Below are 57,671 nucleotides of genomic sequence, written 5' to 3'. Positions count from 1 at the left end.
TCATAGAGTTTGGGACAGTCAAATGATTGAGTCCTACAATATGAGTTATAGTGAATTGGCCGCAAATGCTGAATTTATATCAAAAAAGCAAATCAAGTTTCTTCAACAAGGATCTATTGTTGATTGGGTGAATTCCACACAACACTTAACGAAAACCATCTACAACTCCGTCGAGGAAGGAGAAAATTTACGTTACGCCTATTCCTATGAATATTTGGACATAGCAAGAACCCAATTGCAGATTGCGGGGATTAGATTAGCGAAGGTTTTAAACGATTTATTCTAAAAGTTGTAGACATTCTCCAGACTAAAATCCTATTAATCTATAGAACATTCGAGTAAAATTTTTGCGGTAGAATACTATTAAATTTAATATAAGTTGGGATTTTGACACAACCATTTCAATTTTTTACATCTAATAGAAAACGGACTATATATTATGAAAAAAAATATTCTAATTATTTCTCTATATATCCTAATTTTCAGTTGCAACACCGATGATGATAATTCTTCTGTTGATCAGAACTGCAGTCTCATCTCTGAAATTGTTTCCGAAGGTGAATTTAATTCCATCATTACTTCAAATTATGTGATAACTGAAATTGAATTAATTAGTGATTGTTTGGAAATAACATATAGTTCCAGTGGCTGCGGAACAGAATTGTGGGAAGAGAATTTATATAGTGTAGATGCCTTTTACGCTGTTTTTCCATTACAACGATCTGTCAAAATGGAATTAATAAATGAAGAGCTATGTGATGCTATATTTCAAAAATCAATTTCTTTTGACCTTACTCCATTCCAAATAAAAACTCAAAGTGAGGTACCATTAAATATTGATGGTTGGAACCAACAAATCATTTATAGATATTAGGACAATTGGTATTCTCTCGCCCTAACTTTTTGACTTGAACCTTAATTGGCCACATTTAAAAAATCAGTGTACAAAAAAAGCCTCCAAATTGCTTTGAAGGCTTAAATTTTGGGTGGAAGACCGGGCTCGAACCGGCGACCCTCGGTACCACAAACCGATGCTCTAACCAACTGAGCTACAACCACCGTATTGCACTTTTTATAGGAACATCTTAACGATGCTCCCCGCCCGAACGTGCCGTTCGGTACGGGCGGGTAACCAACTAAGCTACGACCACCATGTAACCGCATTCTTAAATGCGACTGCAAATGTAATTTATTTACTAATGTTTACAAAGTCTTTTGATGAAAATATTATATTAAATCGAATAAACTTTTAACTGCAGCATACCGCTCTACCGTAAAACCTTCGGCGTGCTCTGTTCCTATCAGTCGCCCTAAATCTCTCGCTCTATAATCAATACTATCTGTAAAGTTTTTACTGCTGATGGGTGTTTGGGGTGCTTTGCTTTCAGGATCAAAGAATTGCGTTTTATAAGCTGCAACTGCTTGCATTTTTTTATCCATAAATCCCGACACATCAACCACAATATCCGGCTCAATATTTTTCCATTGAATATAATGGTACACATATTTTGGTCGCCAATGTTGTTGTACTTTTCCATTCAATTCGGTTTCAATTTTCATCAATCCGCTTAAAAAGCAGGCATCTCTCGCCAATTGGCTGCCCTTGGCATGGTCAATATGCCGATCATTGATGGCATTGCATAAGACCATTTCTGGTTGATATTTTCTGATCATTCGGATCAGTTCCAATTGATGCGCTTTATCATTAATAAAAAAACCATCCGCAAAACCCATATTCTCTCTCACCACAACACCTAATATTTTTGCGCCTTCTGCGGCTTCCGATTTTCTAGTTTCAGCGGTGCCCCGAGTGCCAAGTTCGCCGCGCGTAAGATCTATAATCCCCACTTTTTTACCGTTGTGGACTTCTTTTGCAATGGTGGCACCACAGCCTAACTCTACGTCATCTGGGTGAGAACCGATCGCCAAAATGTCTAATTTCATCTGTTTATAGTTTTATTTTCTAATTAAAGGTTACAACTAACTGCTATTTGGCTTCCAATTGCTGTCTAATTTTAACCACGAATGTCACGAATTAACCCCATTTCATACATGAATCATAACTTGACAATTCTTATGTTTTAAATTTCTGAAATGAAACAGAGGTCCAGTCTGTTTTCAAACACTACTGACTTCAATTCCATCATTAAAGTTTAATTTTTAATCCAATCGTTTTGTTCCTTTTCGGTCAAAAATGACCAAGCCACTACCCTACTTACTTTATTACCTTGAATCATATCCAAAACCTGGAACTCAGTTGCTCCCAATTTTTTCAATGAGGCCTCCATTGATCGGACATGGCTGACATTTGATACCAAACTTGTAAACCAGTAGCACTGTTTAGGGAATTGGGAACTTTCATACAAATAATTGTGCAAAAACGCTTTCTCTCCACCGGCGTAACACAACTCTTTTGGTGTCCCACTAAAGTTTCTAACTACTTTATCGACGTTCTTACCCAATCCTTTCAATTTTGTTTTGGTGGCATCAAGAGCCTCCGCCTGACTTTTAAAAAATGGCGGATTGCAAATAGAAGCAGTAAACTTATCCGATGGTTTAAGGATCCCCTTTAAAATGTGCTGATAATCTTTTTGATGACGCAATGTAATGGCATCTCCAAAATTGTTTTTGTCGATAATTTTTTGGGCAAATTGCAGGGACTTTTCATCAATATCTGTACCTACAAATTGCCAACTAAAGAGTGCATTGCCCAATAAAGGGTAGATACAACTGGCGCCCACACCAATATCCAAAACTTTGACATCCGTTTTTAAATGGCTTCGTCTCAATAAATCGGACAGATGGTGCATATAATCCGCGCGACTTGGTATGGGTGGACATAGATTTTGGTCAGGAAAACCCCAAAACTGAATGTTGTAATATGTAAACAACAAGGCCGTATTTAAAGATTTTACCGCATCCGGGTTCGAGAAATCGATGGTTTTGGTTTGATAATCATTGACATAAACATAAGGTTTTAATGGCTCATGATTTTTTACAAGCAGGTCAAAATCGTAATTTTCAAGATGAAATGAGTTTTTATGCAAATTATTAAGGTTTTATTGCGACAGATCTTTTAATTTATTTTCTATTCTTTTATCTGGAATCAACCACAACAAGGCTACCAAAACAAAAATAGCTTCCCCAATTCTTACATCAACTAAAGTGCCAACAATGCCACAGACATATAAAATTGGAGACACCTTTCCTTTGATGTCTCTTCCTAATGCAGCTTTCAATATAGAGTCTTTTCCTTGATTTTTGATAATAGCATTTTGCAAAATAAAATAAGCAATAGCAGCACATAACAACACTATACCGTACAAAAATACCGAGGCCGTTGTAAAATCATTTTCACCCATCCAACCGGTTACAAAAGGAATCAGTGACAGCCAAAAAAGCAGATGGATGTTGGCCCACAGAATTGTTCCTGAAACCTCCTTTACCGTTTGCATCATGTGATGATGGTTATTCCAATAAATTGCGACATAAATAAAACTCAAAACATAGCTACCAAAAACGGGAAATACACCTTGTAAGTCCTTAAAATCACCGCCGTGTGGCACTTTAAGCTCCAGAACCATTATGGTAATGATAATTGCCAAAACGCCATCTGTGAATGCTTCTAATCTGCCTTTATTTATCATAAATTACGGTTTGTTTGCGGCATTAGTTCTCAAAACCTTAGTCTTACGCCTGTAGTTTTGCTTTTTTTACCGTCTCAATGGCTTGCTCAATATCTGCAATCAGATCTTTTTTAGATTCTATCCCCACCGAGAAGCGAATCAAATTATCACTCACACCTATTTTATCTCGCTCTTCCTGGGTCAGTAAAGCATGAGAGGTTTTATGAGGCGATAGCATTGTACTTTCAACACCTGCCAAACTCATTGACGGTTTGATCAATTTCAATTCCTTTTGGAATGCCATGGCATCCAATCCATCAACCAGCTCAAAAGAAAGCATGCCTCCAAATCCTTTCATTTGCGATTTTGCCAAAGCGTACTGAGGATGGGTTTTGAGCCCAGGATAATACACCTGTTTGACGTCCTCATGAGCTGATAAAAATTGAGCCAATTTTTGGGCATTTTTATTTTGGGCCTTGACGCGTAAAGCCAAAGTCTTCATACTGCGCTCCAGCATCCAAACGGTCATATCACTCAAACTACCACCTAAATTCTTGGCTACATTAAAAATGGCCTCCATATGAGTTCTACTGCACGCAACCGCACCTGCCAATATATCAGAATGGCCTCCCAAATATTTTGTAGCGGAATGCATGATAATGTCAATTCCAAAATCGATTGGTGTTTGATTGACAGGACTTGCAAAGGTATTATCAATTGTGGTGATAATGTTTTTCGATTTTGCCAAATCAGCAACCCCCTTAATATCCGTGATGGTCAACAAGGGATTGGATGGGGTTTCTATATGAATTAGCTTTGTATTCGGTTGGATGGCCGCATCAAAATCGGCAACCTCGTATCCATCCGTAAACGTAAATTCGATACCGTATTTAGGAAACTCTTCCCTAATAAAATTGCTGGTGCCACCATATAAGGTATTTTGGACCACAATATGATCGCCTTGTTTTAAAAATGCCAAAAACACTGTGCTAATGGCTGCCATTCCGCTTCCAAAAATCATTCCTGCTTCGGCATGCTCCAAGGCTGCTATCTTTTTGGACAAATGTTCTTGGTTTGGTGTGTTAAAATACCGTGGATAACGTTTCACATCAACATCGTCAAATTGATATGATGTAGACATATAAATAGGCGATACCGCTCCTTTAAACTGTTCATCCTTGATTTCGCCAACGTGCGTGCAAATGGTGTTTAATCCGTATTTTGATTTTGACATGGGTTCTAAAATTTAATAAGCTTTAAAATTACGAATATTTGATTATACATCGATGAAATATCAAAGTGCTTTTTATAACGGTAAAATCAAGAAACATGGTGCCGAAATGAACAGGACAGATAAAAAGATGAAGAAAAAAGGAATAAAAATTATATTTTCCATAGTGGAAAGCTTCGCGCCATAAGCCCGGTGCTGAGCATAGAGGTTTTAAAAATTTGAATAAGAAAAACCATTACAAGATACATGTATAAATCTAATCTTCTAAAAAAATATCTAAACTTAAAAACTGTATTTTAGGCATTGTAACTCATTTAACTTATATTCGTAACGCTATTAATAAATTACTCTCCAAATGCTTAAAGCCGTATTATTTGATATGGACGGTGTTATTGTGAACACTGAGCCATTGCATCAAAAATCTTATGCCCTCATGTTTGACGATGTCAATATAGAGGTCCCAGATGATCTTTATTCTACTTTTACAGGACAGTCCACACGTGCGATTTGTGACATGTTGATCAAACATTTTAATTTGCCATTGGGTACTGAAACCTTACAGGAAATTAAACGTTATCACTTCAAGAATTTATTTGAAAACGACGACGAATTAGATCTTCTACCTGGAGTTTTAGACCTGATTAAAGATTATTACAACAATGGATTGACCTTGGTACTTGCGTCTTCTGCAACCATGGAAAACATCAATAATATTTTCAAGCGTTTCAATTTAAACCAATATTTCGTGGCCAAATTGAGTGGCGCCGATTTAAAAGCGTCCAAGCCACATCCTGAAATCTTTGAAAATGCTGCTAAGGCGGCCGGATTTGACCGCGATCAATGTATGGTAATTGAAGATTCGACAAACGGAATCAAAGCAGCAAAAGATGCTGGTATTTTTTGCGTTGGCTATGATGGCTTAGAATCAAATGATCAAGATTTCTCACTTGCCGACATGGTCGTGAACGATTTTAAGGATATTGCGTATGAAACCATTTCCAAACATTTCAATTCTGTTCTTGCTGATAAGTAGCAATCCTGTTAGCTGATTTAAAACTATTACAAAGCGTTAAAATTTCAGACTGACATTGTCTTTTTTTCAATTAAGAAAACAATTAGGACATTACTTCTGCTTTTTTAGCAAGTCATTCTGCTCTTGGATCAACTCTGTCAACTGTGAAAGCAACTCAATGTCCTTTGGTGTTTTGATGGTTTTATCTTTGACATCATGAGCCTTGTTTTTAAGGCTATTCATGAATTTGACCACAAGAAAAACGGTCATCCCAATGATCATGAAATCCATAAACGCTTCAAAAAGGGCACCATAACCTATTGCCACTTCGTCCGAGACGAGCTCTCCAGCCGGATCCATCACTTTGTCCCTTAAAATAAAACGCTTGTCCTGAAAGTTTAAACCATCGGTCATTAAGGACAAAGGCGGCATTAATACTTTTTTCACCAAGACATCAATCACTTTATTGAACGACGCTCCAATAATGATACCGATGGCCATGTCCATCATATTACCTTTTACGGCAAATTCTTTAAATTGTTTAAAAAAGCCCATCTATTTATAGTTTTTGGTTTAAGATTAATGACAACAGCCACAAACAATGGTTTATGGCTGATATCTTAATAGAACAAATTAAGTTTTATTTTTTATAGTAAATAGCATATTTTCGATAAGCAAATATGGCCAATATGGTTACAATTGCAACGGTAATAGCAATAAACTTTAAGCTGACAATTTGATCACCACTGGCGTAGGCATGGAGTCCTGATAGGTAGAAATTCACTCCAAAATAGGTCATCATAATACTTGCAAAAGCAATTATCGACGCCAAGTTAAATCCAAAACGCCCACGTAGGCCCGGAACCAATCTCATGTGGATAACAAAAGCATAGACCATAATACTGATTAATGCCCATGTTTCTTTTGGATCCCATCCCCAGTAACGGCCCCAGCTTTCGTTGGCCCACATCCCACCTAAAAAGTTTCCGATGGTCAATAATACTAAACCAGTAGTCAGGGCCAATTCATTAATGATTGTAAGCTCTTTGATATTGAGCAACATCTTCTTTTTATTTTTTTCGTTGGTAAAGATCATCAAAATCAGAGAGACTGCTCCCAATATCATTCCTAAAGTAAAGGGTCCGTAGCTCATTACAATAACGGCCACGTGAATCATTAACCAATAGCTATCCAATACCGGTTCCAAGGTTGAAATGGCAGGATCCATCCAATTCCAATGAGCCACCATCAAAATAATAGCAGTCACAAAAGCCGTTGCGGCAATTGTAAGATCACTTTTTCGACCAAAAGCCAACCCGAAGAACATGGTTGCCCAAGCTACATAAATCATCGATTCGTAGGCATCACTCCAAGGCGCATGGCCCGACAGGTACCAGCGTACACCCAACCCTGCGGTATGAAGTACAAATAACCCTAAAAGAATAAATCCGAAGACTTTAATACTGACATTAACAAACTTATTCTTGCCGTTAAAAATTTGTACAATTAGCAAAATGAACATCAGTGTTCCTACGTACATATACCAACTAAACAGATTCTTAAAAATATCATATTTGTTATAGGCAATTTCGGTTTCTATCTTTTTATCAGATAGCATGACCTCACTGCCATATTTCTCCTGAGTTTTTTTAATCCCATTCAACACTGCATCTGCTCGTGAGAAATCGCCATCCTGTTTGGCTTGATTGAGCGTCAGTAAATAAGCGCTGAAACCATTGTTTATAAAATTCCCCAAAAGCGAATCGCTTATTTTTTCACGATAACCGCCATCTCTAAATTCCTTTGAAGATATCCACTTATTGTTATCATCTTCTGGAACCGGGAAAATTTTCATGGCACGTCCCTCTAATGCATTATGCAATAAGTTAACGCGTTGATCGGCCTCTTTAAACTCCTTTTGAGATCCATTAGGTATTGCCGCTCTGTAAGCACTTTCAAGGTAAGGCTCTAATTTGTAGATGCCCTCTTCCGTAAAGAAATCGATAAATGCCACATATTTCTGATCCATAGGCGCCCCTATAATCTTTCTGATAGTATCCGCTTTATTTGCAGCCAAATAAATAACGGGTACATTATACCAGAGCAACGGACTTTCCTGAATGGACAACATGACCTGATTGGCAGTAAACCCTTCATAAGTATCATGTTTGCTCAACTTACGTAGCATTTCGGAAGCATACGTATCCATTGGCATCATACGGCCACTATAATCCTGAACCACCATGTGTCCAAATTTATCGGCTTGTTCTTTTGGGGTAATATTAGCTCTAAGGACTGAATCTATTTGGGCTTTGGTTGGTCTGTCATTATGACGATGCCCATCATCAGGCGAATGAGATTGAGAAAACCCTAAGGCTGAACACCCAATTAATAAAATTGTGGCAAGTTTTCGTTTTTGACTTTTAACTTTTTCGAGCATGCGATTCAAATCAGCAAATCGTGTGTTTTTGTCAAACCAAATCGCCATAAGTCCAATATACAATAAGATATATCCAATATAAGTTACCCAAGTTCCCCAAAAATCATGGTTAACAGAAAGAATTGTTCCTTTTTCGTCGGGGTCAAAACTTGCTTGAAAAAAACGATAACCTCTGTGATCCAAAATATTATTCATATAGATATGATAATCAAAATCGCCCTGTTCTTCATCCAATACCGTCACCTTACTTTCATAAGACGAATAGCTCTTTTCGGTTCCTGGATATTTTTGAGCGATAAATTCGTTGAGTTTTACTTCAAATGGCAATTCCATCAATTTGGAACCATATTTAAGTGCAATGTCTAAATTTCCAAATTTAACCTGTTCAAAAGGATTGTTTTTAAACGGACCGCCCAATAAGTTGACTCGTTTGGTTTCGCCATCAACTGTAACTTTAAGCACAACGCCATCCTCATCCCCCGCCAGCATTTCAGATTTTTTGACCACATCAAAAACACCTTTTTCTATAGGTTTCGGAAACACCATAGACATATTTCCAATAAGGTATCGCGATCGTAAAACTAAGGGTTGCACACTGTCTTTTACAACAGTGCCCGTTTCCATGGTTGCCATGGTCATATAACTTCCTTCATAAGGCGACTCAATGGTCAAGCCATCAGGGGTGGAGGTGATATTAATAGCACCCGGGGTTGGTTTATCTAAAGCCACTAAAACGTTATGAAGATTAGAAACCTCGCCAACTTTCAGGAAATGATTGTGAGGTTGACCATCTCCAGCTTCAACTAATTTAAGGTACGACTCCCCCGATGGGTCTGGTAGAATATCTATTTCTGCACTTTTGATGTATTTTTCCAATTCAATAGTGATCGGCGTATTGTCATAATCAGTTTCTATGTGGAGTTTATTGTCTAATCGGTATGAAAAGTCGACTTCGCGTTCAATAATTTTACGTTGAGCCACGCCATTGACCATATAATCGCCATCAATATAAGCAGTAACATAGGTTTTTTGTGACAAAAATTGTTTTTCAGATGCACCTTCACGTATATGCATCATGCCTTCATAGCCAATATATCTGGTGATAAATGCACCAAAAATGATCAAAACGAAAGATAAATGTAAGGTCAGGGTCGCCCATTTCTCCTTACGCCAGAGTCTGTAGCGAGAGATATTACCAAAAAAATTGATCATAAAAATTCCCATAATGGCTTCAAACCACCAAGCGTTGTAAATTAAATGTCGCGTGTAAGGTGTTGGTGAAGTTTCCTGATTGGCATCTAAAAATGTCCCTATGGCCATAGCTAAGCCAAATACAACAAATAAAATGGCAGTTAAACGGGTGGAGAAAAGAATATTAGCGAGTCTTTTTTGCATGATAGAAGAACTAATTTTTGGGTGTTCAATTAAGCAGTGCAAATTTAGCCTTTTTTGTTGATGATTGAAGGCATATTGAATGTTAAATTTCAGATAACTATATTGTCCCAAATTTTTAAAAAAACTATTTGAAATTAGAACCTATAGCCTTTTAAACTATTACCTTAAATGCCAAGTGTTCGTCTTGGATAACCCAACAATCATTACCCCTTGCTGTTCTTCCAATGATTCATCGGAAAACAAAAAATGACCTAACATGGTCATTATAAAATGATTGTGTTTAGAAGATTTGAATCGTTATATAAAGCATTGAATACTTGCCCATTATAGATTAATGTGCACTCGAATTGAAAATCGCAGAAGATTGGATAAATCAAAATTGTAGAGGCTGCATTTTACGACTTCAACATCAGACAGCCGGTCTATTAATCTATTTAAAACCTATGCAATGTGAGCCATTCGTTACGGATTGAAAACTTTATATCCTATTCCTGGCGTGCCTGAAAAATGTTCAAATACATAAAAGTTCCCATTTTACGCGCCCTATTTTTAGCGTTTTGAGCATATTCACCATCAAAAAGCTCGTCCAGCGTTGCAAACCATAAATTCAACCATAGACCAAAATGCAGTTCTGTAATGGTATTGTCATTTTCTTTATCAACGTCAATATGCACTTGTAGAGGGTTTCCAAAATATCGGTTATCCAATTTTCTGGTCATAAACAAGCTGGTTTCCCAAAATGTGGTTAAACGCTCAATATGAGCATCCCAATCGGTGATGACCCGATTAAAAAACGGGCCTAAAATCTCATCTTTTCTAACCTTCTTATAAAATTCTGAAACGAGTAGAAATACATCGTCCCTATCTTGAATGTCCTTTTTTTCCATTATACATTATGCTAAACGTATCAAATTAATGATGAGGAACGTTGAATGCACTAAAATTGTTGCGATCAATAAATTATAGATAATTTTCGGCTTCAATTGTGCATATAAAGATCCATTATACGCCATGGCAAAGCTAACAACTAAAATTAAGTCCAAGAAACGAAAATTATAAGTACTGTTCATTAAAATAAACATGGCTGCAATAGAACCTAAGCAACTTTGAAAAATGATGGACAACGGAACATATAAGGTCAAATGTTCTTTAAAATCTTCGAGCCCTTTGTTATAGAGTGTCATAGTTCTTATTTTTTGAGTTCTTACAAAGTTCCTAAACGTTTATTCGTACTTTTATGATTCAAATCATAAGATCATGATTCCCGAAGATACAATACATGCTTTTGGAGGTAGTTTAAAGACCTATTCTAAAGATCGAATCATTTTCAATGAAGGTGAACGAGCAGATTTCTATTTTCAGATCCAAACAGGACAAGTCAAAATGTACAATATGACGGAAGAAGGAAAAGAATTTGTACAGGGCTATTTTGAGAGTGGCAACTCCTTTGGAGAACCGCCATTGTTTGGTGCCTTTAAATATCCAGCAACGGCGTTGGCGCTCGAGACCTCTAAAATCTACATGCTTTCTAAGTTGGCCTTTTTTAAGCTTTTAAAAACTCACCCCGACATTCATTTAAAATTCACAAAATTGATTTGCAAACGTATGGTCTATAAGGCTAAGATAGCAAGAGAGGTCTCAATTTATCCACCAGAACATCGTATTTTAACCTTACTGCACCATCTTAAAGGTAGCACTCAGAGGGATAACAGTTTTGAAGTGCCTCTAACAAGGCAGCAAATTTCAGATTTAACCGGTCTACGGGTAGAAACAGTTATCAGAGCCATTAAAAAACTCGAAAAATCAGAGGCTTTAGCTATAATTGACAGAAAGGTTTATATCTAAAAATCGAAAAACCATGGAAGAACATAAAAACAAATCGGAAAGTGAATACTGTAAGAAACCCAAAAATTCCGATTTCTTAATTCTTAATTCCTATTTCTTCATTAATTTAGCGGCATGATTTCAGTGGTTATTCTTGGGGCAGGCAATGTCGCAACGCATTTATTCAACGCTTTTTACAACGCAAATGATATTACTGTAAGCCAGTGGTTTAACAGAAATATTAGCCATCTAAGTTCTTACAAGAACAAGGTGGCCATCACAGACAATTTATCAGAATTAAAAGAAGCCGATTTATATATTATTGCTGTCAGTGATGATGCAATTGCCAATTTATCATCGCAATTGACGTTTGAAAACCGATTGGTGGTCCATACGTCTGGCACAGTCAATATTCATGACCTCGACAAAAAAAACCGTCGTGGGGTATTTTATCCTTTACAGACCTTTAGTAAAACTGCAGAATTAAATTTTGCAGATGTGCCCATTTGTATTGAGGCTATTGACAAATCAGATCGCAGAATTCTGAAAGGCCTAGCAAAAGCAGTTGGCAGCAATAGCCATAAAGTTAATACCAACCAGCGCAAAGCTTTACATCTGGCCGCTGTATTTGTTAATAATTTCACCAACCAATTGTATCGTGTGGCACATGAAATTACTGAAGCGGAGGGCGTGGAATTTGATATTCTGAAACCTTTAATCTTAGAAACTGCAAAAAAAGTTCAGATTTTATCGCCATATATGGCACAAACTGGTCCGGCAAAACGCAATGATAAGAAAACCCTCAAAAAACATATCGATTTATTAAAAGATGAACAGCATCAGGCAATCTATGAGCTCTTGACTGCCAGCATCCAAAAAACACATCGTGTGGCAACGGGCGCCACTGTTCGATCAAAAAAAACAAAGTAAATGGAAGAAAAAAGTTATAAAGAATACCTCGCTCAAATCACCACTTTTATATTTGACGTTGACGGCGTATTAACCGATGGCACAATTTCACTCACCACTACTGGCGAAATGCTTAGAACCATGCATACAAAGGACGGTTTTGCCATGAAAACCGCCATAGAAGCAGGTTTCCATTTGTGCATTATCTCAGGCGGCAATAATGAAGGTGTCCGCCATAGACTGCAGGCACTTGGTGTTACTGACATCTATCTTGGTGCCAACAATAAAATTGAGCAACTAGATGCTTATATGGAAAAACATGACATTAAACATGAAGAGGTGCTGTATATGGGCGACGATATTCCGGATTTTCCTGTAATGAAACTTGTGGGCCTACCTACCTGTCCGCAAGATGCCGTTCCAGAAATTAAGGCTATTTCGAAATATATTTCTCATAAAAATGGCGGCAAAGGTTGCGTAAGAGATGTTATTGAACAGGTTTTGAAAGTCCAAGGAAAATGGAATGGCAATTTTAATGCTAAGTATGATTGATGAAGCTTGAAGCACGGAGCGTGAAGTTGAAAGGCCAAGTGATTAGGGATTTAACTTTAAGATGAATACGCTATATATTAAGTAATTAAAAAAAACTGAAGTCTGCGAAAATCTGCTCGAAAAAACATAAAATATGAGATGAAAAGCTTGAAACTTTAAACTTGAAACTCTTGAGTTTTGAACTCATTACTTCTGAACCTATAACTCCGAACAAACACCACCCACCCATTGAATATTCTGAATTTAATCCGCTGGAAAAACCTATTGATGATTGCCTTTGTGCAATTACTCATTAAATACGCCTTATTTCAACCTTTTATTGACCAAACAGAATTGACAATTACACTCAATGGTTTTGGGTTTGGACTTTTAGTTATTGCTACACTTTGTATTGCAGCAGCCGGAAATATCATCAACGATATCTACGATGTTGAAACGGACTTGGTCAACAGACCATCTGATGTAATCATCGGTGTAAAGATTCCTGAAAAAACCGCCTATGCCCTATTCATTGTTCTCAATGTGATTGGAGTGCTTATTGGGTTCTACCTATCTCATCTGGTAGGAAGGAGCGGCTTTTTTGCTATTTTTGTCATCATCTCCGCATTGCTCTATATCTATGCATCCTATCTTAAACAAATGCTTCTAGTAGGAAACATTTTGATCTCAGTATTAGTAGGTATGAGCATTCTCATTGTTGGAGTTTTTGAATTAATGCCAGTAATTACCGATCAAAATCAAGCCACACAATTAACCTTCTTTAAGATTCTTTTTGATTACGCCTTATTTGCATTCCTGATCAATCTTGTGCGCGAAATTATCAAGGACCTTGAGGATGTTGATGGCGATTACAAATCGGGAATGAGTACGCTCCCAATAGTCATTGGACGTGACAGAGCATCAAAAGTAGCTTTTGTGGTTTCTCTATTGCCAATATTTGGTTCCTTATATTATGTGGCCTCTTACCTCTTGAAATACGAATTGTTTATCGGTTATTTTTTCGTGCTTATTGTTGTACCATTAATTTATATCGCCCTAAAAACTTTCCACGCAAAAACTAAAAAACACTACCATCATATTAGCAATATGCTTAAATTGGTCATGCTATTTGGGATGCTGTCCTTACTGCTTTATCCGATTGTTTTGAAGTAGGTAACTTTCGTTGAATTAATCTCTCACAGACGCGTGAAGGCTCGGAGAGGTGTGAAGATCGAAACTGGAAGTTAGAAGAAACTGCAGACAAAACACTGTCTGCCCGTCTGCTTGCCCGAAACTTTTGTAGAGGCGGTTAGCAATTGCGAATGCCGAAACACTGCCTACTGCTTACTGAACACTAAACACTGAAGACTAAAAAAATGCTCAACGAAAAACTAAAACATCACAACATCATCTTAGCATCAGCCTCACCAAGGCGACATCAGTTTTTCAAAGATTTGGGTCTGACATTTGAAATTAGATTAAAACCGGTCCATGAAGAATATCCGGAGCGATTGAATCATTTTGAGATCAGTGATTACCTTGCTCAACTTAAAGCTCTACCTTACAAGAAAGAGTTGAAACCGAACGATATTCTCATCACCAGCGATACCATTGTTTGGGCCAACAACAAGGCATTGGGCAAGCCAAAAGATGCTAAAGAAGCTTTCGAAATTATAAAATCCCTGAGCAACACCACCCATGAGGTCATTACCTCAGTTTGCTTTACCTCGCCTACTTACGAAAAAACGGTAAATGCCGTCACAAAAGTGACCTTCAAACGCTTCAGTGATGAAGAAATCAACTATTATATCAACACGTGCAAACCTTTTGATAAAGCAGGTGCTTATGGTATTCAAGAGTGGATTGGTCAAATTGGCGTGACCAAAATAGAAGGCTCTTATTTTAATGTGATGGGTCTGCCAACCCATCTGGTTTACAAAACATTAAAAGACATGGTTAAAAGCCTTTAGTATCGTATTTTTAATCAAAACCAATTTTCCATGAAAGTATCACATACCACATTGTTTCCCTTTATCCTCATTCTTTTAATTTTCTCTTGCAAGGAAGGTACAGAAGCGACTCAGAAACCCCAAGAAATCAAACCATCAACCATAGAAGCAAAGCAGAAAAGTGCTCAGCCTTTATCCGATGAATTCAAAGCCTATTGGTTTGACAATACCGCCGAAATAACTTCATTTACTTTAGAACAGGCGCGCTATGGTGAAATCCGAGAAGGCAATGCGGTATTGGTGTTTGTTACCGAACCATTTTTAAGAGACGAGCAAGTGAAAGCAGATGAGACTACATCTTCAGACATCGCTGTCCTAAAACTAAATGCCACTAAAAACTTCAATACTGGTATCTACCCCTACAGCATCATGCAAAGTGTTTTTTACCCATTGGCAAACAATCAACATGCTTTAAAAATAACAGCTTCTGTACAAGAATGGTGCGGTCAGGTTTATACCCAACTCAATAACCGAACGGAATTTGATGTGGCCTCCCACTCCTATTTTGAAGGAGAAGCTGATGAAAATTTCAGCATGAGCAAAACGATACTCGAAAATGAATTATGGACACAGTTGCGCATCAATCCGGAGAGCTTACCAACGGGGGATTTAAAAATCATCCCTTCTTTCGAGTTTTTACGTCTCAGACATGTTCCTTTTAAAGCCTATGCCGCTTCCGCAGAATTGCTTGCAGGTACGTACACCATCACTTATCCAGAGTTAAACAGAAGTTTGAGCATCAATTTCAATCCGCAATTTCCTTTTGACATCACCTCGTGGGAAGAAACTTTTATCAGCGGCTTTGGTGACAACGCCAAGCCATTAACCACCAAAGCAACTAAAATAAATACTATAAAATCCGACTATTGGAACAAGACCACAAATAACGATTTTCCATTGAGAGAAAGCTTAGGTTTAAATTAGACTTCTGCGTTTTCTGTGTATCTTTGCAGATAATTTTTATATTGAAAATTTATGTTTTTCCAAACTTATCATAAAGAGTTTATTTATACAGGGATAGTCCTTATTCTATTATTGGTGACCCGATTTTTCATCAATGCGCTCATTGGTAAAATATCGCAAAAAAACGGGATCAACCTTGCGCGTACTCAATTAATGCAACGTTACGTGAGTGTGGCATTGCTGATGCTTGCTCTTTTAATCATTCCTTTTATTTTTGGAACTCAGGCCAACGATTTGGTCGTGCTTTTTTCATCCGTATTTGCAGTTATAGGGATCGGTCTTTTTGCCATTTGGTCGATTTTGAGCAATATCACTTCGGGCATTATTATGTTTCTCTCTTTCCCATATAAAGTAGGTGATAAAATAAAAATTCACGATCATGATTTTCCTTTGGAAGGCATCATTGAAGACATTAGAGCCTTTCAACTACATTTGCGTATTGATAATGGCGATTTGATTACCTATCCTAATAACCTAATGCTCCAAAAACCGGTGACCTTGATTAAAAAGGACGCCATCTATGATGTGTTTGATGGCGGGACCGATTTGACCTAATATATCCAACTCTATACCTCTTCATAATCCTTGAGCCACCTTATTTAAAAATGCTCATAACCCTGTAAATGAGTATCTTTAATTGATAAAGACCATCCATTCGTGCAGGTTCTAAAACCTATTACGCACGATCAACGGGTTCCGACCAGGCTTGGTCTACCCAATAAATATTGATAAAAATCAAATTTATCACCTACTCCTATTTTAAAGACGCTACTGGAGAAATTGTGAACTTTGAGTAATTAAACCCCTTGATGTATTTCAAATTATTCCGATTATGAGTTAAATAAAAACTAAAATCGGAAATTACGATGCTTCTTTTTTATATTTGAAGAATTCGCTAAAGTCCAAAAAATGTTCAGACCTTATTTTTTCATTTTAATTACTTTATTTTATTGCTTTTCAACTCAAGCACAACATCCTAAAAAACCCACAAGTTCAGAAATTTATCAAGCCATAGAAAAGCTCAATTTCTTAGGTTCTGTTCTTTATGTTGCCGCACATCCGGATGATGAAAATACGCGACTTATTGCTCATATGGCCAATGGTGTTAAGGCCAGAACTGCCTATCTCTCATTGACGCGTGGTGATGGCGGTCAAAATCTTATTGGACCAGAGCTGAAAGAGCTATTGGGAGTCATCCGGACCCAAGAATTATTGGCCGCACGCGGTATTGACGGTGGCGAACAGCTTTTTAGTAGAGCGGATGATTTCGGTTACTCCAAACATCCCGATGAAACCTTGGCCATATGGAATGAGAAGGAAGTATTGAGTGATGTGGTTTGGGCTATTCGAAAGTTCCAACCAGACATTATCATTAATCGTTTCGATCATAGAAGTCCGGGGACAACCCACGGCCATCATACGAGTTCAGCAATGTTGAGTGTAGAGGCCTTTGATAGTGCGGCAGATCCCTCAAAATTTCCAAATCAATTACAGTCTGTTGATATTTGGCAGGCAAAACGCGAATTCTTTAATACCTCATGGTGGTTTTATGGCAGTAAGGAAAAATTTGATGCTGCTGATAAAACCAATCAATATGCGGTAGATGTAGGCGATTTTTACCCGGCGCTGGGCCTTTCAAATCCCGAAATTGCCGCATTGAGCCGAAGTGCCCATAAATCGCAGGGATTCGGAAACACAGGAACCCGAGGAAGCGATTTTGAATATTTAGAACTCATAAAAGGCGACGCTCCAAAAGACAAGAACAATATTTTTGAAGGTATTGATACCAGCTGGAACCGTGTTAAAGGCGGCAAACGCATTGGAGTACTACTGAAAGAAGTTCAGGATAATTACGATTTTAAAAATCCGTCAGCCTCAATTCCAAAATTGATAGAGGCTTATCGATTGGTTCAGCAACTTGAAAATTCTCACTGGAAAGCTATCAAGTCTGAAGACCTTAAAGACGTTATTGCTGCTTGCGCAGGATTGTTTATGGAAGCCGTAGCGGCATCTAATTTTGCCACCAAAAACAGCAATGTGAAGTTGAAATTGGAGGCCATCAACCGCAGCCCCCAAAACATGGTATTAAGCGCCATAGTTTTGTCTGATGGCACAAGCATTCCAAAAAACACCGAATTAAAGTTCAATGATTCCCACCAGTATGAATCGCAAATACACATTCCGGCCACCGCTAGTTATTCCACCCCTTATTGGTTGGAAAACAAAGGCACTTTGGGCATGTACAAGGTTGATGACCAACAGCTCATCGGCTTGCCGGAAACACCCAAAACAACCACTGCAACCTTTAATATTTCTATTGAAGGTGAAATGTTAGCCTATACAAAACCGGTCATTTATAAAATTAATGATCCTGTAAAAGGTGAAGTGTATAAACCTTTTGAAATAGTTCCGGAAGCTTCCGCACATATTGCTGAACCGGTCATTATTTTTGCCGATGAACAACAAAAGGATATTCAAGTAGTCGTTAAGGCCAATCGTAAAAATTTAGAAGGTTATGTTCAACTGGCATATCCTAAAGGGTGGCAGGTGTATCCTGAAAAGCAGAATATTGCCATCTCCAATAAAGGCGAAGAACATATCTTGAACTTCACGGTTATTCCTTCAAAAAACCAGAGCGAAGGCCTACTGACACCAATGGTGCATATAGGCAACAATGTTTTCACTAAAAAATTGGTTGAGATCAACTATGATCATATTCCGTTTCAAATGGTCTTGTTGCCAAGTGAAAGTAAAGTGGTCCGATTGGACATTAAGAAAAAAGGTGAAAACATTGGTTATATTGAAGGGGCTGGAGATGTTGTTCCAGAAAGTTTACGGCAAATTGGTTATCATGTAACCATTATCAAGCCCGAAGATATCACCGCCGAAAACCTTGACCGTTTTGACGCCATTGTAGTTGGAATTAGAGCCTATAACACGGTGGATGCCTTAAAATTTAAACAGCAACAGTTATTCAATTTTGTAGAACAAGGAGGCAATTTAATTATCCAATACAACACGAGTGGCGGTCTTGTTGTTGATGATTTAGCGCCATATCCATTGGAGTTATCACGGGATCGTGTGACTGATGAAAACTCAGAAGTCGTATTATTGAACACCTCTAATGAATTACTCAACTATCCCAACAAAATCACCCAAAGAGACTTTGAAGGTTGGGTCCAAGAACGTGGCCTTTATTTTCCCGACAAATGGTCAAAAGAATTTACGCCGCTATTATCTATGCACGACAAAGGCGAATCTCCAAAAGAAGGCAGCTTATTGGTGGCCAAATATGGAAAAGGACATTATATTTATACAGGATTAAGCTTTTTCAGGGAATTCCCAGAAGGTGTGGCCGGCGCCTATCGATTATTTGCTAATATGCTTTCGGTAGGTAAAAAGACACCTAAAGCAGACGACCAATTGAAAAATTAAGGTTTTATCTTATAAGTTTAAAAAACATCACAATTATGCAGAACAAACCAACAAATCAACCACCAAAAGAACCTTGGAAAAAATCATACACCTTGGTCTTGATTGCCAATGCTGTATATATCGTCCTTTTTTATTTTATTATGAAATCCTTCTAAGATGCAGACATTAGATTGGATTGTCCTCATTGGAACGCTGATTTCCATTGTTGCTTATGGTACATGGAAAACGCGACACAGCAATAAAAATGTTGAAGATTATTTAAAAGGCGGCAATGAGGCCCAATGGTGGACTATCGGCCTAAGTGTAATGGCAACCCAAGCCAGTGCCATTACATTTCTGTCCACTCCAGGTCAAGCATTTCATGACGGTATGGGGTTTGTTCAATTCTATTTTGGATTGCCCATTGCCATGATCATCATCTGTTTGGTGTTTATTCCTTTGTATCACCGACTCAAAGTCTATACAGCTTATGAGTTTTTGGAAAACCGTTTTGATTTAAAAACCAGAAGCTTAACCGCTATTTTATTTTTGATCCAGCGCGGATTGGCGGCCGGCATCACCATTTATGCACCCGCCATTATTCTATCCGCCGTTTTAGGGTGGAATTTGAATATTCTCATTATTATCATAGGAATTTTGGTTATTATTTATACCGTTTCTGGAGGCACAAAGGCAGTAAGCATCACCCAAAAGCATCAAATGGCGGTTATTTTTACCGGCATGTTTATCGCTTTCTTTCTAATTGTGAGCTACCTGCCTGAAAACATCACCTTTACCAACGCTTTAGAGATTGCTAGTGCCAGTGGAAAAATGGACATCCTCGATTTCTCATTTGATTTTAACAATCGCTACACGTTTTGGAGTGGTATTATTGGTGGAACCTTCTTGGCCCTCTCCTATTTTGGAACCGATCAAAGTCAGGTGCAACGCTATCTCTCAGGAAAATCCGTAAAGGAAATGCAAATGGGTTTAATTTTCAATGGCCTGCTAAAGGTTCCGATGCAATTTTTTATCTTATTGGTTGGGGTGATGGTTTTCGTATTTTATCAATTTAACACCTCGCCAATTAATTTCAATCCAGCAGCGACAGATACCGTGATGAATTCTTCCTACGTTGAAGACTATGTTCAATTGCAAAATGAGCAGGATGCAATTTTTACAAAGAAAAAGGGTTTGATGAGTGCTTATGCTGAAAACAAATCAGAAGCTATTGCTCAACAGATTGCATCACTTAATATGGGTGATAGAGCCAACAGAGAGGCAGCTAAGGAATTGATTGGGAAAGCAAATCAAGAACGGACCTTAGCCGTAGAAACCAATGATAAAGATTACGTCTTCATCCACTTTATACTAAATAATTTGCCTCGAGGTTTAATAGGATTGTTGTTGGCAGTTATCTTAAGTGCCGCCATGTCAAGCACTGCCAGTGAGCTCAACGCTTTGGCATCAACCACAACCATGGACCTTTATAGACGTAGTTTTGTACAGGACGAAGATGAAAATCATTATTTAAAAGCCTCTAAATGGTTTACCTTAGGCTGGGGAAGTTTAGCCATATTAATTGCAAGTGTCGCCTATTTAGCTGATAATTTAATTCAATTGGTCAATATCATCGGCTCTATATTTTACGGTAATGTTTTGGGGATATTCCTATTGGCATTCTTCTTTAAATACATTAAAGGTAATGCCGTATTTATGGCCGCTCTAATCACTCAAGCCATTGTTATTATAGGTTGGTGGTACGATTGGATGCCGTATTTATGGTTAAATTTATTCGGATGTGCATTAGTCATCGGGATTGCTTTTATACTTCAATTTATGAACCCACAACAAAATGAAAACGCCTAAAACCATACGCTGGGGCATTATCGGACTTGGTAAAATTGCCAATAAGTTTGCTACCGATCTCCAAACTGTTGCACATTGCGAGCTCTATGCCGTGGCCTCAAGGCATCAGGAAAAAGCCAATTCATTTGCTAAACAACACAATGCCACAAAAGCTTATGGCAAGTATGAAAGTTTGGCGGCCGACCCCAATGTTGATGCTGTTTATATTGCTACACCACATAGTTTTCATAAAGCATACGCCATTTTATGTTTAAATCATAAAAAAGCAGTCTTGTGTGAAAAACCATTGGCCATGAATTCAAAAGAAGTTGAAGAAATGATTTCTGTCGCACAGGCCAACAACGTGTTGCTCATGGAAGCTTTATGGACTTATTTTCTACCACACTATCAATTTGTCTTAAAGGAATTGTTCACTGGTAAGTATGGCTCTATCAATAAACTGGAAGCGGATTTTGGGTTTCAACCAAAAATGGATATGCATTCGAGGGTTTTTAACAAATCGCTTGGAGGCGGCAGTCTATTGGACATAGGCATTTACCCTGTTTTTACAGCTTTATCTACTTTGGGAAAACCTGTTGATGTGGAAGCAAAAGCGCGATTTTTTGACAATGGCGTAGATGCTTCCTGTAAGATTATTTTTAATTATTATAATGGGGTCAAAGCATTTTTAAAGAGTTCCTTTTTAGAGAAAACACCCACAGAGGCTATTTTTTATTGTGAAAAGGGCATCATTAAAATCAATGGTCAGTTCCATAGACCGTCTACAGTTACAATTACCCATAACGGTAAACAGACTACACATACTTTTGAATGTAACACCCTCGGTTACAGCTACGAGACGGAGCATTTTAATGAATTGTTACGAAAAAAGAAAACCGAAAGCCCGATCATGACCTATGATTTTAGCAGGGAACTGATGTTTATTTTAGATGATATCAGGTATCTTATTGATTTAAAATACGATTGAAAATAGATAGCCCCACAAGATTTTGTGGGGCTATGCTCTATATTATGCGGACCTTATAATTATTTAGCGCCCCATTCTTTCAACGAATCCTTATTCATTTTAATATAATCAGGATTACCGGCCTCTTCGGATGCCTTCAAAGATTTCTTAGCCAATTCAATCGCTCCTTTTTTATCTCCTGCTTTAGCATATATTAAAGACTGCTGTCTCAATTGGTAAAAAGCTGGATTAGGCATCATTGACATTGCTTTATCAATCCATGTCTTAGCTTGGTTGATATCCTTTCCTTCTTGAAAATAGTACACCGCCGCAGCATAATAATCACCAGCTTTAGGACCATTCATCACTCTATCAATTGAAGCCGCAACTATTTTATCAGTAGGCACTTCAAATTTCACACCAGCATATACATTAGCCCACATCATCCCAAGAGTGGCACCAGTACTTGACAAATCATCAAAGCCCATAGTGAAGGTTTCAATATCTATCGGTAGCGGATAAGTTTCAGCCTTAACCTTAGCTACAATTTTCGACTCGTCTAACACTTGAGGGGCTCCCCAATTTTGAGCACTTGAATAAAATACGATATCCCAATTATTTTCATTCGGAATAGCAAAAAGCGCATAAGTACCAGCTTTCAGGTCTTTTCCTTGAACGCTGACATCAGTGCTGAACGTAATTTTTGTATTCTCATTGGCTCCCAAACGCCACACTTTCCCGTAAGGCACCAAATCACCAAAAACAGTACGGGATCTTACATTCGGTCGAGAATATTCCAATGTGACATCTGTCATTCCAACCTTTTGCTCTATTTTAGAAAATGGACTTGGTTGTGGGGTTTGAATTTGGGCATTTAGTGAAAAGGTCATTCCTAAAACACTAAGAAACAGCATAATTTTTCTCATAATAATTTATTTTTTAGTTGATTTTTTGTTCTGAAGGTAAAATTACAGTTTTTAAAACCCTCAATTGTTAATGAAATCTTAAATTAAAACCTAAAGGACAGCTAAAATACTGAAGCGCATCGGTTTAAATCGATAACTGAAACTCATAAATCCATGTTAAATTTTGTTTAATATTATGCAATAAAGATTAAACATAGCGTATCTTTGCGTCAAAATCACATTCATGGCTAAAAAGAAAAATATCTCAGCTCAAAATATCATTACGTTTTATATGGATTATGTTTTAGAACATAATGCGCCACCTAAATCAGTTTACATCTTTGCGAAAGCCAACAACTTTGAAGAATCCAAATTCTATAATTATTTTGGCAGCTTTGAGGCCGTTGAAAAACACATCTTTCGTGTACTTTTTGACACCTCACTTCAGCTGTTGAATGCTAGTGACGACTACAAGAATTATGATGCTCGCCACAAATTGTTAAGTTTTTATTTTACGTTTTTCGAGCATTTGACTGCCAATAGAAGTTATGTGTTATTTGCTCTACAACAACATAAGAACGCCTTAAAAAATGTCTCAGTTTTATCCGAATTAAAAAAGAGTTTTACCTCATATATTGCTGGTTTAGATATTGAGACTTTAGATATTAAAGAGGAGCGTATGGATAAATTACAACATCGTGCCTTACAAGAATCGGCATGGGTGCAATTATTGTTGACCATAAAATTTTGGATGGATGACACATCGGCTTCATTCGAAAAAACTGATGTATTTATTGAAAAATCAGTCAACACCAGTTTTGACGTACTAAATATTGCGCCTTTAAAAAGTGTGATTGACCTTGGTAAATTTCTTTTTAAAGAAAAAATTCAGATGAGTTAAATGAAGACATTAGATAAAATTCCCACATCAAAGATTCAAAGAGCTTCAAAATTGGTGTCTACCGGTGCTAAAGTTGGTGTTAATTACCTTAAATATTACGGCGATAAAATCACCAAAACTGAAAATGAAGCACGGTCAAAGTTAAACGAAAACAATGCCGAGGACATTTATGACAGTTTAAAGCAACTTAAAGGGAGCGCCTTGAAAGTTGCACAAATGTTGAGCATGGAAAAAAGCATTATGCCTCAAGCCTATGTGGAGAAATTCTCTTTAGCACAATTTTCAGTACCTCCATTATCGCCACCCTTGGTGATCAAGACTTTTAAAACCTATTTTGGCAAGTTGCCAAATGAATTATATGACTCCTTCAACACAACTTCTGTAAACGCTGCAAGCATTGGACAAGTCCATATTGCAGAAAAAAACGGGAAAAAACTTGCTGTGAAAATCCAATATCCAGGAGTTGCCGATAGTATTTCGTCTGATTTAGCACTTGTAAAACCCATTGCCATGAAAATGTTCAATATCAAGGGTAAGGATTCTGACAAATACTTCAAGGAAGTTGAAGGAAAGCTTATTGAGGAAACAAATTACATTTTGGAGTTAGAGCAGAGCAAAGAAATTGCTGCAGCGTGTGCACACATTCCAAATCTTTTGTTTCCTCAATATTATGAGGCATTATCCTCTGAAAGAATCATTACTATGGATTATATGGAAGGTAAGCATCTTTCAGAATTTAAGGCCCAAAATACGGATCAGAAAACGGCCAATAAACTGGGCCAAGCGCTTTGGGATTTTTATATGTACCAAATCCATAAACTCAAGAAAGTCCACGCCGATCCACATCCCGGAAATTTTTTGGTATCTGAAGACCACAACCTTGTCGCGCTTGATTTTGGTTGCATGAAAACTATTCCCGACGATTTTTACGAACCTTATTTTGAATTGGCAAAACCTGCAAACATTACAGATAAGACCTTTTTTATGAATAAATTATATCAATTGGAGATTCTGCGTGAAGATGATTCAAAAGAAGAAGTGCTGTTTTTCTCGGAGATGTTCCACGAATTATTGAGTTTATTCACCCAGCCTTTTCATGCAGAAACCTTTGATTTCTCTGATACTGAATTCTTTGGAAAGATCACAGAATTGGGACAACGGTATTCAAAAAGTACGGAACTAAGAAAAATGAACGGCAATAGAGGCTCTAAGCACTTTATTTACATGAACCGCACATTTTTTGGCCTATATAATCTGATGTTCGATTTAAAGGCAAATAACATTAAAATCAATAATTTTAAGAGCCTATAATCATTGAAGTCATTTTCTTAAAAAAACGCGTTGGTATCTATCCATTAAATAACCTAGCAGTGGTCTATTGGCTTGCCATAGCTGTAATTAATTGACTTTTAACTTTAAACGTGCTGTTTTGTCTTTTTGGTTAATTTATTGTAATTTCATTGTTTTCAGACCAAGATTAGATATCTTTACCCCTTGAAAACTACCAAATTAGGATGTACCTACCAAATTACGAATTAATTTGATCGATAAAAGCCCCCAAACTGCACAATTTTCACTTGTAGATTCAACCATTTATGATCTATTCAGTTCAGATCTATACGACGGTGTCTGGTTTACAGAAAAATCAAATATTTATGATTTTGTCATTAGTAAAAGTTTTAAGAACCTACTCGGGTATGAGTCTGATCAAAAATTAACTTGGGATAGCATTATTTATCCGGACGATCGAAAAAGGTTTAGCGATCATCTTAACGGTCTTTGCGGTAATAAAAAAGTCAGTATTGCTGACGACCTAAGGATAATACATAAGTCTGGGACTTTGCTTTGGTTGCAATGTCATATCTATTTTTCACCCCATAGCCAGAGCACGCATCAATTTGTTTTTATTGCATTTAAAAACGTCTCCAAAAAAAGGGCTGCGGAACTGGACATCATTCATCAACAAAAAAAAGCACATGAGATCCTTAGCGATAGCAGCATTGGAACTTGGGAGTGCGATATAATTACCGGAGAAACTTACAGTAGCGAAAGTTTAGCTCAAACCATTGGTTATACCACTGATGAGTTAAAACAATTGACTCTTGAAACATGGAGAGACTTAATGCACCCAGATGATCTTTTGGCATCCCAAGAAATCTTCGAAGAACACATAAATTCTCGATCGTCCTGTTTCAGTAATCAATACCGAATCAAACATAAAAATGGACATTGGGTTTGGGTAACCTCCATTGGAAAGGTTACCACTTTCAGCAAAGACAATCAACCAAAGCGTTTAGAAGGCATACTTTACGAAATTACCGATAGAAAGCGACATGAATTTCAACTATCAAAATATAAAGAACTCTTAGAAGGGGTCAATAAAGTCGCAAAAATTGGCGTATGGGAAATTGATTTAAACACCAATCAAGTTGATTGGAGTGATGAAATAAAAACCATGTTTGGTGTTCCTACAACCTACCAGCCAAGCGTTGAAGATGCCATTAGCTTTTTTAAGCCTGGTGAAAGTCGCCAAAAAATACAAAACGCCATTGAAAACGCCATTGAAAACGGCCAGAATTACGATATTGAAGTCCAAGTTTTAACCTCGGACGATAGCTATATGTGGACCAGAGCTATTGGTGTGACCGAACATAAGGATGGCAAGTGTATTCGTTTATATGGTTTCTTCCAAAACATCCATAAAAAAGCAATAGCTTCAAAAAATCTAGCCATAAAAGAGGAATTGTTTCGAAAAACATTTTCCTATGCTCCTGTAGGCATGGCTATAATTGATCTGCAAGGAAATATTTCTCGCGCCAATAAGGTGTTATGTGAATGTCTTGGGTACAGTGAAAAAGAACTATTACAAAATAACTTTAATAAGTTCACACACCCTGAAGACAGTGACATTTCCAATGTGTTTATTGATGAGCTTGTACAAAAAACCCGAGAGACCTTTAAAATCGATAAACGCTATATTCATAAGAATGGTTCGACTATATGGACGCATGTTTCAGTTTCATCCGTTAAAAACGACTTAAATAAAATCACGCATTTTGTAGTTCAGGTTCAAGATATTACAGAACGAAAGAAAAATGAAATTCTGTTGACCGATTATCAAAACTTACTTGAGCGCTCAAATTATATGGCGAAAATTGGTTCTTGGGAAATTAACGTTGATGATTATACTGTAAAATGGAGTAAGTCTTTACGCAAAATCATTAATACCAGAGATAACTTAGTTCCTACGTTTTTAGAGTCCATCGATTTCTTCGTTGGCAACTCACCTCAAAGGGAAGTCTTACAAAATGCACTCAACAAAGCCTTAAAAGAAGGGGTCAATTTTGATCTTGAAGTTCTTGTCAAAGCAGATGGCAGAAAGCGAAAATGGATACGAATGGTCGGCATCTCAGAATTTGAAGATGGCAAATGCACTAGATTATATGGTCTTATCCAGGATATCAATGATATCAAAAAAGCGCAACTAGCCATCACTGTTAAAGAAGAGCAGTGGCGTACAACATTTAATCACGCCAAAGCGGGTATGGCAATCATCAACTTTAATGGTACGGCGGATAATGTCAACAGAAGTCTTTGTGAAATTTTTGGTTATAGCATGAATGAAATGCTTGAAATCGGAATTAAAGATATTTCATTAAGTGAAGATCTTGACAGAAATATCGAATTAATGGATAATTTGATTAACGGTGCGTCAGACAATTTTACTGACGATTTACGTTTTTTACATAGAGACGGTCGTGTTATTTGGGCCAACGTATCAGTTTCTGCAGTTAAAAACGACTTCAATAAATTTACACACATGGTAGCTCAAGTGGTGGATATTACGGAAACTAAAACGAATCAAATACTTTTAAAAAAATACAAAGATAGTTTAGAGCGCTCAAATACCTTGGCTAAAATAGGTTCATGGGAAATAGATCCAGAAACAAAACTCTTGTTCTGGAACTCTAATCTTGGTCGATTGCTTGGTACAACAGATTATACCCCCATATCTTTTACAGATGCTATCAAACAATATATTCTTCCAGAAAACCAGGAACATCTGCTCAATTTGGTTAACAATGCCATTAAAAAAGGCGTTAATTTTGATCTGGAGATCCAATTGAATACAAATTCGGGCATTAGGTGGATGCGCATGTTGGGTGTTTCTGATTTTGAGGATGGATCCTGTAATATGCTACACGGACTGATACAGGATATTGACGATTTCAAAATGGCACAGCTTGAGATTGTACTTCGGGAGGAGGAATTTAGGCAAACCTTTTGGCATGCACCCATTGGAATGGCCCTTTTGGACTTAAACGGTAAAATCATCAAGGTCAATCCAGTAATCTGTGAAACTTTCGGTTATACAGAACAGGAAATGATCGATATTGAAAAGAGTGCCATCTCCCATCCAGAAGACTTAGATCTTACGAGCGAACTTATAGAGGAAGTTTTACATGGGGAGCGTGAAAGTTTTCAACAGGAAAAGCGTTACTTCCATAAAGACGGAAAATTAATCTGGGCAAACCTTTCCATTTCAGCTGTTAAAAATGATCAGGGCGAAACCACCCATTTAGTGCTACAAGTCAGTAATACCACGGACAAAAAGCTTCTGACAGAAAGCTTAAAAGAGCATAATAATAGACTTCAAAATTATGCTCATATTGTATCGCATAATTTGCGTTCTCATACCGGAAATTTGTCGATGCTGTTAGAGTTGATTGAACTCAACGATCACCAAGGTTGCAACAATGAACTCTTCGGCCATATTAAGTCAGCTTCTGACAATATGAACGAAACGGTACAGCATTTAAGTGAAATTGTCGAAATTAACAATCTGATAAAAGATACTTTAGTTCCGCAGAATTTAAAAAAGCGAGTTTATAAATCCATCGAAAACATTCAATCTACTTTAGATCAAATTAATGCCGAGCTCACTATAAAAATCAACGATTACGATATGGTTTATGCAGTGCCGTCCTATTTGGACAGTATTTTGCTAAATTTACTCACCAATGCTATAAAATACAGATCGCCATACCGACTATTAAAAATTGAGATAAATACTGGAAAAAGAAATGGTCATACGTATCTTAGCATATCCGACAATGGTTTGGGAATCGATTTAGATAAAAATGGTTTAAAGATTTTTGGCATGTACAAAACATTCCATGAGCATAAAGACGCTAGAGGTATTGGGTTATTTATTAGTAAAAATCAAATGGAAGCCATGGGCGGACGGATAGATGTTGAAAGCCAACCTAATATCGGAAGTACGTTCACTTTATATTTTAATGATGAAAAAAATTAAAACCATTTGTATTATTGACGATGACCCCATTTTCAGATTTGGAACCATGAAAATGTTGGAAACCGTGCAGATTTCACTCAATTTTCTGGTTTATAAAAATGGAAAGGATGCCTTTGATCAGTTATTGCCAAAATTAGAATCGAACACCAATTTGCCGGATGTTATATTTTTAGACTTAAATATGCCGGTTATGGACGGGTGGCAGTTTTTGGATGAACTCGACAAAATTCCTCTTGCAAATAATATTCCTATTTATATTGTCAGCTCTTCTGTGGACAGTCGGGATATCAATAAAGCAAAAAGCTATGAAAAGGTCAATAAATATATCGTGAAACCATTCTCCTTGGCCAAAGTCCAAGAACTGATGGAAGAATTGAAAAATCGATCGTAATTTCGACATAGATAAGTTTAATCACTTCACCTGCAAAAACAAAACATTCAACTTTTACAGAAGTCCCTATGTTAAAGCGCACTCTCACCTCACACCTTAGTGACAGCTTTTAACACTCTGCAGGTGCCGCAATTATGGAGATAATTACATATTTACGCCTTGTAGAATTCTCCGTGTGCATGGGACCGAAGAAACCCAAAACACATGATCTTCATTTTTTTGTTTAACATTTAGAATTTTTTATTAAACATGTCGTATATTTAACAAAAATATACGCATTTGAAAATAGTCGTTACTGGTTCTACAGGATACATCGGAAAAAGATTAATCCCCATTCTCATCAATGAAGGTCACGACGTGATTTGTCCTGTCCGCGATACCTTGAGGGCAGATAAGAACCTTCAGGACCATGCTAATATCTCTATTGTAGAGGCCGATTTTCTAAAACCCGAGACACTTAAAAACATTCCCAAAGATATTGATGTTGCTTATTATTTAATTCACTCCATGTCCAGTACGTCAGACGATTTTGCAAAATTGGAGGCGGCTTGTGCTAAAAACTTTAAGACCTATTTTGAAAAGACCAGTGTAAAACAGGTCATTTATTTAAGTGGCATTACTAATGAGGAAAGTCTCTCAAAGCATTTAAAATCGCGGAAACAGGTTGAGGAACTATTGGCCTCAGAAAACTATGCGCTTACCATATTCAAAGCGGGCATTATTGTCGGATCAGGGAGTTCCTCTTTCGAAATTATCAGAGATTTGGTTGAAAAATTGCCGGTGATGATCGCTCCAAAATGGTTGGAGACCAAAACACAGCCTTTGGCAGTTAGAGATATACTGGCATTTTTATCAAGAGCCAAAGGCAAAGAAGCGCTTTATAACAAGAGTTTCGACGTCTTTGGTCCAGAAACCATGACCTACAAGGAGATGTTGCTCAAGTTTGCTGAGATCCGAAATTTGAAGCGCTACATTCTGACGGTCCCGATCATGACTCCAAAACTATCCTCCTACTGGCTTTATTTTGTGACCTCTACGTCGTACAAACTGGCAACTTCTTTAGTAGATAGTATGGGGGTGCAAATTATTGGTAAAAAAAGCAATATTAATGAGTTGCTTGATGTTCATCCCATTAGTTATCGAGAGGCTGTGGATTTGGCATTTGAGAAGATTGAGCAAAACAGTATTGTATCTAGTTGGAAAGATGCGATGGTAAGTAGCGGCGGACTCAAAAGCAGTCTGCATAAATATATTAATGTCCCCACGTACGGCTGCTTCACTGACTACAAAGAGCGTGAGGTAAATGATATGGACAAAACCATTAATAGAATTTGGTCCATTGGCGGTTCTACAGGTTGGTATTATGGAAACTATTTGTGGAAAATAAGAGGCCATCTCGATAAGTTATTTGGTGGTATAGGCTTGAGACGTGGCAGAACGCATGTTTCAGAATTAAATGCTGGTGATGCATTGGATTTCTGGCGTGTGATTTTCAGTGATAAAAAAGAACGTAAGCTATTGCTTTATGCCGAAATGAAACTTCCTGGTGAAGCATGGCTGGAATTCAAAATTGAAGACGGACTATTAAAACAAACTGCCACCTTTAGACCACATGGATTGGCGGGTCGATTATATTGGTATAGTGTATTGCCATTTCATGGTTTTATTTTCAGAGGAATGATTAATAAATTAGTGGAAACTTAGGCGTTGATGTAAATTCAAAACTTACTGATGGAACGCGTGTTGAAATCAGTCTTACCAAAATCTAAACATCGTGGATATTAGCACTTATTTGGATATCTGTTTCCCACAAAATCTATAATCAACAAAATATGCTTGCAATGTGTTAATTATTGTTTAATGTTTTGGCTGTAACTGTAAACGCATATTTATTTTAACTATATTTAGTGCATGATTTTGAACACCACATATACCAATAAAAAGCACGAAGCGCTCATCAATGATCTGGTGGGTAAACCATACAGTTTTTGGCAATCCATTATGATGAAAGGAACGGGTTCCAAGCGTATGATCATTGATGAAGTGAGTCCAAACATGAATAATTATCTCAATAGCGTACCGGATGTTAATTATGCCAATTTGGAGATGCGCCCAGTAGGAATATTGGTCAGAATTAATAAAGGATTAAATACCTACACTTGGGTCATACCGTATTATAAATTGGCCATTAATAAAAGCAGTAATGGCAGTAGTATTCATGCTGAAGGAAAATTTATCAATTTCAGGGCGAACTCAAATTTTAGAGAGAACAAAGGTTTTTTTGACAAACTTTTGAATGAAAAGGTAAAATATGAAGCTGAATACCATACGCTCCCATCATTTCAATAATAATTAGCGTAAAAATTAATTTCCAATTCCAAACGTTGCTTTGCTCTGGAATCTAAATTCTGAAGACAGCACATAAAAAAGACGACATGATTCCAGAAAAAGATTTGAAAATTTTTAAAGTCAATCAACTCATCGAGGATTTCAATGCCACTGAAATTGGAAACGACCATTTATATACCGGGTTGAAAACACCAATAAGATCTGATGCCTTTGCGCTTTCTGATACTGAGAAAAAACAACGCATTGCGCATTTATTTGAAGAAATTATGGATGTGTTAGGATTGGACCTCACTAACGACTCTTTAAAAGGAACTCCAAACCGGGTTGCAAAGATGTATGTTGATGAACTCTTTTCTGGGTTAAATCCAGCAAATAAACCAAAAATAACACTGTTTGATAATAACTATCAATACAATCAAATGTTGGTAGAAAAAAACATTAGCTTCCACTCCAACTGCGAACATCATTTTGTTCCCATATTTGGAAAAGCTCATGTAGCTTATATTTCTTCAGGTAAAGTCATTGGATTATCAAAGCTAAATCGTGTCGTTCAATATTATGCTAAGCGTCCACAAGTTCAGGAACGCTTGACCAATCAGATTGCAGAAGATTTGAAACATATTTTAGGAACTGAAGATGTTGCCGTCATTATTGACGCTAAACATTTGTGTGTTTCCTCACGAGGGATTAAGGATGAGTCCTCAACAACAATTACCTCATATTACGGTGGAAAGTTTGGCGCACCGGAAAAAATCGCCGAATTGCAAAACTATTTAAAAGATTAACATTATGGACATTATTAATGAAGCACTCGAATTTGAGAAGCAAAAATTAAGATCACTCTCTACTAGTGACAGAATAGAAATTTCCAGAAAAGCGAAAAGCCTTATCTTAGGGTTGAATGAGATTTATAAGCGCAAAAAAGACGAACAGATCATGGATATCATGAAACGATTAACGGTCATAAAGCAGAAAGTTGAAAAACGATTAAAAGGGAAACCACTTACTGCATAACAACAATTTAACTGGAACCATTGCGCTATTCAGGTCGAGATCTAATCAGCGCAATGGGTTCCAGCATTTAAATATGCAGTGTCCCTTAGCATTAAAATTAATGGACGAGGTATCTTGGATTATTCTATAAGAGCATCGTTATAATCATAACGATACTAAAATAGAATTTTTTATTTTTAATCAAGAACCTAAGAGCACACCCAATCAAGATTAAAGTCCAATAGACCTAAGCCAATTCCAATACCCATTTTTGGGAGTGTCTCTTTTAAGATGCAATCAAGAACCTCGGAGCCCGACCGGCACGGACAAGTAACCCCACTTGGTCTGAATATGGAATTGACTTTTAAAAAAAAGACTTGCCTCTGGCAACCAAAACCCACAAGTGTGAATTAAAAGTAAGATATGAAATTTATAAAACCACTGCTCGTATTTCTATTCCTAAACTTTGGTGCCTTAGGACTTGGCATCTTACTTATGGGAAATGGTCCAACAAGCGCATGGTACACTTCACTGAACCAAGCACCATGGACGCCACCAAATTGGGTATTTGGAGCAGCTTGGACAGGCGTAATGCTCTGCTTTTCTTTTTACATGACGTTACTTTATCGTAAACAGCCCACCAATAAAGTTATCACCTTATTCATCATTCAATTGGCTTTGAACATTGCTTGGAATTTCATCTTTTTCAACCAGCATTTAATTGCCATTGGATTGATTACGCTTATCGCCTTAACCTTTATTATTACCGTATTTTTAGTTACTTATTTCAGGTTGCTAAAAGCCTATTCATTATTAATTTTTCCGTATTTTATATGGATTTGGATTGCCACCTCACTGAATTTGTACATTTTAATATTTAATTAAATCGAAAAGTTCTTTAAGGAAAACGCCTTATTTTGGGTGTGGGATTAAGGAAATGCACATAACAGATCAAAGGATTAATTAAACAGACACCCACTATCTCGGGCATTACCATGAAGATATACACGCTGCACCAAATACAGAATTTACCCATTAGCGTTGACACGGCATGGGACTTCCTTTCCGATCCAAGAAATTTAAAAACTATTACCCCAGACTATATGGGATTCCATATTCTTTCCGGGGCGGATCGACCTATGTTTGCTGGACAAATCATCCAATATATTGTGACCCCAGTTTTGGGGATTAAAACCAAATGGGTTACGGAGATCACCCATAGTGTAAAAAACGAATACTTCGTCGATGAGCAGCGCTTTGGTCCTTATGCTTTGTGGCATCATAAACATTTTATTAAAGAGATTGATGGTGGGGTTCAAATGGAAGATATCATCGATTACAAATTACCATTTGGTCTCTTGGGACAGATGGCGCACCCCATTATTGTCAAACCAAAGTTGGAGGAGATATTTAATTATAGAAGAAAAAAATTGGAAACACTCTTTGGGGTGTATAACCGGTAAGTTACATAGCAATGTGGAGGCGGCCCTGCCCGTCCGCCTGCCCGTCCGAAGCGATAGCGAAGGCGGGAAGTTGAAATTGCCTGAACATCAAACATCGAATTTTGAATAACGAATGATGAAGTAGAGCATCGCCTGAACTCTGATCATAAAAAATAAAACAAATGAAAAACCCTATCAATATCTTCTGGTTCCGTCGCGATTTAAGATTGGATGACAATATCGGTTTCTATGAGGCTTTAACATCCGAGCACCCTGTCTTACCCATTTTTATATTTGACCCGGAAATCCTGGACGATCTGCCTAAAACGGATGCTCGGGTAAATTTTATTTTTGATTCGCTTCAAAAAATGCGGACCAACTTAAAAAACGAGGACGGTAGCAGTCTGGCCATATACTACGGAAAACCCCTGGAGGTGTTCAAACAGCTGATTAAGGACTTTGACATTGCCGAAGTTTATACCAATCACGATTACGAACCTTATGCCCAAAAGCGCGATTCGGAAATAAAGAAATTTCTGTCCTCAAAGAACATCAACTTACGCACTTTTAAAGATCAAGTTATTTTCGAAAAAGATGAAGTGGTTAAAAAGGATGGTAAGCCGTATATGGTGTTCACACCTTATATGAAGCTCTGGAAGGACCATTTTAAAACTATTGACTTAAAGATCTATTACACCAACTCCCACCGTTCTAATCTCATTAAAAACACGAACCTTCCAAATGTAAGCTTATCAGACATTGGGTTTAAGAACGCCTCTCAAAAAATTGCCGATTATGACGTAACGCCAACATTAATTCAGGACTACGAACAAACCCGAAATTTCCCCGCCAAGGATAGCACGTCCCGATTAGGTCCTCATTTGCGTTTTGGCACGGTCAGCATCCGGAAAATAATGAAAAAAGCCATTGCTGAAAAAAATGAAGTATTTTGGCAGGAGCTCATCTGGCGTGAATTCTTTATGCAAATTCTATGGCACTTTCCACACACGGTCAACGAAAGTTTCAAACCAAAATACGACCGCATTGAATGGCGTAATAATGAAGAAGAATTTAAGCGGTGGTGCGAAGGCAAAACCGGATATCCACTGGTTGATGCGGGGATGCGTCAATTGAACGAAACGGGTTTTATGCACAACCGGGTGCGGATGTTGGTCGGCAGTTTTCTATGTAAACATTTATTAATTGACTGGCGTTGGGGCGAAGCCTACTTCGCTGAGAAATTGCACGACTACGAGATGTCAAGCAATGTTGGGAATTGGCAATGGGTTGCAGGAAGTGGTGTAGATGCCGCTCCTTATTTTCGCATTTTTAATCCGACCACCCAAATTGAAAAATTTGATAAGGACTTGAAATACATCAACAAATGGGTCCCTGAATTCCAAGAAACATCCTATCCCGAAAAAATGGTGGATCATAAAGAGGCCAGACTGCGCTGTTTGGAAGTCTATAAGCGTGCTTTAGATTAAGAACTATTGTTTAAAAAAATTGCGAACACCTTTTTATTTTAATTTCATTAAATGGAATGGAATTATTGGTGGAAGACATCTCCTACCGGGTCTCACAAACTCACTGAAAAAACGCATTTAATGATCAATCGGCAGTTAAATGAGCTGAAATAAATTATTGCATAAAAAAATGCCTCAAAAAAACTGAGGCATTTCATATTAATAATTTTATAGTCTGAGGTAATCAGCTCACTCTTTTAATTTTTGCACCGATAGCTCGTAATCGCTCATCAATGCGCTCATACCCACGATCAATTTGTTCAATATTATGAATGGTGGATGTTCCTTTTGCCGATAAGGCGGCAATCAGGAGCGAAACCCCCGCTCTAATGTCTGGAGAGGTCATTGTGGTTCCTTTTAAGGTCGATTTGAAATCATGTCCTATAACGGTAGCGCGATGCGGATCGCAAAGAATGATTTTTGCGCCCATATCAATCAATTTATCCACAAAGAACAATCGGCTTTCAAACATTTTTTGATGCACTAAAACAGCACCTCTTGCCTGCGTGGCAACCACTAACACAATGCTCAACAAATCTGGAGTAAATCCAGGCCATGGCGCATCAGATACCGTCAGAATGGAACCATCGATATAGTTTTGAATTTCGTAGCCATCTTTATGTGCTGGAATATGAATATCGTCACCCGATCTTTCAACGGTAATCCCAAGTTTCCTGAAGACATTAGGTATCTGTCCCAAATCATCCCAACTGACATTTTTAATGGTCAGTTCACTTTTGGTCATGGCCGCCAAGCCAATCCAGCTACCAATCTCAATCATGTCCGGGAGCATCTTATGCTCTGTTCCCTTTAAAGCATCTACGCCCTCAATAATCAGCATATTGGAACCAACACCACTGATGTTAGCGCCCATTCGGTTCAGCATTTTACAAAGTTGTTGCAAATAAGGCTCACAAGCCGCATTGTAAATGGTGGTTGTTCCTTCGGCCAACACAGCAGCCATCACAATATTGGCCGTTCCGGTTACGGAAGCCTCATCCAAAAGCATATACGTCCCTTTTAAACGGTCTGCTTCCACACCATAAAAATGGTCCTCACGGTTGTAACGGAATTTAGCACCCAGATTGATAAAACCTTCAAAATGAGTATCCAGTCGTCGACGCCCGATTTTATCACCGCCAGGTTTTGGAATATAACCTTTTCCAAAACGCGCCAATAGTGGACCTACAATCATTATAGAGCCTCGAAGTCCCTTACCATCTTCTTTAAATTCAGGAGATTCAAGGTATTTTAAGTTGATGTCATCCGCTTGAAAGGTATAGGAGCCAGAACCAATTTTATTGATTTTAACACCTAAATTTTGTAAAAGTGAAATGAGTTTATTGACATCTATGATGTCCGGTATATTATGGATGGTAACAATTTCCGGGGTGAGTAAAACAGCACATAAAATCTGTAGTGCCTCATTTTTTGCACCTTGAGGCTGTATGCTTCCCTTTAATTGATGACCTCCTTCAATTATAAATGTTGTCATGTATAGTTAATAGCGTTTTCTATTGCGGCTGGAACCGCCCTTTTTGGAATGTGATTTTTTAGAACTTGAAGAATATTTCTTTTTGTTTCGCATCAACGTGCTGACGTCAGACAGATCTTCATCGGTTTTTTTCAAATTGATCTTCCCTCCTGACAATTCATACAAGTGACTGAAAATCACTTCGTCTTCTACGGTATCCTTGTTCCAATTCAGGAAACATTTTTTCATGTGGTTGGCAATGGTATAGATCAACGCCTCTTTTAACTCGCCGTCTTCCCATGTATTGGCCACATCAATCATCGTTTTGATATTGTTGCCGTAAAAACGGTATTTCGGAAAATTTTGCGGGTATTTTAAAGGTTCGGGATGGGCCTGTAAATCTTCCTTTATAGGTTTCGGATATGGCGAATCCACATCCAAATCGAAATCTGCCATAATAAATAACTGATCCCATAGCTTATGCTGAAAATCAGGCACATCTCTTAAGTGCGGTTGCAAGTTACCCATGACCGAAATAATGGCTTTCGAAACTTTATTGCGTTCTTCTTTTGTCTCACGCGCTTTGGCGTAATTGATCATCTTTTGTAAATGTCTTCCATATTCAGGAATGATCAAATGTTCACGCTCAGTATTGTATTCTAAATTGTCTATCAAAATATTAAAGTGTAGTTTTAAATGTTATGCATCGGAGTGTTTTTGTGCACGTGTGCAAAATACGAAAAAAAACAAAGAAAGTTTAATTGTCCTATAAAAGTTTCGCAAAAAGACGCAAATCAGTCTATAGTTGGCAGTCCTCAGTAGACAGTCCTCAGTTGCAGTCTCAGTTGGTTGAACTTCACTGATTAGTGTTGACCGATATTCAAGAATCGACATTCTTCAATCCGCCCGTACCGAGATGGCACGTTCGGGCGGGTCGTTAATTGTTAATCAAATATAGCAGTGAACTCAAAACCCACTACCAACTACCAACTACCCACTACCAACTACCCACTACCCACTACCAACTACCAACTACCCACTACCCACTACCCACTACCCACTACTCACTACCCCACTAAACTCTACAACGAAATCACTCCTTCCACATTATCTGCCACTTCCTTGTATTTTTCTATAACACTTTCGGGTGTTGCCATCTGCAGATTAATGGACACGCTGGTATATTTTCCGTTTTTTGAGGCTTTGGTTTTTATCACCGCCCCCATATTATCAAAAACAGATGCTATTTGTTGCACTTTATCCCCCTCTGATACAACGATAAACTTATAGAGATATTCTGATGGCCAACTCGCTGTTGCATAAAGTTGCGATCGTAATTTATCGTAAAACTCGTCTTTATTTTTGTCTGTGCTCATAATCTTTCTTATTCAACTGCAAAGATACATTTTACTTTACATTTTTTAGTTTCTATTAAAATTACGATTTTTGCATCCAAAATCCTGCCAAATTGAGCACAAAGAAAATTGTTATTACTGGAGGACCAGGCACTGGGAAATCATCAATAATAGAAGAATTAAAACGAAGAAGACACATTTGCTTTGATGAAATCTCAAGACAAGTAACCCTTGAAGCGCGAGAAAACGGCATAGAACAACTTTTTTTGTCACAGCCCCTACTCTTTAGCAAATTATTGTTAGAAGGCCGTGCAAAACAATATACGGAAGCTGACACCTATAAAAACACCTCTGTATTTCTTGACCGAGGTCTGCCTGATGTATTGGCCTATATGGATTTTTATGGCAGTGACTACCCAGAGAGCTTTGTAAAAGTATGCCGAAATAGCCCCTACGATACTGTTTTCATTGTAACCCCATGGGAAGCCATTTTCCAAAGTGACAATGTCCGTTATGAAACCTTCGAACAGGCAGAGCAAATTCATGAGCAGCTTCTCAACACTTATAAAATGTTTGGATATGATCTGGTTCATATTCCTTTTGACACGGTAAAAAATCGCGCAGACTTTATATTAGATTCCTTAAATTTATAGCGATGTCACATCCTATAATCATTTTAGAACGTTATTGGCAGCACACTTCTTTTCGTCCGCTGCAAGAGGAGATTATCACTGCAGTTCTAAATAACGAGGATACTTTTGTTCTACTGCCCACAGGTGGTGGAAAATCGATATGCTTTCAGGTGCCCGCCTTGGTAAAAGACGGTATATGTATTGTCGTTTCTCCTTTAATTGCCTTGATGAAAGATCAGGTAGATCAACTTAAAGCCAAAGGCATAAAAGCGATGGCCATTACCAGTGGCATCCCATACAACACTTTAGATACCCTCTTGGACAATTGCATTTATGGGAATTATAAATTCCTTTATCTCTCTCCAGAACGCTTACAGCAGACCTTAGTTCAAGACCGGATCCAACAAATGCCTGTCAATTTAATTGCGGTTGATGAGGCACATTGCATCAGTCAATGGGGGAATGATTTTAGACCTGCCTATAAAAATATTGATATCTTACGTCAGTTGCACCCTTCCGTCAACGTGGTGGCACTTACGGCAACGGCTAAGCCTAAAGTCGTACAGGAAATCATGACAGAATTGGATTTTATGGCGCCAAAAGTTTTTCAGGCTTCTTTTAAAAGGCCAAATATTGCTTACATGGTTTTGGATACTAATGATAAGCACTACAAGATTGAACAAATTCTAAAAAAATATCCAGGCACCTCAATAATTTACGTCAGGACGAGACGTGCAACCATAGAAATTCATTCGTTTTTAGTATCGAAAGGCATTTCTTCCACGTTCTATCACGGTGGCATCAGCAGCAAAGAAAAGAGTGCGCATTTAGAGCAATGGACCTCCAATCAAAAAATGGTAATGGTGGCCACCACAGCTTTTGGAATGGGTATTGACAAAGCAGATGTCAAAACCGTAATTCATATCAATCTACCAGAAAGCCTGGAAAGTTATTACCAAGAAGCAGGACGTGCTGGCCGGAACGGCGAAAAAGCCTTTGCAGTTATCTTAAAAAATGCTTCAGACGAATTAAAATTGAAACATCAGTTCTTAAGCACTTTACCTTCTGTTGATTTTATTAAGAAAGTGTATCGGAAACTCTGTAATTACTTCCAGATCTCCTATGGCGAAGGTCATTTGACCCAACATCAGTTTAACTTTAATGTGTTCTGTAAAACCTACGGCTTTCCGACGAGCACCACGTATAATGCCCTTCAGATTTTAGACCGCAACAGCGTTATCAGTTTATCTCAACAATTCAATTACCAAACCAAACTCCAATTCCTGATCAGCAGTCCGGCGTTATTTGGATATCTCAACACCCATAGATCTTTTGAACCCGTTATCAAAGCAATTTTGCGCACCTATGGCGGTATTTTTGACCAGCAATTGAAAATTAACCTCAATTTGGTTTCGGACAAGGCAAATGTTACTGAAAAACAAGTTTTGAGTATCCTACAGCAATTGGAAAAAGATGACATTGTAGATTTCCATCACTCCAATACCGATTCTGAATTGACCTTTCTACAGCCTCGAGAAGACGACAAGACCATTAATAGAATTGCCCCTATTATTAAACAACAGCAACGCTTAAAAGAAAATCAGATAGATGCGGTTATTAACTATATTTCTGATGATAAACATTGCAAGAGCATGATGCTGTTGGAATATTTTGGGGAGAAGAACAGCACCCCTTGCGGTATTTGTTCCTACTGTATTTTACAAAAACCAAAAGGTAAAACCTCGTCTAAAAAAAGTATATCCAATGAGATCATTTTGCTTTTAGAAAACCAACCTTTAAGTTCAAGAACATTAGTTGAACAGATGCAACATTCTGAACCAGAGGTTTTGGAAACACTGCAACTGATGTTGGCCAATGACATCTTGGATATTACGGCTAACAATTTGTACAAAATAAAACACACATGAAAAAAAAGGAATTAAGAATTGTTTTTATGGGCACCCCAGAATTTGCGGTGGCCACTTTAAAATTACTGGTTGAAAACGATTATCAGATTGTTGGGGTCATCACCGCCCCTGATCGTCCTGCGGGACGCGGACAAAAACTGCAACAATCGGATGTGAAGCAATATGCGCTTTCTAAAAACTTAACCCTGCTACAGCCAACCAATTTAAAGGATGCCGCATTTTTAAAAGAATTAAAATCCTTAGATGCCAATGTACAAATTGTGGTGGCTTTTAGGATGCTACCTGAAGTGGTATGGAAGATGCCCAAATATGGCACTTTTAATCTCCATGCGTCCCTCCTCCCCGATTATAGAGGTGCAGCACCAATCCATTGGGCAGTAATCAACGGCGAAAAGACAACAGGAGTGACCACTTTTTTTATTGATGATAAGATTGACACTGGTGCCATTATACTACAAAAGGAAGTTAGCATTGAAGAAGATGAAACCGTTGGCACTTTGCATGATACCCTTCAGGAGGTTGGAAGTGAATTGGTGATTGACACCTTGAAATTAATAGAAACGGACACGGTAAAGACCACAGTCCAACCTAAAGTAGAACAGCCCAAAACCGCTTATAAGCTCAATAAGGCCAATTGTAAAATTGATTGGAGTCAGGACTTGGATGCCATCTACAACAAAATCAGGGGACTCAATCCATTTCCGGGGGCTTGGTGTTATCTTAAAACGAAGGATGAAAAATTAACGGTCAAATTATTTGCGGTTTCCAAAGAGGAGGTTTCGCATTCAGAAGCACCTGGAACAATAATTACCACTAAAAATGAGTTAAAAGTTGGAGTTCAAGGTGGTTACCTATTTATTAATGAAATGCAGTTACCTGGAAAGCGAAAAATGGAAATCAAGTCGCTTTTGAATGGATTTAGTTTTTCTGAGGATGACAAAATGCTGTAAACCCTTATGGGCATTGATATTACAAGAAATCGACAAAAACCAGTCTCCTTTATTAACAAATGGCCAAAGTTATCAACAAAAACCCGCATTTCCCTTGTCATTACTTGCGTGAATGAATATTCCGTATAATTTTGTATGAGGATTTGACAATATGTTAACCCAACTATTAATTAATAATTAAAATTATAATTTTATGAACAAAACAGATTTAATCAATGGAATGGCTGAAAATGCTGGAATTACCAAAGCAGCAGCTAAAAAAGCATTAGATTCTTTATTGACTGATATCGAAAGTACTTTACAAAAAGGTGATAGAGTATCTTTAGTAGGATTTGGATCTTGGTCAGTTTCTAAAAGATCAGCAAGAGAGGGCAGAAACCCACAAACAGGTAAAACTATCCAAATCAAAGCTAAAAACGTAGTAAAGTTCAAAGCTGGTTCTGATTTAAGCAGTGCTGTAAACTAAGATCACATTTAAATATATTTGAAAGTCCACTGACTCCAGTGGACTTTTTTTATGCGATTTTTTAACAAATTTATTGGAATTTTAGAAAATATGTTTTAGATTTAATTTCAAATCATGACTTATGATTACAATTAAACCCGAAAAAGGACATCTTCTAATTGCCGAACCCTCCATTATTGGAGACACATCTTTTAACCGTTCCGTTATTTTATTGGCCGATCATACCGTTGAAGGATCTGTAGGTTTTATTTTAAATAAACCTTTAGAATACACTTTAAAGGATTTAGTGCCAAATACGGACGCTGAATTTAAAGTATATAACGGAGGTCCGGTTGAACAGGACAACCTTTATTTTATCCATAAAATTCCAGAATTAATACCAGAAAGTATCGAAATTTCTTTGGGTATCTATTGGGGTGGCGATTTTGATGTAGTGCTCAACCTTATCAATAAAGGCGCCATTAAACCTTGTGACATCCGGTTTTTCCTTGGGTATTCCGGCTGGGAACCTTCTCAATTGGAAAGTGAACTGGAATTCAATTCTTGGATCGTTACTGAAAACATCTACAAAAAAGCTATCATTGAAAAAAAGGAGGACAGCTTCTGGAGAGAAAAGATGTTGGAATTGGGTGGCGACTACAGTATTTGGTCAAATGCGCCTGAAAACCCTACTTACAACTAAGAGAGTCTGATTTTTGTATTCAGTCTTTCTATGAGCTGTTTTGATACGTCTCGTGTGAATTCTTTTTTCCTATAGTTGGTTATCGGCTGAATTCCAACAATGCAATTGGTTATAAACAACTCATCTGCCTTTTGAAGTTCAAAGGGAGAAATGGGTGATTCCTCCAAAGTATAACCCTCAAGTTTTTCAATGAGCTCCATAATTTGCGTTCTCATTACCCCTTTAAGACAGCCTTCAGACAACGGTGGCGTCTTAATAACCCTATCCTTCACTAAAAACAAATTACCATTCAAAGCCTCTACCACGGTTTTATCGGTATTTAGCAACAAACAGTTTTCGAAATTATTTTCCTTGGCAAAAATACCTCCTAAGATATTAATGCTTTTATTATTGCTCTTTAATGTGGACAATAGTCCAGGTGCCACATAGAAATCCTTGAACAGCTCAACTGTATATTGTTCTGTGTTTAAGATATAAAAGTCAGAATCCATTTGTTCTGTGAGGATATTATAAGCAACATTATTGGAGGTCGGGGTATATTTACCGCCTTCCACCCGATGGACGTTCATACGTACTCTTGCAGTGGCCTTCAGTAATTGATTTGCCTCAACCGTCCTTAAAATTTCACTTTCTATAAATTCCATGGTAAAGTTCATGGGAATTTCCATCCTGAGAATGCGCATGGAGGCCATTAATCTAAAATAATGATCTTCCCAAAACAAGATTTTCCCGTGCACCACCTTTATGGTTTCAAAGAGTGCATCGCCGTAGGCATAACCTCTGTTTTCGATGGACAATAATTGTGAGGAAGAGTCGTGAAGGGTACCGTTAAAATTAACCATAAAAAAAGTCTCGAAGTTTTAAAAAATCGAGACAAATATACTATTTATAAAAAAGAGTTGGTCTAAGCAGAGCCCAAAACCTGTTTTAAATCGGAGATTTGATTTTCCCAAAGCATTTTGGCTTCGTCAACCTCGTCCTCTTCTGTAAAGTCAGTGACAATTATGGATACATCCTTAGTGATTTCATCCACTTGGATTCTGATTTCAAAGAAATAAGATTCCCCGTCATCTTCATCATCCATCCATCTGAATTTTACCCGTTCCCCACTTTTCTTGCTGAGCAATTTGGCTTTTTCTTCACTGTCATTCCAAATAAATGTAAAAAACTCGCCACGGGAGTTGACATTGTCTGCAAACCATTCAGATAAGCCTGAAGGTGTCGATATATATTGATATAATAGTTGAGGGGATGACTGAATGGGAAACTCCATTTCAAATTTTATTTTTTCTTGCATAGGTCTATTTTGTTAACCTGCTCAATATATAATTATTTGTTTAGTTTAAAGACAAATTGACAAAATTAATTTTATCGTATTTTTATGGTTTTATTGTTTGGTGAGATTAATAATGTTTTTATATTTGCAGCCTTAAATTATGGCACCGTGGCCTTATGGCCTATGCTCCCAAATTGAGGACACCTTTTAAGGGGAGGCATTGGATAGCATATCCAATACGTGTAAAAACATAATTAATGGCGAGGTAGTCCGCCTGAACGAATTCATTCGGACAGGCTCAGCTGGTTACCTGCCCGTACTGAACGGCACGTTCGGGCGGGGAGCGTCGGATTCAAAGTCTGATGCTCTTCGATGAGTAAAATTAATGGCGAGGTAGTCCGCCTGAACGAATTCATTCGGACAGGCTCAGCTGGTTACCCGCCCGTTCCGAAAAGGTACGTTCGGGCGGGGAGCGTCGGATTCAAAGTCTGATGATCTTCGATGAGTAAAATTAATGGCGAGGTAGCTCAGCTGGTTAGAGCGTCGGATTCATAACCCGGAGGCCTCGGGTTCAAGTCCCGATCTCGCTACAGTAAACGATGGAAAAGTCAAGATGTCAAAGTCTTGACTTTTTTATTTTACATTGAGACCTACTCGACCCATATTACCTTTAAAATATCCCAATTATAACTGCAATGAGGAATGGATTGTCCATAGCATTGATACGCTATAGATACGCTATACCTATTGTTTATATTGCTGGTTTTTATTACTTTAGGACCTATGGCACGACAAAAGGGAATATTTAAAATTACAGGGACCATAGGCGGCATAAATTTTTATATCACCAAGGGCGTAGGCTATGCCAGAAAAGCAGGCGGTGGATTTGATGGCCATGCCATTCGCACCCAAGCTAGTATGCAACGGGTACGTGAGAATGCCAGTGAATTTGGGCACAGTAGTAGCGTCAAGAAAGCGTTTCGGTTGGCGCTACTACCTTTTATGAATGAGGTTCAAGACAAGAAATTTCATTCTAATCTGATGCAACTTTTTCTGCAACTCAAAACGTTGGATATGGTTTCTGAGCGTGGCAAGCGCCGTGTTCATCAAGGTTTACAAACAGCTAAGGGACGGCAGATATTGCGGCAGTATGATTTGACGCCAAAAAATAAGGTTTTAGAGGCCCTTTGCAAATCCACGGTCTTTGATTGGCCATCTCAAACCTTGAAGGTTTCACATTTTAATTTGGCGGGTATCAAAGCTCCAACATCTGCCACACATCTTGGAATTTCACTTGGTATTTTAGACTTTGACTTTGAGAGTCTCGAAAGCTCTTTAGTGGTCTCTCCGACTCGGTTTATAGACCTTGACGCCGAGCCTATTTCTTTTGAGCTGACTCCTGACGTGATAAGGTCGTCGGTACATACCGGGATTGTATTAATGGGGGTCAGGTATTTTGAGGTTATTTCCGAAGAGGTGTATGGTTTGGAGACTTTATGCGGGGTTCGGATTATAAATATTATTTAACTGTTTAGGACATTGAACGTCATTATGTTTCCAATCTCTGTTGGTGGTCATTTCGCTCTTCTAGTAGATCAGCACATTTGAATTTTATTGGTAACGCTGACCAATCAAAGTAATTAGTGTTCAATTTATTAGCAATTACGTAGTGCATTCCTCAGAATCCGCTTTCTTATTTGCTTATTTTATTTATAATTAGCGTTGAAAATATGTGTTTTCTGCAGGGAGTAAAATGATGTTGATTTATTTCTTTTGCTAATTTTAAAAATCCAAAAGTAAATTGATACGGTCGCTGAATTTTACGGATTTCAATTCGATTACTCAACTCGGTTTCGTTTTTTTAATGGCTGCCAACTATAGGTTAGACGTTTCAAAATCATATTCAACTTGACAATACTTTCTTAAGTGGCCACATATTGATATAAAATGGATGCACTTCCATATTGCCAATAAGAAAATAGTTTAATTCAACAATACCAATGACCACATCACACCCAAAATAAAAATTTAATCTGTCAGAATCTAAGCTTTTATTGGACAAAAAATAAGCCGTTAGTCCAAAATTAATGGTCTGAGATTTAACCTTTAGGAAGCTTTAGGTCTTTACATACCTCTATTAATAATTCACATGGATCTTCGTCAATAGCAAGAGAAATCAAGTATAACTCACTCACTCTCAATTGTGTTTTTCGGTTATTCGAAAGCTCACTTAATCTTGTTTTGCTAATGCCAGTTTTACGAGATACATCCGATCTATTTATCGATTTTTTAGCAAAGTAGAGCCCTAAATTTGTCATATATATCCTGTTTTCGGTATATAAAGTTAGTATATAAGATAAACCTTTCCGATTTTCTAAACTTATATTTGTTATTATGTCTTAATTTATGTACATTAGTTCCGATTCTATGAAATATTTGTCCGAATATGCAAATTTATTTTTTTTATTATGTATGAAATAAACAACTCAAATATGGAATTGGTAATAAATAAGCTTATCAACTGTCTTGAAGTAAGATCTATTTATAAAACAGAAATTGAATTCCAACAGGATGGCAAATCACTGTTAATTGTAATCCTCAAAGGAAGTTGCTCTTCTTTGACCAAAGAATTATCAGCAATGGTCGCCAAAATATTTCAGGAAGAAACAAATTATCTATACAGGATATTTTCGTTTGAATATGCACTTCAACAACTAAAAGAAGACAACCTGTTTTATGTGCATGGTTGTGTATGGGAAAAATTGATCTATCAGCATCCTGATGAAGAATTAGACAACTTTTACGAATATAGATTTTCCGAACAAACACTGAGCCATATACAATCAGCTTTTGAAAAAGAACATAATAAAATCACAGCTTTTATGGATGGCGCTCTCTTTTTTGTCGAGAAAAATAATCTTTGTCATGCCGCTTACATGTTCCATCAATATATCGAATTATGGTTTCGACTCGGTGCATTGTTGACTATGGGAAAGGAGCGTAAAAGCCATAGCATCAAAGAACTCCAGAAGTACATCAATTTATATTCCCCACACCTCGGAAAACTTTTCAAAACCGAGATAGAAGAAGAACTTAATCTTTTAAAGCTGCTTGATGATGCTTATATCACCACACGTTATGAAAACAATTACCATATCAACTTAGAGCAAGTTCTCGACATCCAAGAGAAGGCAAAACTAATCGAAACGCTAGTTTCCAATTTATTTACAGAGAAAATGTCTTCCTGTAAAAAGATTATAAATAAACAAGATTCTTCTGAAGAACAAATGTCGGAAACCAATGGCGAATTGATTTTGGATAAGCTAAAAAAACTTACTCAGGAACATTTTTATATTTTAAAACCGCACCCTCATAGGAAAGATATTTTCCACATAAACCTTTTGGCTAATGGCTATCTTGAAACGTCCTTTATGATAGCCAACTTATTAAAAGTCTGCGTTATGGCTTTGGAAGCAGATTATGGCCCAAATCATCTTATTAAGGAACCAGAAAATAATATAAGTGAAGTTCTTGGGTATGCTCTACAAATGATACCCTATGAGGAGATGGATTTCTTGGATAAGGTTAAGGAGTTGTTAGCGGTTAAGGAACCATAGCGTTAACATTTTAAAATGAGAACCATGAAAAACGACGTGTAGATGAACGTTGTCGCGTATTCAATAACCCTTTTATACTGGTGATGAACTCTTAAAGTTTACTGAATTTTTCCATTAGATATGGTTGAGATTAAGCCACACAGAAACATATAACCTATAAATAAATTATCATGAAGCACCCTGAAGTAAAACTAATAGAAAAACTAAATTATCACAAGTCGGATCACACCCCAATCCTAATTCCCCATCTACACTTTAAAGGCAAATACCAACCTTCATATTTTTATGTGGATGACCATACTGATTTGATCATGACTGTGCGCGCCTTAATTTATCTATCCATGAAAGTTATCGATCCCGAATCCGAAAAGGATGACATCTTGGAAAGAAACAAGGATGAATACGTTCAGCAAACCTTGAAAATCGCCAATCGTTTATTGCCTTGGGGCGAGGAGGCCCTAATGGATCACATTAACGAGTTTTATAGAGCGCAAAAAACAATTTAACAAACCTTAATCGCCATGAAAATAAAAAAGAAGGAACTCAAGAAATTAATAAAATCGGCAAAATATAAATTGGATACGTTGCGACCATCGGACATTCAAAAAAACAAATTCAAACCTTCTTATTTGCAGTTTGAAGGCTACCTCGATTTGTTTACTACAATCGAAGCCTTAATCCATGTTAGTATCCTTGCCACACAGGGTGATCCATACTCTCCACCCCATGTCAAGGATCATGGCAGAGACATTCGAAGAACGCTGGAACTGGCCAGTAAATTATTACCATTTGAAGAAGGTGAATTTTTGGATGACGTCCATATTATGATGAAGCAATTGGAATCACAACCTTAGCGACTGGATTGAAGATTATGATAGAGACACACTTACCTCGGAATAAATCTTTTCACGAAATGTGGAGGAATGAATTAAACTGTAAAATTATTCTACTTCTAATGCCAATTCTTAAGGTGTACTACTACCGCAACTGGTAGGAACATATATTTCCTTACCAATAAAATCTTGAAAATCCCGAGTTTCAGTAGCCAAGGAAAAATAAACCAATTGACCCGTCCTAAAATAGCTCTATTTTATAACAAACAAATCGCCCTCTACGTGCCAACGCTGAAAGAGAAGGACGAGATGATGACGCGGTTGGAGCGGTTGATTGAGGGGAAGTAATGTGGCATTGGAAGCCTTCTGAAATGGGATCCATGGAACATGAGATTGCCGCGCTCGTGCCTCGCTCGCAATGACGGGTGATAATCCCTAAACTACCTCAACATCTTTATAAAAACTCAGCAACATTTTATTCGCTGAATTAAATAATGACTTGCCACTAAACCACTTTTAAGAAAACCGCAAGGTATTTGAAGTTAAAAGTCTTATCTTCATGAATAATTAACCTTAAATTCAAATCATTATGGCAGTCAAACACATTCCAACCAATGAAGTCCATGTAGGCAGCAAAGGCGGCACTACTGGATGCGGTACAGACACGAACAAGCTTTCCACTCATTGGGAAAATACAAATGAGCGGGTCACTTGTAGGAAAAACGGGTGTAATTAAGTTGTTTTTCCTAATAAATAAGGCACGTTTAAGATAGATGTGCCTTATTTATCAGGACGCAGGGAGCGTATTAAACGAGCAAAAGTATCATAGTTTCAATAGGACATTAATTATCTCCAATATCAGTTGCTTTAAGTATGTCTTTTATGAAATGCCCCTCAGTTAATTTACCTCAAGTCTATCTCGAACAAAATCACATCGGGCGTGCACCGCTCCTATTATCTTCATCCATTGGAGTGAATCCAATTTATTATGAACCTATATTCACCATATCGATTTTTTCTACAGACTGTGTCAAGGTGTCAAACAAACACTTTAATATTTCATCCATAACCAATATCTGTGTTTCGGTGTAATGAATGTTACCATGTGCATATTGAGCATGTTTATCCACTCTGATGTAGAACTGTTTGCCATCAAGCTTTTCAAACAAAAATTCCGTATTTGCCAGACACGAATTCGCGTATACGCAAAGCTGCCATAGGTTAAAAGCTGAAAGTTGATTGGGTAGGTATGCGGTAGAACTATAGACCAAAGTACGCAAGATTCTCAGCACGCAGGTACTAAACAATATAGGCAATGTTCCTGTTGTGGACTCATCATTGTGTTGGCGCAGAATAAAATAAGATGAGACTATTTTCTTGGTAGCTCTAAAATAATAATCAAGATCAGGATAAGCGCAGGTATATGGATGTCTCCAATGAAGTAACGGCCATGGCGATGCGGATGGATATACTCGGTGTTCAGGAATCATTACCGCTTGAAAGAATTGTTGATGAACGTAGAGGTGCTCTTGGATCCATATGCGGCTATGACCGATAAGCACCACCTCGCATTCATATCGGTCTGCTATGGATTGTTGCAACCGATTGAGGGTGCTTGTGCCCAAACCCGAACCAATAAGTAGTAGGTAATACAGAAGACCAGTTGCAGTGTCCTTAGTTCCAAAACAGTAAACTTCTTCTGGGGTTACGGTCTTTACGAGATATGAGACGATTTTAGCCAATTCAGAGGAGGTTGTTGCAGACGTATCAGCAACAACATAAGTTTGCGATGGGAGATGCTTCTTAATAAGGTATTTCAATTCGGAAAATCGGTCGACCACCATTTTGGATAATTGATCATCTATTGCTTGTACATTCGCCAATAGCTCTGGAATTGTATGGCAATTATCTGCATTCCCTGCGTCTTTCTCAGCTTTTTCCATTTGTGATATCAAATAATAGCTCCGCTCTGAACTATTCACAAACAAGCGTTCTAAGCCAGGAACAACATGGGAAAGTCTATAAATGCGTTGGTGCAGATTATCTGAGAAAAAATCGTTCCCGAAATACAGCGTCTCCAAATAAGTGATGTGTTTTTTAAAAGTTGAATGATAAATCAAAAACACCGATGTTATGGCATTAAGCGATTCGAACTTACGCGCCTGTGTAAGCAGGAGATCATAACTGGAATGAAATCTTTCACGGTAATCATGGTATCTCTTTTTAAATCTTTCCCTTTTAATCTCCAACCCGTCCGATGCATCAGGATGCTTATAAATTAGAGCTCCTTTGTGGCAGTAATAAGCAATGAACGGATTCCCAATCTTATCGTACCGTATCATTAATAAATAGCGGATGACGTTTACCTGTACACTGAATTGTTCTCTGGCGCGACGCACCCATTTGCGGGAGGCCACTTTAGAAACATCACTATATTCGCCCATAACAACAATGAGTTGGGCCAATGCCGATGTGGTGGCTGGATGGTAGAAAATTTGTGCGACAGCCAATTCTCTGGTCAATTGCAGTAGTTTTTCTTGCAAGGAGCTGTCAAGGGCTGTGGATTTGAAAGGTGTTTCCATGAGATATATTTTTTAAAAGTTACCTATCAAAGCTCTCCTATAACAATCGGATATTCTATTCCCTAAAAGGATAAAATATCCCAAAGGGTGTTTAAAAATTCAAACCGTCTAAAGGCCACGTATGTGAATCAGCCAACTGGCATCCAGCATCTTGAGCAGGTGGTTGTAGGGGTTAAACAAATCCCATGTAATAACATCTGGGATTGGGCTTAGTGAAAAAAGTACAATTTCAAAGCATGCGAAATCAAATTCGCTTAAGGTGTGGCTCCTAAATGCTTTTTGAAATACGAGCAAAGGATTTTTATATTCCTCAGGCGTTAACGCGCCTAGGCCAAGATCTTTTGGAATATGAGCGCTCTCCTTCACCCGATAGCTTTCTGTGTGCACCTGCAAAACATAACCCACCCGCAATAAGGAATGTAAGACCATATGGATTGTTAAGGCATGTCCTGGATTCTTTTTAAAGAACACTTTGTTTTTATAACAATAAGACATCATGCTGGTTAAAAAATGCTTCAATTCATGAAGATGTGCATAATCGAATAACGCCGAGAGCAAGGCATAGGGACAATTGATTTCGTAACCTGCCCATGGGCTGGCTTCAAAGGATAAGGTCTTGGAGTCCATAGATAAGCTAATTTTAAAGTTGAGTTAAAGAAAAGTCATTACCCAAGGATAAACCATTATATAAAGGGATATTTTATCCCCTAAAAAGAGATATTATACTGGATATTTTCGCTAATTTTACCTTTCAACATACCAACCAATTGGCTATAGAAATCGCCAGTCTTAATTCGAGTACTATGGAACAGAAAATACATCAAGGACGCAACGTCAAACGATTCAGGGAAATGCTGGGCATAAAGCAGGAAGCCCTTGCCTATGAACTTGGTGAGGATTGGAACCAAAAAAAGATTTCCATCCTGGAGCAAAAGAATCAGATTGAAACGCCTTTGCTGGAACAGATTTCTGAGGTGCTCAAAATACCTGTAGAAGCCTTTCGAAATTTTGATGAGGAGCAGGCTGTGAATATTATTTCGAATACATTCACAGATTTTAAAGATGGAGCATCCGCAATCAATATAAAACCTGTATTTAATCCTATTGAGCAAATCATAAAACTCCACGACGAAAAAATCGCGCTCTTTGAGCGGATGCTGAAAGAGAAGGACGAGATGATGGCGCGATTGGAGCGGTTGATTGAGGGGAAGTAATGTGGCATTGGAAGCCTTCTGAAATGGGATCCAAGGCACATGAGATTACCACGCTCGTGCCTCGCTCGCAATGACGGGTGATTGGACTGGAAAATATTTACCAAGAACCCCGTCCGCTCAAAACTTTCTAAGATTTTCTTCTCGCTTCCCTGATCCAATTTGTTATCTGCATCAAAAACATTCGTTTTATTAATACCTAATCTTGCTGATTGTATCATATTACTATGTTAGTTTTGTAAGTAAAAACTCAGCATATTCGATATAATTATTATATTTAAACCCTCCCTCAAAAAACAACCCGTTTTTAATTAGTTAATCCACAAAATAGTAAAAAGTAACAGGCTCTACCCAACAAATATGAATGGGTTGGATGACTAATTCAAACAATAGAATGCAATTAATAAATACAGAACACAGTTTTTCGTTTTATAATAACCTACTATCAGCTAAAGAACCCGACAACGAATTTGATATTAATCAATTGATTGAAGTTATCAGGTATGGCTATATAAAAAATGAAATTCATTCCCTGAGAGGTTTAAATGACAAACAGGAAAAAAACAGACTAAAGCAATCGAAGTTACCTTGCGTCACCTTATCTGGAACTTTCGAAAAAAGAAGTAAGCAATATCTACAAGAGCACTCGGGGTTAATTCAAATAGACATCGACGACTTAGAAGATTATGATTCTGTTTTCAACACCTTAATTTCAGATGAATTTACGTTTGTAGCATTTAGAAGCCCAAGTGGGAATGGCATCAAGCTAGTAGTAAAAATAAACCCCTCTATTGACACCCATTTAGAGCAGTTTCTTTCGCTTGAAAAATATTACTTGGACGAGTATAATATAAAAATAGATAGTGCCTGCAAGGATATTGCGAGATGTATGCTATTATCCTATGATCCAAACATCTATTGCAACCCATTCTCAGAGGTATATGCAGAATTATATATACCTGAAATTAAAGAAACACCTGAGAAGCACCATAGAGTAAATTATAAGATTAATCTTAATTCAAATAATGATAAAGACATTATTGAAAATCTAACGTTAGAAATTGAAAGAAACAACATAGATATTACTGATGGTTATATCAATTGGATAAGAATTGGCTTTTCGTTAGCGACCGCATTAGGTGAAAGTGGTAGAGATTACTTTCACAGATTATCAAGATTTAACGGAGGCTATCGACCAAGAGATTGCGATAAACAATTCACGAATTTGTTAATTAGAAATAACAGGGCTATCACTTTAGGTACATTAATTTATATAGCACGTATGAATGGTGTTGAAGTTATATTTCCTTCTCAAAAAGATAAAAAACCAACACTTTCAGCAAGCACTAAATCAGGGTATAATAAGTCTGCATTATCTGAAGCTATAAAGCGTAAAAGATTGGAATTGGCTAATAAAGCAGGGAATCCCGCTTATACCATTTTCTCCAATAAAACCTTAGATGAATTGGTGGAAAGAATGCCGAAAACAGAAGTTGAATTTCTGGACATCTATGGCATCAGTCAGAAGCGATGTGATGCCTATGCGAAGGACTTTTTACCTATTATAACCAAATATAAAGGAAATGGTACTTCTACTGAAAAGCCAGTAGTTCAAAAGTACGTTATACCAAAACTAAAAAATCAAGACGAAAGGTTATTCCAGGAACTAAGAGAGTTTAGACTTAACCACGCATTAGAAAAAGGATTAAAAGCATTTCATGTATTCGGAAACACTACACTTTATGAGATTATTGAATCTAAGCCAAAAACTAAAGAAGAGCTACTTGATGTTAAAGGTATTGGTGAGCGGAAATTGGAGCAAATTGGTGACCCTATTTTGGAGATTATCACTAAATATGCCTCATAGAATTTATCTCATGGAAAAATATTTATACAACAGCTTATATTACTATGCTATGTGCTGTTTATGTATGAGTTCTTTATAAGGCCCTATTGAAGAGACCCACTTTTGCTGATTAAAGATTTTGGCTAGACATCCGCTTCATCGTATCAAAAAACGCTTGATAAAATGCTTCATCTTTGGCGTATAAGCGATATAAGTCTAACTCTTGCTTGCGCTGTTTGGACATGACGTCATCTAATATTTTTTTAAAGGCTAAATCCTTGTTTTGTGCATCCCTGTTTTCTGCTACTTTAGATTGAAAATCCGGATGTGCCTGTATAGACTTTGTTAAACTAATAAACTTTACACGTTGGTCGTCTGGAGTAGCTTCCCAGCCTTGAAACCATCGCTCGTTGAAGCTGTTGATTATTAAATCTAACGGATCTTCATCCTCACCTTGACCATGGGCTCCTCTAGGATTTGGATTTTGAGGATCTACTTCTGTTTCTGAATCATCTAAGCCAATACTTTGATTTAGCTTGACGCGTTCTAATCCATAGGTTGATAAATCGACAGACTCTAATAATTCGTCTAAACCGCCAGTATCATCTGGTCTCACAGGCAGCTTTGGAATTAAGAATTTTAAAAACCAAAATAGCTTTTCCCAATTCGCAATCGCATAAGGCATAATAGAAGCCATTTGCCCGTAGATTTTTACAAACTGCTTTGCTTTAATCTTAAAATCGGCTTTATCGTCATCTTCTAATTCTAATTCATGGACAAAGCGTTCGGCAGCTCTTTCTATGATTGGACTTAAAACCTGTGCATCTTCTTTATTGAAAAACTTAATATTAAAGTCTTCCACCTCGCCCCACTCATATACCCCAACCTCATCTAAAACATTTTTTAACTCGTGCAAGACATTTACATCGGTTGCTTCGCTTAAAGACGTTGCCGAATAGAATGGATCAAAGGATTTTTTTATATCATCAGTAGAATTAAAGAAGTCTAACACGAAAACATCTTCTGTTTTTTTGCCTAGACTAGATGCCGCTCGATTTAATCGTGATAAGGCTTGAACCGCAAGTACCCCTTGTAGCTTCTTATCTACATACATGGCGCATAGTTTTGGTTGGTCGAAACCTGTAAGGTATTTATTGGCGACTACCAATATGCGATAGGCATCTTCATCAAACTTGAATCGTGTATCTTTTTCCGGAAAACCATTTAGTTCTGCTTCCGTGTATTCAATACCATCTACAGTTTTAGTTCCTGAAAATGCGATTGCTATTTTAAACGGATTTCCTTTATCATTTAGAATGTTTTTTAAAGCCTTATAATAACGTATAGCCGATTCTATACTCTGCGTCACCACCATAGCTTTTGCCTTTCCTTTTAATTTTTTTTGATTAACAATATTAGGAATAAAGTGATCAAGTATGATTTCGGCTTTGGTATTAATGGTTTGTTGATGTTGCTCTACATAAGCTCTTAGCTTCTTTTGTGCTTTTGTTGAATCAAATAATGGATTCTCCTCAATAGATTTCTCTATTTCATAATAGCTTTTTAACGTTGTATAATTCGCTAAAACATCTAAAATAAACCCTTCTTCAATAGCCTGTTTCATAGAGTATAGATGAAAAGGTTTAAATTTACCTTCGGCATCTTTCACTCCAAATTTCTCTAAAGTAATGGGTTTGGGAGTTGCTGTAAAAGCCAGATAAGATGCATTACCACGCATTTTACGAGATTGCATGGCCTGTACTATTTTATCTTGCGCATCAACCTCATCATTTTCATCAATCTGTTGCCCCATAGCGCGATTCATATTGTCATGGGCTGAACCACTTTGGCTACTGTGTGCCTCATCGATAACCACTGCAAAACGTTTATCCCTTAAATCGGCAATGCCATCTATGATAAATGGGAATTTCTGAATGGTAGTAATAATGATTTTCTTTCCCTGTTCTAAGCTATCTCTTAATTCTTTAGAGGAATAGGCAGGTGCAATAATGTTTTTAACTTCAGAGAAACTCGCAATATTATCTCGGATTTGCTTGTCCAGTAGTCGTCTGTCTGTTACTACAATCACCGAATCAAACAAGGGTTTTTCTAAATCTGTAACACCTGGTGTATTTAAGCTTTCTGGATAGGTTTCTATGAGTTGATAGGCCGCCCAAGTAATAGAATTCGATTTACCAGAACCCGCAGAATGCTGAATTAAATAGGTCTGCCCTACCCCTTTCTTACTGGCATCTGCAACAATTTTACGTACCACATCCATTTGGTGGTAACGTGGAAAGAATAAAGTTTTGGTTTGTAATGGGTCTTTCTTTTTACCATCCAAGCGCACAAAATGTTGAATAATATTGGCTAAACTCTCTCTGGTAAACACCTCATCCCATAAATAATTTGTTCTATGTCCGGTAGCACCGGCAGGTAGTTCTGGATTTCCTTTACCGTGTTTATTTCCTTTGTTAAATGGTAAGAAAAAAGTGTTTTTACCCGCCAATTTAGTCGTCATGTAAGCTTCATCGGTATCAACAGCAAAGTGAACTACACAACGTGCAAATTGCAGTAAAGGCTGTTTGTTGTCACGTTTATTTCTGTATTGGTGCTGTCCATGTACACGCGCATTTTGACCTGTCCAATGGTTTTTTAGCTCCATCGTTACAATAGGTATCCCATTGATAAACAAAACCAAATCAATTTCTTCTCTTGGGTTATCTACACTATAACGCAATTGTCGGGTTTCACTAAAGCGGTTTTGCTCAAAATTCTGCTTGACTTGTTGACTACTACTTGCCAATGGTAGTTGGTAAAACAAGG

54 protein-coding genes and 2 tRNA genes (2 of these 56 running past the window's edge) are annotated in these 57,671 nt (G+C 37.5%); 37 read left to right on the top strand and 19 right to left on the bottom strand.

Features of this window, described 5'->3' with window-relative positions; all coding sequences use genetic code 11:
• Positions 1-286: the final stretch of a S1/P1 nuclease gene (locus H3Z82_RS06915; RefSeq protein ID WP_182204072.1), read on the top strand. Its footprint begins 494 nt before the window's first position; only the last 286 of its 780 coding nucleotides appear in the window; its start codon lies off the left edge, out of view; its stop codon occupies positions 284-286.
• Positions 287-439: 153 nt separating this feature from the next.
• The gene (locus H3Z82_RS06910; protein WP_182204069.1) at positions 440-874 is read left to right on the top strand and encodes a hypothetical protein; all 435 of its coding nucleotides are present in this window, start codon (positions 440-442) and stop codon (positions 872-874) included.
• A 110-nt stretch (positions 875-984) separates the two neighbouring features.
• On the opposite strand, the gene H3Z82_RS06905 is transcribed toward H3Z82_RS06910, so the two are convergent.
• The 5 genes from H3Z82_RS06905 to H3Z82_RS06885 form a co-directional block, all read right to left on the bottom strand.
• Positions 985-1,060 (bottom strand) — tRNA-His (locus H3Z82_RS06905).
• A 167-nt stretch (positions 1,061-1,227) separates the two neighbouring features.
• Positions 1,228-1,944, bottom strand: coding sequence for a bacillithiol biosynthesis deacetylase BshB1 (bshB1, locus tag H3Z82_RS06900; protein WP_182204067.1), 717 nt, complete (start codon positions 1,942-1,944; stop codon positions 1,228-1,230).
• 209 nt (positions 1,945-2,153) lie between these two features.
• Positions 2,154-3,047 carry a 23S rRNA (adenine(1618)-N(6))-methyltransferase RlmF gene (rlmF, locus tag H3Z82_RS06895; protein WP_182204065.1) on the bottom strand — a complete coding sequence of 298 codons (894 nt, stop codon included), beginning with the start codon at positions 3,045-3,047 and terminating at the stop codon, positions 2,154-2,156.
• A 12-nt stretch (positions 3,048-3,059) separates the two neighbouring features.
• The gene (locus H3Z82_RS06890; protein ID WP_220459139.1) at positions 3,060-3,647 is read right to left on the bottom strand and encodes a TMEM175 family protein; all 588 of its coding nucleotides are present in this window, start codon (positions 3,645-3,647) and stop codon (positions 3,060-3,062) included.
• 43 nt (positions 3,648-3,690) lie between these two features.
• Positions 3,691-4,860 carry a trans-sulfuration enzyme family protein gene (locus H3Z82_RS06885; RefSeq protein WP_182204063.1) on the bottom strand — a complete coding sequence of 390 codons (1,170 nt, stop codon included), beginning with the start codon at positions 4,858-4,860 and terminating at the stop codon, positions 3,691-3,693.
• Between the two features lie 352 nt (positions 4,861-5,212).
• Here H3Z82_RS06885 and H3Z82_RS06880 point away from each other — a divergent pair, with 352 nt between their 5' ends.
• On the top strand, positions 5,213-5,890 hold the full coding sequence (locus tag H3Z82_RS06880) for an HAD family hydrolase (protein ID WP_182204061.1): 678 nt from the start codon (positions 5,213-5,215) through the stop codon (positions 5,888-5,890).
• A gap of 90 nt (positions 5,891-5,980) precedes the next feature.
• On the opposite strand, the gene mscL is transcribed toward H3Z82_RS06880, so the two are convergent.
• The 4 genes from mscL to H3Z82_RS06860 form a co-directional block, all read right to left on the bottom strand.
• Complete coding sequence (gene mscL, locus H3Z82_RS06875) at positions 5,981-6,424, bottom strand: large conductance mechanosensitive channel protein MscL (RefSeq protein WP_182204059.1); 444 nt, start codon at positions 6,422-6,424, stop codon at positions 5,981-5,983.
• Positions 6,425-6,509: 85 nt separating this feature from the next.
• Positions 6,510-9,704: a cytochrome c biogenesis protein gene (gene ccsA, locus H3Z82_RS06870; RefSeq protein WP_182204056.1), complete on the bottom strand. Its 3,195-nt coding sequence runs from the start codon at positions 9,702-9,704 to the stop codon at positions 6,510-6,512.
• 485 nt (positions 9,705-10,189) lie between these two features.
• The gene (locus H3Z82_RS06865; protein ID WP_182204048.1) at positions 10,190-10,591 is read right to left on the bottom strand and encodes a group III truncated hemoglobin; all 402 of its coding nucleotides are present in this window, start codon (positions 10,589-10,591) and stop codon (positions 10,190-10,192) included.
• Between the two features lie 6 nt (positions 10,592-10,597).
• On the bottom strand, positions 10,598-10,888 hold the full coding sequence (locus H3Z82_RS06860; RefSeq protein WP_182204046.1) for a hypothetical protein: 291 nt from the start codon (positions 10,886-10,888) through the stop codon (positions 10,598-10,600).
• Between the two features lie 73 nt (positions 10,889-10,961).
• On the opposite strand from H3Z82_RS06860, the gene H3Z82_RS06855 reads away from it, so the two are divergent.
• The 10 genes from H3Z82_RS06855 (at position 10,962) to H3Z82_RS06810 (ending at position 22,190) form a co-directional block, all read left to right on the top strand.
• Positions 10,962-11,549: a Crp/Fnr family transcriptional regulator gene (locus H3Z82_RS06855; protein ID WP_182204044.1), complete on the top strand. Its 588-nt coding sequence runs from the start codon at positions 10,962-10,964 to the stop codon at positions 11,547-11,549.
• Positions 11,550-11,663: 114 nt separating this feature from the next.
• Positions 11,664-12,458 carry a Rossmann-like and DUF2520 domain-containing protein gene (locus H3Z82_RS06850; RefSeq protein WP_182204042.1) on the top strand — a complete coding sequence of 265 codons (795 nt, stop codon included), beginning with the start codon at positions 11,664-11,666 and terminating at the stop codon, positions 12,456-12,458.
• A complete protein-coding gene (locus H3Z82_RS06845; RefSeq protein WP_182204040.1) occupies positions 12,459-12,989 on the top strand; it encodes a KdsC family phosphatase in 531 nt (176 codons plus the stop codon).
• Positions 12,990-13,217: 228 nt separating this feature from the next.
• On the top strand, positions 13,218-14,141 hold the full coding sequence (locus H3Z82_RS06840; RefSeq protein ID WP_182204038.1) for a geranylgeranylglycerol-phosphate geranylgeranyltransferase: 924 nt from the start codon (positions 13,218-13,220) through the stop codon (positions 14,139-14,141).
• A gap of 203 nt (positions 14,142-14,344) precedes the next feature.
• Positions 14,345-14,938: a Maf-like protein gene (locus H3Z82_RS06835; protein WP_182204036.1), complete on the top strand. Its 594-nt coding sequence runs from the start codon at positions 14,345-14,347 to the stop codon at positions 14,936-14,938.
• Between the two features lie 30 nt (positions 14,939-14,968).
• Positions 14,969-15,901: a septum formation inhibitor Maf gene (locus H3Z82_RS06830; RefSeq protein WP_182204033.1), complete on the top strand. Its 933-nt coding sequence runs from the start codon at positions 14,969-14,971 to the stop codon at positions 15,899-15,901.
• Between the two features lie 51 nt (positions 15,902-15,952).
• Positions 15,953-16,495: a mechanosensitive ion channel domain-containing protein gene (locus tag H3Z82_RS06825; protein WP_182204030.1), complete on the top strand. Its 543-nt coding sequence runs from the start codon at positions 15,953-15,955 to the stop codon at positions 16,493-16,495.
• A gap of 354 nt (positions 16,496-16,849) precedes the next feature.
• Positions 16,850-19,375 (top strand): PIG-L family deacetylase, encoded by a 2,526-nt coding sequence (locus H3Z82_RS06820; protein ID WP_182204028.1) that lies wholly within the window; start codon positions 16,850-16,852, stop codon positions 19,373-19,375.
• Between the two features lie 156 nt (positions 19,376-19,531).
• Positions 19,532-21,223 carry a sodium:solute symporter gene (locus H3Z82_RS06815; protein ID WP_182204026.1) on the top strand — a complete coding sequence of 564 codons (1,692 nt, stop codon included), beginning with the start codon at positions 19,532-19,534 and terminating at the stop codon, positions 21,221-21,223.
• Positions 21,210-22,190, top strand: coding sequence for a Gfo/Idh/MocA family protein (locus tag H3Z82_RS06810; protein ID WP_182204023.1), 981 nt, complete (start codon positions 21,210-21,212; stop codon positions 22,188-22,190). The genes H3Z82_RS06815 and H3Z82_RS06810 overlap by 14 nt, the downstream gene beginning before the upstream one ends.
• A gap of 59 nt (positions 22,191-22,249) precedes the next feature.
• Here the strand turns inward: H3Z82_RS06810 and H3Z82_RS06805 are convergent, their stop codons facing one another.
• Positions 22,250-23,095 carry a DUF2911 domain-containing protein gene (locus tag H3Z82_RS06805; RefSeq protein ID WP_182204006.1) on the bottom strand — a complete coding sequence of 282 codons (846 nt, stop codon included), beginning with the start codon at positions 23,093-23,095 and terminating at the stop codon, positions 22,250-22,252.
• Positions 23,096-23,318: 223 nt separating this feature from the next.
• On the opposite strand from H3Z82_RS06805, the gene H3Z82_RS06800 reads away from it, so the two are divergent.
• From H3Z82_RS06800 to H3Z82_RS06750, 11 genes are all read left to right on the top strand, one after another.
• On the top strand, positions 23,319-23,975 hold the full coding sequence (locus H3Z82_RS06800; protein WP_182204003.1) for a TetR family transcriptional regulator C-terminal domain-containing protein: 657 nt from the start codon (positions 23,319-23,321) through the stop codon (positions 23,973-23,975).
• Entirely contained in the window at positions 23,976-25,286 is a 1,311-nt protein-coding gene (locus H3Z82_RS06795) for an ABC1 kinase family protein (RefSeq protein ID WP_182204001.1), read from the top strand.
• Between the two features lie 229 nt (positions 25,287-25,515).
• Complete coding sequence (locus tag H3Z82_RS06790) at positions 25,516-29,292, top strand: PAS domain S-box protein (RefSeq protein WP_182203999.1); 3,777 nt, start codon at positions 25,516-25,518, stop codon at positions 29,290-29,292.
• Positions 29,276-29,683 (top strand): response regulator, encoded by a 408-nt coding sequence (locus tag H3Z82_RS06785; protein ID WP_235982393.1) that lies wholly within the window; start codon positions 29,276-29,278, stop codon positions 29,681-29,683. Before H3Z82_RS06790 ends, H3Z82_RS06785 begins: the two co-directional genes overlap by 17 nt.
• A gap of 279 nt (positions 29,684-29,962) precedes the next feature.
• Positions 29,963-31,387 (top strand): SDR family oxidoreductase, encoded by a 1,425-nt coding sequence (locus H3Z82_RS06780; protein ID WP_182203997.1) that lies wholly within the window; start codon positions 29,963-29,965, stop codon positions 31,385-31,387.
• Between the two features lie 207 nt (positions 31,388-31,594).
• Positions 31,595-32,032 (top strand): hypothetical protein, encoded by a 438-nt coding sequence (locus tag H3Z82_RS06775; RefSeq protein WP_182203994.1) that lies wholly within the window; start codon positions 31,595-31,597, stop codon positions 32,030-32,032.
• 86 nt (positions 32,033-32,118) lie between these two features.
• The gene (folE, locus tag H3Z82_RS06770) at positions 32,119-32,817 is read left to right on the top strand and encodes a GTP cyclohydrolase I FolE (RefSeq protein ID WP_182203991.1); all 699 of its coding nucleotides are present in this window, start codon (positions 32,119-32,121) and stop codon (positions 32,815-32,817) included.
• Between the two features lie 4 nt (positions 32,818-32,821).
• Entirely contained in the window at positions 32,822-33,046 is a 225-nt protein-coding gene (locus tag H3Z82_RS06765) for a hypothetical protein (RefSeq protein ID WP_182203989.1), read from the top strand.
• 402 nt (positions 33,047-33,448) lie between these two features.
• On the top strand, positions 33,449-33,910 hold the full coding sequence (locus H3Z82_RS06760) for a TspO/MBR family protein (protein WP_182203987.1): 462 nt from the start codon (positions 33,449-33,451) through the stop codon (positions 33,908-33,910).
• A gap of 110 nt (positions 33,911-34,020) precedes the next feature.
• On the top strand, positions 34,021-34,488 hold the full coding sequence (locus H3Z82_RS06755; RefSeq protein ID WP_182203984.1) for an SRPBCC family protein: 468 nt from the start codon (positions 34,021-34,023) through the stop codon (positions 34,486-34,488).
• A 161-nt stretch (positions 34,489-34,649) separates the two neighbouring features.
• The gene (locus H3Z82_RS06750; RefSeq protein ID WP_182203982.1) at positions 34,650-35,954 is read left to right on the top strand and encodes a cryptochrome/photolyase family protein; all 1,305 of its coding nucleotides are present in this window, start codon (positions 34,650-34,652) and stop codon (positions 35,952-35,954) included.
• A 223-nt stretch (positions 35,955-36,177) separates the two neighbouring features.
• Here H3Z82_RS06750 and murA read toward each other — a convergent pair whose 3' ends face one another.
• The 3 genes from murA to H3Z82_RS06735 all read right to left on the bottom strand — a co-directional run bounded on the left by murA (position 36,178) and on the right by H3Z82_RS06735 (position 38,843).
• A complete protein-coding gene (gene murA, locus H3Z82_RS06745; RefSeq protein ID WP_182203980.1) occupies positions 36,178-37,488 on the bottom strand; it encodes a UDP-N-acetylglucosamine 1-carboxyvinyltransferase in 1,311 nt (436 codons plus the stop codon).
• 6 nt (positions 37,489-37,494) lie between these two features.
• The gene (locus tag H3Z82_RS06740) at positions 37,495-38,142 is read right to left on the bottom strand and encodes a DUF4290 domain-containing protein (RefSeq protein ID WP_182203978.1); all 648 of its coding nucleotides are present in this window, start codon (positions 38,140-38,142) and stop codon (positions 37,495-37,497) included.
• A gap of 407 nt (positions 38,143-38,549) precedes the next feature.
• A complete protein-coding gene (locus H3Z82_RS06735) occupies positions 38,550-38,843 on the bottom strand; it encodes a DUF493 family protein (RefSeq protein ID WP_182203976.1) in 294 nt (97 codons plus the stop codon).
• 92 nt (positions 38,844-38,935) lie between these two features.
• Here H3Z82_RS06735 and H3Z82_RS06730 point away from each other — a divergent pair, with 92 nt between their 5' ends.
• The 5 genes from H3Z82_RS06730 (at position 38,936) to H3Z82_RS06710 (ending at position 43,480) form a co-directional block, all read left to right on the top strand.
• On the top strand, positions 38,936-39,475 hold the full coding sequence (locus H3Z82_RS06730; protein WP_182203974.1) for an AAA family ATPase: 540 nt from the start codon (positions 38,936-38,938) through the stop codon (positions 39,473-39,475).
• Between the two features lie 2 nt (positions 39,476-39,477).
• Positions 39,478-41,382, top strand: a complete 1,905-nt coding sequence (locus tag H3Z82_RS06725) for a RecQ family ATP-dependent DNA helicase (protein ID WP_182203972.1) — start codon at positions 39,478-39,480, stop codon at positions 41,380-41,382.
• Complete coding sequence (gene fmt, locus H3Z82_RS06720) at positions 41,379-42,332, top strand: methionyl-tRNA formyltransferase (protein WP_235982392.1); 954 nt, start codon at positions 41,379-41,381, stop codon at positions 42,330-42,332. The genes H3Z82_RS06725 and fmt overlap by 4 nt, the downstream gene beginning before the upstream one ends.
• Before the next feature lie 193 nt (positions 42,333-42,525).
• Positions 42,526-42,798, top strand: a complete 273-nt coding sequence (locus tag H3Z82_RS06715) for an HU family DNA-binding protein (RefSeq protein ID WP_182203970.1) — start codon at positions 42,526-42,528, stop codon at positions 42,796-42,798.
• Between the two features lie 121 nt (positions 42,799-42,919).
• Entirely contained in the window at positions 42,920-43,480 is a 561-nt protein-coding gene (locus H3Z82_RS06710) for a YqgE/AlgH family protein (protein ID WP_182203968.1), read from the top strand.
• Here the strand turns inward: H3Z82_RS06710 and H3Z82_RS06705 are convergent.
• Positions 43,477-44,322, bottom strand: a complete 846-nt coding sequence (locus H3Z82_RS06705; protein WP_182203966.1) for an aminotransferase class IV — start codon at positions 44,320-44,322, stop codon at positions 43,477-43,479. The two genes, H3Z82_RS06710 and H3Z82_RS06705, sit on opposite strands and share 4 nt — an antisense overlap.
• Before the next feature lie 62 nt (positions 44,323-44,384).
• Positions 44,385-44,777: an START-like domain-containing protein gene (locus tag H3Z82_RS06700; RefSeq protein ID WP_182203963.1), complete on the bottom strand. Its 393-nt coding sequence runs from the start codon at positions 44,775-44,777 to the stop codon at positions 44,385-44,387.
• A gap of 495 nt (positions 44,778-45,272) precedes the next feature.
• On the opposite strand from H3Z82_RS06700, the gene H3Z82_RS06695 reads away from it, so the two are divergent.
• Positions 45,273-45,346, top strand: a tRNA-Met gene (locus H3Z82_RS06695).
• Positions 45,347-45,539: 193 nt separating this feature from the next.
• On the top strand, positions 45,540-46,283 hold the full coding sequence (locus H3Z82_RS06690) for a hypothetical protein (protein WP_182203961.1): 744 nt from the start codon (positions 45,540-45,542) through the stop codon (positions 46,281-46,283).
• A 572-nt stretch (positions 46,284-46,855) separates the two neighbouring features.
• Here the strand turns inward: H3Z82_RS06690 and H3Z82_RS06685 are convergent.
• On the bottom strand, positions 46,856-47,074 hold the full coding sequence (locus H3Z82_RS06685) for a helix-turn-helix domain-containing protein (protein WP_182203959.1): 219 nt from the start codon (positions 47,072-47,074) through the stop codon (positions 46,856-46,858).
• 174 nt (positions 47,075-47,248) lie between these two features.
• Between H3Z82_RS06685 and H3Z82_RS06680 the strand changes: the two genes are divergently transcribed.
• From H3Z82_RS06680 to H3Z82_RS06665, 4 genes are all read left to right on the top strand, one after another.
• On the top strand, positions 47,249-48,373 hold the full coding sequence (locus tag H3Z82_RS06680) for a HEPN domain-containing protein (protein ID WP_182203956.1): 1,125 nt from the start codon (positions 47,249-47,251) through the stop codon (positions 48,371-48,373).
• A 170-nt stretch (positions 48,374-48,543) separates the two neighbouring features.
• Positions 48,544-48,879, top strand: a complete 336-nt coding sequence (locus H3Z82_RS06675; protein ID WP_182203954.1) for a hypothetical protein — start codon at positions 48,544-48,546, stop codon at positions 48,877-48,879.
• Positions 48,880-48,894: 15 nt separating this feature from the next.
• A complete protein-coding gene (locus H3Z82_RS06670; protein ID WP_182203951.1) occupies positions 48,895-49,227 on the top strand; it encodes a hypothetical protein in 333 nt (110 codons plus the stop codon).
• A gap of 568 nt (positions 49,228-49,795) precedes the next feature.
• On the top strand, positions 49,796-49,942 hold the full coding sequence (locus H3Z82_RS06665; RefSeq protein ID WP_182203949.1) for a hypothetical protein: 147 nt from the start codon (positions 49,796-49,798) through the stop codon (positions 49,940-49,942).
• Positions 49,943-50,192: 250 nt separating this feature from the next.
• On the opposite strand, the gene H3Z82_RS06660 is transcribed toward H3Z82_RS06665, so the two are convergent.
• Positions 50,193-51,788, bottom strand: a complete 1,596-nt coding sequence (locus tag H3Z82_RS06660) for a hypothetical protein (protein WP_182203946.1) — start codon at positions 51,786-51,788, stop codon at positions 50,193-50,195.
• A gap of 108 nt (positions 51,789-51,896) precedes the next feature.
• The gene (locus H3Z82_RS06655; RefSeq protein WP_182203944.1) at positions 51,897-52,415 is read right to left on the bottom strand and encodes a hypothetical protein; all 519 of its coding nucleotides are present in this window, start codon (positions 52,413-52,415) and stop codon (positions 51,897-51,899) included.
• Positions 52,416-52,591: 176 nt separating this feature from the next.
• Here H3Z82_RS06655 and H3Z82_RS06650 point away from each other — a divergent pair, with 176 nt between their 5' ends.
• Positions 52,592-53,002 carry a helix-turn-helix domain-containing protein gene (locus H3Z82_RS06650; RefSeq protein ID WP_182203941.1) on the top strand — a complete coding sequence of 137 codons (411 nt, stop codon included), beginning with the start codon at positions 52,592-52,594 and terminating at the stop codon, positions 53,000-53,002.
• A gap of 391 nt (positions 53,003-53,393) precedes the next feature.
• A complete protein-coding gene (locus tag H3Z82_RS06645; RefSeq protein ID WP_182203939.1) occupies positions 53,394-54,866 on the top strand; it encodes an HRDC domain-containing protein in 1,473 nt (490 codons plus the stop codon).
• 109 nt (positions 54,867-54,975) lie between these two features.
• On the opposite strand, the gene H3Z82_RS06640 is transcribed toward H3Z82_RS06645, so the two are convergent.
• On the bottom strand, positions 54,976-57,671 hold the 3' portion of the coding sequence (locus tag H3Z82_RS06640; protein WP_182203937.1) for a type I restriction endonuclease subunit R. The gene runs 364 nt beyond the window's last position; only the last 2,696 of its 3,060 coding nucleotides appear in the window; its start codon lies off the right edge, out of view; it ends in the stop codon at positions 54,976-54,978.

It is taken from the genome of Gelidibacter maritimus, from assembly GCF_014062315.1.
Lineage (GTDB): Bacteria > Bacteroidota > Bacteroidia > Flavobacteriales > Flavobacteriaceae > Gelidibacter > Gelidibacter maritimus.
Note: the sequence above shows the minus strand (reverse complement) of the source record. Positions and strands in the feature narration are given on the sequence as shown.

Bases quoted from the DNA above. Each gene is read 5' to 3' on its own strand.
- H3Z82_RS06860 (WP_182204046.1), bottom strand. From the start codon at position 10,888: ATGACACTCTATAACAAAGGGCTCGAAGATTTTAAAGAACATTTGACC.
- H3Z82_RS06755 (WP_182203984.1), top strand. From the start codon at position 34,021: ATGAAGATATACACGCTGCACCAAATACAGAATTTACCCATTAGCGTT.
- H3Z82_RS06665 (WP_182203949.1), top strand. From the start codon at position 49,796: ATGGCAGTCAAACACATTCCAACCAATGAAGTCCATGTAGGCAGCAAA.
- H3Z82_RS06690 (WP_182203961.1), top strand. From the start codon at position 45,540: ATGGCACGACAAAAGGGAATATTTAAAATTACAGGGACCATAGGCGGC.
- H3Z82_RS06785 (WP_235982393.1), top strand. From the start codon at position 29,276: ATGATGAAAAAAATTAAAACCATTTGTATTATTGACGATGACCCCATT.
- H3Z82_RS06760 (WP_182203987.1), top strand. From the start codon at position 33,449: ATGAAATTTATAAAACCACTGCTCGTATTTCTATTCCTAAACTTTGGT.
- H3Z82_RS06660 (WP_182203946.1), bottom strand. From the start codon at position 51,788: ATGGAAACACCTTTCAAATCCACAGCCCTTGACAGCTCCTTGCAAGAA.
- H3Z82_RS06885 (WP_182204063.1), bottom strand. From the start codon at position 4,860: ATGTCAAAATCAAAATACGGATTAAACACCATTTGCACGCACGTTGGC.
- H3Z82_RS06810 (WP_182204023.1), top strand. From the start codon at position 21,210: ATGAAAACGCCTAAAACCATACGCTGGGGCATTATCGGACTTGGTAAA.
- H3Z82_RS06650 (WP_182203941.1), top strand. From the start codon at position 52,592: ATGGAACAGAAAATACATCAAGGACGCAACGTCAAACGATTCAGGGAA.
- H3Z82_RS06855 (WP_182204044.1), top strand. From the start codon at position 10,962: ATGATTCCCGAAGATACAATACATGCTTTTGGAGGTAGTTTAAAGACC.
- H3Z82_RS06645 (WP_182203939.1), top strand. From the start codon at position 53,394: ATGCAATTAATAAATACAGAACACAGTTTTTCGTTTTATAATAACCTA.
- H3Z82_RS06880 (WP_182204061.1), top strand. From the start codon at position 5,213: ATGCTTAAAGCCGTATTATTTGATATGGACGGTGTTATTGTGAACACT.
- H3Z82_RS06750 (WP_182203982.1), top strand. From the start codon at position 34,650: ATGAAAAACCCTATCAATATCTTCTGGTTCCGTCGCGATTTAAGATTG.
- H3Z82_RS06835 (WP_182204036.1), top strand. From the start codon at position 14,345: ATGCTCAACGAAAAACTAAAACATCACAACATCATCTTAGCATCAGCC.
- H3Z82_RS06765 (WP_182203989.1), top strand. From the start codon at position 32,822: ATGGACATTATTAATGAAGCACTCGAATTTGAGAAGCAAAAATTAAGA.
- H3Z82_RS06800 (WP_182204003.1), top strand. From the start codon at position 23,319: ATGGCTAAAAAGAAAAATATCTCAGCTCAAAATATCATTACGTTTTAT.
- H3Z82_RS06715 (WP_182203970.1), top strand. From the start codon at position 42,526: ATGAACAAAACAGATTTAATCAATGGAATGGCTGAAAATGCTGGAATT.
- H3Z82_RS06805 (WP_182204006.1), bottom strand. From the start codon at position 23,095: ATGAGAAAAATTATGCTGTTTCTTAGTGTTTTAGGAATGACCTTTTCA.
- bshB1 (WP_182204067.1), bottom strand. From the start codon at position 1,944: ATGAAATTAGACATTTTGGCGATCGGTTCTCACCCAGATGACGTAGAG.
- H3Z82_RS06845 (WP_182204040.1), top strand. From the start codon at position 12,459: ATGGAAGAAAAAAGTTATAAAGAATACCTCGCTCAAATCACCACTTTT.
- H3Z82_RS06820 (WP_182204028.1), top strand. From the start codon at position 16,850: ATGTTCAGACCTTATTTTTTCATTTTAATTACTTTATTTTATTGCTTT.
- H3Z82_RS06675 (WP_182203954.1), top strand. From the start codon at position 48,544: ATGAAGCACCCTGAAGTAAAACTAATAGAAAAACTAAATTATCACAAG.
- H3Z82_RS06655 (WP_182203944.1), bottom strand. From the start codon at position 52,415: ATGGACTCCAAGACCTTATCCTTTGAAGCCAGCCCATGGGCAGGTTAC.
- H3Z82_RS06910 (WP_182204069.1), top strand. From the start codon at position 440: ATGAAAAAAAATATTCTAATTATTTCTCTATATATCCTAATTTTCAGT.
- H3Z82_RS06775 (WP_182203994.1), top strand. From the start codon at position 31,595: ATGATTTTGAACACCACATATACCAATAAAAAGCACGAAGCGCTCATC.
- fmt (WP_235982392.1), top strand. From the start codon at position 41,379: ATGAAAAAAAAGGAATTAAGAATTGTTTTTATGGGCACCCCAGAATTT.
- H3Z82_RS06700 (WP_182203963.1), bottom strand. From the start codon at position 44,777: ATGCAAGAAAAAATAAAATTTGAAATGGAGTTTCCCATTCAGTCATCC.
- H3Z82_RS06710 (WP_182203968.1), top strand. From the start codon at position 42,920: ATGATTACAATTAAACCCGAAAAAGGACATCTTCTAATTGCCGAACCC.
- H3Z82_RS06825 (WP_182204030.1), top strand. From the start codon at position 15,953: ATGTTTTTCCAAACTTATCATAAAGAGTTTATTTATACAGGGATAGTC.
- H3Z82_RS06830 (WP_182204033.1), top strand. From the start codon at position 14,969: ATGAAAGTATCACATACCACATTGTTTCCCTTTATCCTCATTCTTTTA.
- H3Z82_RS06795 (WP_182204001.1), top strand. From the start codon at position 23,976: ATGAAGACATTAGATAAAATTCCCACATCAAAGATTCAAAGAGCTTCA.
- H3Z82_RS06705 (WP_182203966.1), bottom strand. From the start codon at position 44,322: ATGGTTAATTTTAACGGTACCCTTCACGACTCTTCCTCACAATTATTG.
- H3Z82_RS06725 (WP_182203972.1), top strand. From the start codon at position 39,478: ATGTCACATCCTATAATCATTTTAGAACGTTATTGGCAGCACACTTCT.
- H3Z82_RS06680 (WP_182203956.1), top strand. From the start codon at position 47,249: ATGGAATTGGTAATAAATAAGCTTATCAACTGTCTTGAAGTAAGATCT.
- H3Z82_RS06670 (WP_182203951.1), top strand. From the start codon at position 48,895: ATGAAAATAAAAAAGAAGGAACTCAAGAAATTAATAAAATCGGCAAAA.
- H3Z82_RS06850 (WP_182204042.1), top strand. From the start codon at position 11,664: ATGATTTCAGTGGTTATTCTTGGGGCAGGCAATGTCGCAACGCATTTA.
- murA (WP_182203980.1), bottom strand. From the start codon at position 37,488: ATGACAACATTTATAATTGAAGGAGGTCATCAATTAAAGGGAAGCATA.
- H3Z82_RS06815 (WP_182204026.1), top strand. From the start codon at position 19,532: ATGCAGACATTAGATTGGATTGTCCTCATTGGAACGCTGATTTCCATT.
- H3Z82_RS06735 (WP_182203976.1), bottom strand. From the start codon at position 38,843: ATGAGCACAGACAAAAATAAAGACGAGTTTTACGATAAATTACGATCG.
- H3Z82_RS06865 (WP_182204048.1), bottom strand. From the start codon at position 10,591: ATGGAAAAAAAGGACATTCAAGATAGGGACGATGTATTTCTACTCGTT.
- ccsA (WP_182204056.1), bottom strand. From the start codon at position 9,704: ATGCAAAAAAGACTCGCTAATATTCTTTTCTCCACCCGTTTAACTGCC.
- H3Z82_RS06685 (WP_182203959.1), bottom strand. From the start codon at position 47,074: ATGACAAATTTAGGGCTCTACTTTGCTAAAAAATCGATAAATAGATCG.
- mscL (WP_182204059.1), bottom strand. From the start codon at position 6,424: ATGGGCTTTTTTAAACAATTTAAAGAATTTGCCGTAAAAGGTAATATG.
- H3Z82_RS06890 (WP_220459139.1), bottom strand. From the start codon at position 3,647: ATGATAAATAAAGGCAGATTAGAAGCATTCACAGATGGCGTTTTGGCA.
- folE (WP_182203991.1), top strand. From the start codon at position 32,119: ATGATTCCAGAAAAAGATTTGAAAATTTTTAAAGTCAATCAACTCATC.